This window comes from Citrobacter sp. wls708 (assembly GCF_005281255.1).
GTDB classification, from domain to species: Bacteria; Pseudomonadota; Gammaproteobacteria; order Enterobacterales; family Enterobacteriaceae; genus Citrobacter; species Citrobacter werkmanii.
Genome location: NZ_SZXE01000043.1, coordinates 57,672 through 115,342, shown reverse-complemented (window position 1 = coordinate 115,342; position 57,671 = coordinate 57,672). Strand labels below are relative to the sequence as shown.

The 57,671-nt window shown below is 52.4% G+C and carries 55 protein-coding genes, 1 tRNA gene and 1 other RNA gene (1 of these 57 only partly in view); 15 read left to right on the top strand and 42 right to left on the bottom strand.

Annotation, left to right across the window (positions count from 1 at the left end; translation table 11 throughout):
• On the bottom strand, positions 1–417 hold the 5' portion of the coding sequence (locus tag FDW97_RS21825) for a DUF2877 domain-containing protein (RefSeq protein WP_137351690.1). The gene continues 372 nt to the left of window position 1, outside the view; only the first 417 of its 789 coding nucleotides appear in the window; the start codon lies at positions 415–417; the stop codon falls past the left edge of the window.
• A 126-nt stretch (positions 418–543) separates the two neighbouring features.
• Complete coding sequence (locus FDW97_RS21820; protein ID WP_038633392.1) at positions 544–1,149, bottom strand: ankyrin repeat domain-containing protein; 606 nt, start codon at positions 1,147–1,149, stop codon at positions 544–546.
• A gap of 391 nt (positions 1,150–1,540) precedes the next feature.
• On the opposite strand from FDW97_RS21820, the gene FDW97_RS21815 reads away from it, so the two are divergent.
• Positions 1,541–2,470: a LysR substrate-binding domain-containing protein gene (locus tag FDW97_RS21815; protein WP_038633395.1), complete on the top strand. Its 930-nt coding sequence runs from the start codon at positions 1,541–1,543 to the stop codon at positions 2,468–2,470.
• 35 nt (positions 2,471–2,505) lie between these two features.
• Here FDW97_RS21815 and FDW97_RS21810 read toward each other — a convergent pair whose 3' ends face one another.
• The 6 genes from FDW97_RS21810 to pgaA all read right to left on the bottom strand — a co-directional run bounded on the left by FDW97_RS21810 (position 2,506) and on the right by pgaA (position 9,428).
• A complete protein-coding gene (locus FDW97_RS21810; RefSeq protein ID WP_003033869.1) occupies positions 2,506–2,778 on the bottom strand; it encodes a GNAT family N-acetyltransferase in 273 nt (90 codons plus the stop codon).
• A gap of 11 nt (positions 2,779–2,789) precedes the next feature.
• Positions 2,790–3,035: a 4Fe-4S mono-cluster protein YjdI gene (gene yjdI / locus FDW97_RS21805; protein ID WP_160955400.1), complete on the bottom strand. Its 246-nt coding sequence runs from the start codon at positions 3,033–3,035 to the stop codon at positions 2,790–2,792.
• Positions 3,036–3,100: 65 nt separating this feature from the next.
• Entirely contained in the window at positions 3,101–3,607 is a 507-nt protein-coding gene (pgaD, locus tag FDW97_RS21800) for a poly-beta-1,6-N-acetyl-D-glucosamine biosynthesis protein PgaD (protein WP_034167704.1), read from the bottom strand.
• A complete protein-coding gene (pgaC, locus tag FDW97_RS21795) occupies positions 3,604–4,938 on the bottom strand; it encodes a poly-beta-1,6-N-acetyl-D-glucosamine synthase (protein ID WP_034167705.1) in 1,335 nt (444 codons plus the stop codon). The genes pgaD and pgaC overlap by 4 nt, the downstream gene beginning before the upstream one ends.
• Entirely contained in the window at positions 4,935–6,956 is a 2,022-nt protein-coding gene (pgaB, locus tag FDW97_RS21790) for a poly-beta-1,6-N-acetyl-D-glucosamine N-deacetylase PgaB (protein WP_087856768.1), read from the bottom strand. Before pgaB ends, pgaC begins: the two co-directional genes overlap by 4 nt.
• Before the next feature lie 9 nt (positions 6,957–6,965).
• A complete protein-coding gene (pgaA, locus tag FDW97_RS21785; protein ID WP_137347466.1) occupies positions 6,966–9,428 on the bottom strand; it encodes a poly-beta-1,6 N-acetyl-D-glucosamine export porin PgaA in 2,463 nt (820 codons plus the stop codon).
• A gap of 808 nt (positions 9,429–10,236) precedes the next feature.
• On the opposite strand from pgaA, the gene FDW97_RS21780 reads away from it, so the two are divergent.
• A complete protein-coding gene (locus FDW97_RS21780; protein ID WP_137351613.1) occupies positions 10,237–10,773 on the top strand; it encodes a GNAT family N-acetyltransferase in 537 nt (178 codons plus the stop codon).
• A 183-nt stretch (positions 10,774–10,956) separates the two neighbouring features.
• On the opposite strand, the gene FDW97_RS21775 is transcribed toward FDW97_RS21780, so the two are convergent.
• From FDW97_RS21775 to FDW97_RS21720, 12 genes are all read right to left on the bottom strand, one after another.
• Positions 10,957–12,396: an anion permease gene (locus FDW97_RS21775; protein ID WP_038633412.1), complete on the bottom strand. Its 1,440-nt coding sequence runs from the start codon at positions 12,394–12,396 to the stop codon at positions 10,957–10,959.
• Between the two features lie 95 nt (positions 12,397–12,491).
• Positions 12,492–15,086: a bifunctional aconitate hydratase 2/2-methylisocitrate dehydratase gene (acnB, locus tag FDW97_RS21770; RefSeq protein WP_137351612.1), complete on the bottom strand. Its 2,595-nt coding sequence runs from the start codon at positions 15,084–15,086 to the stop codon at positions 12,492–12,494.
• A 17-nt stretch (positions 15,087–15,103) separates the two neighbouring features.
• A complete protein-coding gene (locus tag FDW97_RS21765; RefSeq protein WP_137351611.1) occupies positions 15,104–15,652 on the bottom strand; it encodes an alpha/beta hydrolase in 549 nt (182 codons plus the stop codon).
• Positions 15,653–15,679: 27 nt separating this feature from the next.
• Positions 15,680–16,555, bottom strand: a complete 876-nt coding sequence (citG, locus tag FDW97_RS21760; RefSeq protein WP_137347463.1) for a triphosphoribosyl-dephospho-CoA synthase CitG — start codon at positions 16,553–16,555, stop codon at positions 15,680–15,682.
• A complete protein-coding gene (gene citX / locus FDW97_RS21755; RefSeq protein WP_038633424.1) occupies positions 16,530–17,069 on the bottom strand; it encodes a citrate lyase holo-[acyl-carrier protein] synthase in 540 nt (179 codons plus the stop codon). The genes citG and citX overlap by 26 nt, the downstream gene beginning before the upstream one ends.
• A 5-nt stretch (positions 17,070–17,074) precedes the next feature.
• Entirely contained in the window at positions 17,075–18,595 is a 1,521-nt protein-coding gene (gene citF / locus FDW97_RS21750; RefSeq protein ID WP_038633427.1) for a citrate lyase subunit alpha, read from the bottom strand.
• Between the two features lie 28 nt (positions 18,596–18,623).
• Complete coding sequence (citE, locus tag FDW97_RS21745; protein ID WP_038633430.1) at positions 18,624–19,499, bottom strand: citrate (pro-3S)-lyase subunit beta; 876 nt, start codon at positions 19,497–19,499, stop codon at positions 18,624–18,626.
• Positions 19,499–19,789 carry a citrate lyase acyl carrier protein gene (gene citD / locus FDW97_RS21740; RefSeq protein ID WP_110496928.1) on the bottom strand — a complete coding sequence of 97 codons (291 nt, stop codon included), beginning with the start codon at positions 19,787–19,789 and terminating at the stop codon, positions 19,499–19,501. Before citD ends, citE begins: the two co-directional genes overlap by 1 nt.
• A gap of 24 nt (positions 19,790–19,813) precedes the next feature.
• Positions 19,814–20,881: a [citrate (pro-3S)-lyase] ligase gene (gene citC / locus FDW97_RS21735; RefSeq protein WP_110496926.1), complete on the bottom strand. Its 1,068-nt coding sequence runs from the start codon at positions 20,879–20,881 to the stop codon at positions 19,814–19,816.
• Positions 20,882–20,899: 18 nt separating this feature from the next.
• Complete coding sequence (locus FDW97_RS21730) at positions 20,900–21,763, bottom strand: fumarylacetoacetate hydrolase family protein (protein WP_137351610.1); 864 nt, start codon at positions 21,761–21,763, stop codon at positions 20,900–20,902.
• A 71-nt stretch (positions 21,764–21,834) separates the two neighbouring features.
• Positions 21,835–23,079, bottom strand: coding sequence for an MFS transporter (locus FDW97_RS21725; protein WP_085048773.1), 1,245 nt, complete (start codon positions 23,077–23,079; stop codon positions 21,835–21,837).
• 72 nt (positions 23,080–23,151) lie between these two features.
• Positions 23,152–24,240: a 4-oxalomesaconate tautomerase gene (locus FDW97_RS21720; RefSeq protein WP_038633446.1), complete on the bottom strand. Its 1,089-nt coding sequence runs from the start codon at positions 24,238–24,240 to the stop codon at positions 23,152–23,154.
• A gap of 154 nt (positions 24,241–24,394) precedes the next feature.
• On the opposite strand from FDW97_RS21720, the gene FDW97_RS21715 reads away from it, so the two are divergent.
• Positions 24,395–25,324: a LysR family transcriptional regulator gene (locus tag FDW97_RS21715; protein ID WP_085048772.1), complete on the top strand. Its 930-nt coding sequence runs from the start codon at positions 24,395–24,397 to the stop codon at positions 25,322–25,324.
• A 146-nt stretch (positions 25,325–25,470) separates the two neighbouring features.
• On the opposite strand, the gene FDW97_RS21710 is transcribed toward FDW97_RS21715, so the two are convergent.
• The 3 genes from FDW97_RS21710 to FDW97_RS21700 form a co-directional block, all read right to left on the bottom strand.
• Positions 25,471–25,544: transfer RNA gene (locus FDW97_RS21710), tRNA-Gly, on the bottom strand.
• A gap of 79 nt (positions 25,545–25,623) precedes the next feature.
• Positions 25,624–26,358 carry an amidase activator ActS gene (gene actS / locus FDW97_RS21705; protein WP_038642856.1) on the bottom strand — a complete coding sequence of 245 codons (735 nt, stop codon included), beginning with the start codon at positions 26,356–26,358 and terminating at the stop codon, positions 25,624–25,626.
• A gap of 88 nt (positions 26,359–26,446) precedes the next feature.
• Positions 26,447–27,307: a LysR family transcriptional regulator gene (locus FDW97_RS21700; RefSeq protein ID WP_239177474.1), complete on the bottom strand. Its 861-nt coding sequence runs from the start codon at positions 27,305–27,307 to the stop codon at positions 26,447–26,449.
• On the opposite strand from FDW97_RS21700, the gene FDW97_RS23715 reads away from it, so the two are divergent.
• The 5 genes from FDW97_RS23715 to idi all read left to right on the top strand — a co-directional run bounded on the left by FDW97_RS23715 (position 27,264) and on the right by idi (position 30,976).
• Positions 27,264–27,398 (top strand): hypothetical protein, encoded by a 135-nt coding sequence (locus tag FDW97_RS23715; protein ID WP_255366011.1) that lies wholly within the window; start codon positions 27,264–27,266, stop codon positions 27,396–27,398. The genes FDW97_RS21700 and FDW97_RS23715 overlap by 44 nt on opposite strands.
• A gap of 161 nt (positions 27,399–27,559) precedes the next feature.
• Positions 27,560–29,053 carry a UbiD family decarboxylase gene (locus tag FDW97_RS21695; RefSeq protein WP_137351609.1) on the top strand — a complete coding sequence of 498 codons (1,494 nt, stop codon included), beginning with the start codon at positions 27,560–27,562 and terminating at the stop codon, positions 29,051–29,053.
• A gap of 11 nt (positions 29,054–29,064) precedes the next feature.
• Positions 29,065–29,643 (top strand): UbiX family flavin prenyltransferase, encoded by a 579-nt coding sequence (locus FDW97_RS21690; RefSeq protein ID WP_137351608.1) that lies wholly within the window; start codon positions 29,065–29,067, stop codon positions 29,641–29,643.
• A 14-nt stretch (positions 29,644–29,657) separates the two neighbouring features.
• Positions 29,658–30,374 (top strand): DUF554 domain-containing protein, encoded by a 717-nt coding sequence (locus FDW97_RS21685; protein ID WP_038633463.1) that lies wholly within the window; start codon positions 29,658–29,660, stop codon positions 30,372–30,374.
• Positions 30,375–30,427: 53 nt separating this feature from the next.
• Positions 30,428–30,976 carry an isopentenyl-diphosphate Delta-isomerase gene (idi, locus tag FDW97_RS21680; protein ID WP_069324823.1) on the top strand — a complete coding sequence of 183 codons (549 nt, stop codon included), beginning with the start codon at positions 30,428–30,430 and terminating at the stop codon, positions 30,974–30,976.
• 82 nt (positions 30,977–31,058) lie between these two features.
• Here the strand turns inward: idi and lysS are convergent, their stop codons facing one another.
• From lysS to xerD, 5 genes are all read right to left on the bottom strand, one after another.
• Entirely contained in the window at positions 31,059–32,576 is a 1,518-nt protein-coding gene (lysS, locus tag FDW97_RS21675; RefSeq protein WP_006686909.1) for a lysine--tRNA ligase, read from the bottom strand.
• Positions 32,577–32,585: 9 nt separating this feature from the next.
• A protein-coding gene (prfB, locus tag FDW97_RS21670; protein WP_100194817.1) for a peptide chain release factor 2 occupies positions 32,586–33,684 on the bottom strand; the annotation gives its coding sequence in 2 pieces (ribosomal slippage) (positions 32,586–33,608 and positions 33,610–33,684; 1,098 coding nt in all).
• A 91-nt stretch (positions 33,685–33,775) separates the two neighbouring features.
• A complete protein-coding gene (gene recJ, locus FDW97_RS21665) occupies positions 33,776–35,509 on the bottom strand; it encodes a single-stranded-DNA-specific exonuclease RecJ (RefSeq protein ID WP_137351607.1) in 1,734 nt (577 codons plus the stop codon).
• Between the two features lie 5 nt (positions 35,510–35,514).
• Positions 35,515–36,228, bottom strand: a complete 714-nt coding sequence (gene dsbC, locus FDW97_RS21660) for a bifunctional protein-disulfide isomerase/oxidoreductase DsbC (protein WP_061382414.1) — start codon at positions 36,226–36,228, stop codon at positions 35,515–35,517.
• Between the two features lie 23 nt (positions 36,229–36,251).
• The gene (xerD, locus tag FDW97_RS21655) at positions 36,252–37,148 is read right to left on the bottom strand and encodes a site-specific tyrosine recombinase XerD (RefSeq protein WP_038633475.1); all 897 of its coding nucleotides are present in this window, start codon (positions 37,146–37,148) and stop codon (positions 36,252–36,254) included.
• A 113-nt stretch (positions 37,149–37,261) separates the two neighbouring features.
• Between xerD and fldB the strand changes: the two genes are divergently transcribed.
• Complete coding sequence (gene fldB, locus FDW97_RS21650) at positions 37,262–37,783, top strand: flavodoxin FldB (protein ID WP_038633478.1); 522 nt, start codon at positions 37,262–37,264, stop codon at positions 37,781–37,783.
• Positions 37,784–37,883: 100 nt separating this feature from the next.
• On the opposite strand, the gene FDW97_RS21645 is transcribed toward fldB, so the two are convergent.
• On the bottom strand, positions 37,884–38,291 hold the full coding sequence (locus tag FDW97_RS21645) for a protein YgfX (protein ID WP_038633481.1): 408 nt from the start codon (positions 38,289–38,291) through the stop codon (positions 37,884–37,886).
• Positions 38,272–38,538 (bottom strand): FAD assembly factor SdhE, encoded by a 267-nt coding sequence (sdhE, locus tag FDW97_RS21640; RefSeq protein ID WP_016154349.1) that lies wholly within the window; start codon positions 38,536–38,538, stop codon positions 38,272–38,274. The genes FDW97_RS21645 and sdhE overlap by 20 nt, the downstream gene beginning before the upstream one ends.
• A 256-nt stretch (positions 38,539–38,794) precedes the next feature.
• Here sdhE and ygfZ point away from each other — a divergent pair, with 256 nt between their 5' ends.
• The gene (gene ygfZ / locus FDW97_RS21635; protein ID WP_137351606.1) at positions 38,795–39,775 is read left to right on the top strand and encodes a tRNA-modifying protein YgfZ; all 981 of its coding nucleotides are present in this window, start codon (positions 38,795–38,797) and stop codon (positions 39,773–39,775) included.
• A gap of 91 nt (positions 39,776–39,866) precedes the next feature.
• On the opposite strand, the gene FDW97_RS21630 is transcribed toward ygfZ, so the two are convergent.
• Positions 39,867–40,526 carry a hemolysin III family protein gene (locus FDW97_RS21630; RefSeq protein ID WP_137351605.1) on the bottom strand — a complete coding sequence of 220 codons (660 nt, stop codon included), beginning with the start codon at positions 40,524–40,526 and terminating at the stop codon, positions 39,867–39,869.
• Positions 40,527–40,689: 163 nt separating this feature from the next.
• The gene (yqfB, locus tag FDW97_RS21625) at positions 40,690–41,001 is read right to left on the bottom strand and encodes a N(4)-acetylcytidine aminohydrolase (RefSeq protein WP_085048763.1); all 312 of its coding nucleotides are present in this window, start codon (positions 40,999–41,001) and stop codon (positions 40,690–40,692) included.
• Between the two features lie 52 nt (positions 41,002–41,053).
• Between yqfB and FDW97_RS21620 the strand changes: the two genes are divergently transcribed.
• Both FDW97_RS21620 and bglA read left to right on the top strand, forming a co-directional pair.
• Positions 41,054–41,782, top strand: coding sequence for a MurR/RpiR family transcriptional regulator (locus FDW97_RS21620; RefSeq protein WP_137351689.1), 729 nt, complete (start codon positions 41,054–41,056; stop codon positions 41,780–41,782).
• Positions 41,783–41,902: 120 nt separating this feature from the next.
• Complete coding sequence (gene bglA / locus FDW97_RS21615) at positions 41,903–43,336, top strand: 6-phospho-beta-glucosidase BglA (RefSeq protein ID WP_137351604.1); 1,434 nt, start codon at positions 41,903–41,905, stop codon at positions 43,334–43,336.
• 93 nt (positions 43,337–43,429) lie between these two features.
• Here bglA and FDW97_RS21610 read toward each other — a convergent pair whose 3' ends face one another.
• The 8 genes from FDW97_RS21610 to FDW97_RS21575 form a co-directional block, all read right to left on the bottom strand.
• Positions 43,430–44,173 carry an SDR family oxidoreductase gene (locus FDW97_RS21610; RefSeq protein ID WP_069324817.1) on the bottom strand — a complete coding sequence of 248 codons (744 nt, stop codon included), beginning with the start codon at positions 44,171–44,173 and terminating at the stop codon, positions 43,430–43,432.
• Between the two features lie 78 nt (positions 44,174–44,251).
• Positions 44,252–47,125, bottom strand: coding sequence for an aminomethyl-transferring glycine dehydrogenase (gene gcvP / locus FDW97_RS21605; RefSeq protein WP_137351603.1), 2,874 nt, complete (start codon positions 47,123–47,125; stop codon positions 44,252–44,254).
• A 162-nt stretch (positions 47,126–47,287) separates the two neighbouring features.
• Positions 47,288–47,677: a glycine cleavage system protein GcvH gene (gene gcvH, locus FDW97_RS21600; RefSeq protein WP_006686886.1), complete on the bottom strand. Its 390-nt coding sequence runs from the start codon at positions 47,675–47,677 to the stop codon at positions 47,288–47,290.
• A 24-nt stretch (positions 47,678–47,701) separates the two neighbouring features.
• Positions 47,702–48,796, bottom strand: coding sequence for a glycine cleavage system aminomethyltransferase GcvT (gene gcvT, locus FDW97_RS21595; RefSeq protein ID WP_110496904.1), 1,095 nt, complete (start codon positions 48,794–48,796; stop codon positions 47,702–47,704).
• Between the two features lie 452 nt (positions 48,797–49,248).
• Positions 49,249–50,451 carry an FAD-dependent 2-octaprenylphenol hydroxylase gene (gene ubiI, locus FDW97_RS21590; protein WP_137351602.1) on the bottom strand — a complete coding sequence of 401 codons (1,203 nt, stop codon included), beginning with the start codon at positions 50,449–50,451 and terminating at the stop codon, positions 49,249–49,251.
• A gap of 81 nt (positions 50,452–50,532) precedes the next feature.
• Positions 50,533–51,711: a 2-octaprenyl-6-methoxyphenyl hydroxylase gene (gene ubiH / locus FDW97_RS21585; RefSeq protein WP_137351601.1), complete on the bottom strand. Its 1,179-nt coding sequence runs from the start codon at positions 51,709–51,711 to the stop codon at positions 50,533–50,535.
• On the bottom strand, positions 51,708–53,033 hold the full coding sequence (gene pepP / locus FDW97_RS21580; RefSeq protein ID WP_137351600.1) for a Xaa-Pro aminopeptidase: 1,326 nt from the start codon (positions 53,031–53,033) through the stop codon (positions 51,708–51,710). The genes ubiH and pepP overlap by 4 nt, the downstream gene beginning before the upstream one ends.
• Before the next feature lie 25 nt (positions 53,034–53,058).
• Complete coding sequence (locus FDW97_RS21575; protein WP_087856780.1) at positions 53,059–53,637, bottom strand: YecA family protein; 579 nt, start codon at positions 53,635–53,637, stop codon at positions 53,059–53,061.
• 167 nt (positions 53,638–53,804) lie between these two features.
• Between FDW97_RS21575 and zapA the strand changes: the two genes are divergently transcribed.
• The 3 genes from zapA to FDW97_RS21560 all read left to right on the top strand — a co-directional run bounded on the left by zapA (position 53,805) and on the right by FDW97_RS21560 (position 54,975).
• Positions 53,805–54,134 (top strand): cell division protein ZapA, encoded by a 330-nt coding sequence (gene zapA / locus FDW97_RS21570; RefSeq protein ID WP_003026980.1) that lies wholly within the window; start codon positions 53,805–53,807, stop codon positions 54,132–54,134.
• 41 nt (positions 54,135–54,175) lie between these two features.
• Positions 54,176–54,359: non-coding RNA, 6S RNA (gene ssrS / locus FDW97_RS21565), on the top strand.
• Positions 54,360–54,378: 19 nt separating this feature from the next.
• On the top strand, positions 54,379–54,975 hold the full coding sequence (locus tag FDW97_RS21560) for a 5-formyltetrahydrofolate cyclo-ligase (protein ID WP_038633522.1): 597 nt from the start codon (positions 54,379–54,381) through the stop codon (positions 54,973–54,975).
• 380 nt (positions 54,976–55,355) lie between these two features.
• On the opposite strand, the gene serA is transcribed toward FDW97_RS21560, so the two are convergent.
• Positions 55,356–56,588 carry a phosphoglycerate dehydrogenase gene (gene serA, locus FDW97_RS21555; RefSeq protein WP_006686878.1) on the bottom strand — a complete coding sequence of 411 codons (1,233 nt, stop codon included), beginning with the start codon at positions 56,586–56,588 and terminating at the stop codon, positions 55,356–55,358.
• A gap of 270 nt (positions 56,589–56,858) precedes the next feature.
• Complete coding sequence (gene rpiA, locus FDW97_RS21550; protein WP_170973713.1) at positions 56,859–57,518, bottom strand: ribose-5-phosphate isomerase RpiA; 660 nt, start codon at positions 57,516–57,518, stop codon at positions 56,859–56,861.
• Positions 57,519–57,671 lie beyond the last annotated feature (153 nt).

Here is a 57,671-nt window from a genome sequence, read left to right as displayed (position 1 = left end):
AATTAAATGGCTGGCCGCTGTTGAAATATTTACTCCCGTATATAGCGCCGCTATTAGTGTCTGTCGGCGGTTGAGTAATTGACGGGTGATTTCCTGATAAAACGGGTTGTCCCCCTGATACAAAAATAATGTGTCGTCGCTGCTTAACTGTTGGCGGATTACCTCTTCCCAGCGCTGCCAGTGGACTGCGGCGAGGGTGACTGCATCTGGTGCCCACTGTGGTATGCGCCACGGCAGGCAACCAGAGGTCTCTATCCATTTATCTTTGCCAACGGCTATCCCCGACTCGGTAAATCTGACCTGCTCACCGGGGAGAAACAGGTTCGCGCAATGCGTCAGCGCCAGTCGACAGCTATTAGGCGCGTTATCACAACCTTCACTCAGCAACGTCAACAGTCGCTGCTGGTCAGGTATCAACAGGTTCACCGCGCGGGAAAAAACCTGTTCAACTTGCCCCGTCCCCCGGAAAGCGAGAAACGCGCTATCTGCGGTTAGCGCCTGTACGCATCGCCGTGATGGCGTAGCGATAGCGGCGCTCCTCTGTCAGGCTCCGGCGGCAATCAGCAGCTCGGCAATTTCGTGATAACCTTTCTCCCGCGCCAGTTCCAGCGGGGTTTTACCGTATTTATCCGTCATATGTGGGTTTGCGCCATGGTCAAGTAGCAGCTTGACGATCTCTTGCTGCTTCGCGCCGCCATCATTAAGCACAATGGCTTCCAGAAGCGGCGTCCAGCCCACGAAGTTGGTATGGTTGACATTGATATCGGTACGCAGCAGCAGCTCGCGCACGATCTCCACATGACCTTTTTCACTGGCTGGCGTAATGCCTACGCCGCCAAAACGACTCAGGCAGTTAAGGTCGGGGTTAGCAGGTAATACGGTACGCAGCAGCGTTAAATCGTTCGTCAGGCAGCTAATCAGGAAAGGATTAAAACAGGTTTGGTCCTGTTTATTAATATCGGCACCGGCGGCAATCAATAAAGAAACACAGTCATAATGCTTATTCAGGCTGGCAATAATAATGGCGGTACGTCCCTGGCGGTTCGTGGCATTAATATCCACATTTTTTGCCAGACAGGATTTTAATCCATCGGCATTACCTTGTTCTGCCGCCAGCAGAAATTCAGTAATGAGTTCTTTCTCTGACATAATTGCTCTCCTGCAGTTTTTTAGACTTTCTAAATATCCGATAAGCTGAGAATAGCAACAGAGTGTAGAGAATAACATCCGCTTAAATTTCATTCATCGTAAGCGCGTCAATTATTGAATAAAATTTAACAATGAGAGCAAAGCGTGCTGTAGTGCAATCTTTCCCTTATGGCTGGGGCGTTTTTTGCCACTCATGAATAGTCGGGTAAATCAAGCGGTATGCTGCGCGGATAGCGGCCTGCAATTAATATGCAGAAGTGTGATTGCCTTCAAATCAAATGTAAAACTAGTGTTAAATTCTGTTCAAAACTGATTGCTCTGTATAAGGATTACAAATACATTCAACAATCATTATGCGGCGGGGCGTGTTGGTAGCCTGAGGGGAGAAAAGATGAATTCCATTTTTACCGAGGAAAATCTGCTGGCATTTACCATGGCTGCCCGCTACAGCAGCTTCAGCAAGGCTGCGGAGGAGCTGGGCTTAACCACATCGGCTATTAGCTACACCATTAAACGCATGGAGATGGGGCTCGATGTGGTGCTGTTTACGCGTAGCACCCGAAGCATTGAGTTGACCGAGTCTGGTCGCTATCTGTTTCGCAAGGCCTCCGACCTGCTCAACGACTTCCACGCGATTAAGCGCAGCATTGATACCATCGCTCAGGGTATTGAAGCCCGGGTGCGCATCTGTATTAACCAGTTGTTGTACACCCCACAGCATACGGCGCGGCTACTGCAGGTACTCAAGAAACAGTTCCCTACCTGCCAGATAACCGTCACCACCGAGGTCTATAACGGCGTCTGGGATTCGATCATCAACAATCTTGCCAATATCGCCATTGGCGCGCCCGATACGTTACTGGACGGCGGCGGGATTGATTATACCGAGATCGGCGCTATTCGCTGGTCGTTTGCCATTGCCCCGGATCATCCGTTGGCTTTTATGCCTGAACCGATTTCTGAGAGCCAGTTGCGTTTGTATCCGAACATTATGGTGGAAGACACCGCCCACACCATTAACAAAAAGGTCGGGTGGTTGTTACACGGCCAGGAGTCGATTCTGGTTCCAGATTTTAATACCAAATGTCAGTGCCAAATTCTGGGCGAAGGCATCGGTTTTTTACCGGATTATATGGTGCGCGAAGCGATGGAAAAGTCGCTGCTGGTCACGCGACAGATCCACAATCCGCGTCAGGATTCACGGATGCTGCTGGCAACCCAGCATTCGGCAACCGGTCGAGTCACTCAGTGGATTAAAAAAGAGTTTGGCCCGCAAGGGGTACTGACGGGCATTTATCAGGATTTGTTGCATCGGGAGTGATATGCCGGATAAGGCTATCCGGCGGAAATCAGACTTCAGGCGCGAATATCGTCGTACTCGCGGGTTTTATCAAATTCATGTTTGGCAAACGGACACAGCGGAATCACTTTGCGATTTTCAGCGCGCATTTTCTCCACCACCTTCGCCACCAGCTGTTTGCCGACGCCCTGACCTTTCAGACTGGGGTCAACATCGGTATGTTCAATGATGCTCAGGTGCTCGCCCGTCGGCACAAAGACAATCTCGGCAACCTGATTGCCTTCAGCATCGTTGACATAAAATTTGTTGTGGCCTGCAAGAATTTCCATGGTTCCCTCACTTATTTCTGGCGATATTTCAGCGCACCGCTTGGACAGGTATCGATGACCTTAATAACCGTCGCGACATCCACTTCATCGGGGATTATCCAGGGTTTGCGTTTCAGATTGAAAAGCTTCGCGCTTCCCCGCACGCAGTTTCCTGAATGCTGACATATCGCCGTGTTGAAGTAGACGTCAATCTTCTCGCCGGTATAGGCCCGGTAACCTGCCTCCAGTAGTTCCTTTTCCACGACATTACCTCGCATTTTTATTGTCTGAGTCTAATCATAGACCGATGCGAGGCTGAAGGAAGTGGCGGGTAGCAGAAATATCACTCGGGCCTTTTCTGTAACAATGGCTCCCGCTCCGGCGGCAAATATTCCAGCATTGCAGGCGTCGGCGGCGGCAGGCGGTTATCGGCGATGTGCTTGTCCACATCGATATGACTGATTTCGCCATTCTCATGGTGATGGACCGTCAGCACCCTCGCTTTGTTCAACTCTGTAACCAGTTCACGGGTAATACGTAAACTTTCCGCCAGCTCATGGTCTTCCAGTCCTGGTCTGCGACTGCGACGCTCCACCCGAAAACGAAACTGGTTGTATTTCGCCCAGCCGATCAGCACCAGTCCGTTGACCAGCGCGACAAGGATGTAAAACGTGACCGTATCCAGTGTGGTGAAAAAGGGACGCACGCCCATATACGGTGAATGCGCCAGGGCCGTAATCAGCCCTTTGTAGATTAAGTATAAAAATCCAACCCAGGCAAAAATCGTTAACAGAACGTCAATGATGCGCGGCAACAGACGCCGCTCCGTAAAGATCAGCGGCTGACTCATGATTCGATCCTCCCTATTCCACGGTCAGGACTCACCCAGCGCGCCCTGCCGCGTTTGCGTTTGAGCATCACTTTCGGGAATGACACCAACGTGGTAAACAGGCTCAACAGCCAGTACACCACCGGGAACCAGATTATCCAGAACAATGAGGCGCCAATGCCTTTTTCATAGCGTCGTTCAATCATCAGGCTTATCGCAAACTGTATTAAGCAGACCACGCCGAGAATAAGTCCGGTAAAGGCTGGCGGGAACAGATGTTGAACATACAGCGAGTCCGGCATCGGGATCATCAGTCCCAGCAGGAACAGCACGATACTGATCGCATAGGCAAATGCCCAAGTGGTAGAAAAGCAGAACTCGAAAAATAGCGGCCACATGCGACGAAACTCCCACGACCACAGACGGCGCATGTTAACAATAAACACCTCCGCCCCGCCTTGCGCCCAGCGCAGGCGCTGCTTCCACAGCCCTCTTAACGTTTCAGGCATCAGGATCCAGCACAGCGCGCGCGGCTCAAAGAATATCGACCAATGGCGCAACTGCAGTTTCCAACTGATATCGATGTCTTCGGTGATCATGTCCGGGCTCCAGTACCCCACCTCGGCCAGCGCGCGACGACGAAACGCCGCAACTACGCCAGAGACGCTAAAGATCTGACCATAGACTCGTTGAGTACGCTTAATTAAGCCGATAATGGAAGAGAACTCACCGACCTGCACACGACCGATTAGCGTGGAACGGGTGCGAATACGCGGGTTGCCGGTTACCGCCCCAACGCGTGGGAACTGGATCAGCGGAGCGACCAGATACGCCACGGCATCGCGATCCAGTAACGCATCGCCATCAATACACACCAGGTAATCGCTGCGCGCAGCGGCCGCGCCCGTTTTGAGCGCCAGCGCTTTGCCCTGGTTTTCAGCCAGATGAATGACGCGCAGGCTGGGGTACTCAATCGCCAACTGTTCCAGAACATCGTGCGTATCGTCCGTTGAACCGTCGTTAATGGCAATCACTTCGATATTCTTGTAGCGCTGTGCCATCGCAGCGCCGATGGTTTCCCGCGCGTTGATCCCTTCGTTAAAGCAGGGGATCAAAATGGAAACCAGCGGATTTCCCTCCAGCGTCGGTGGCGGTGTATCGTCTCCCCATTTCCAGTGACGCTCACGATAAAACCAGAAATAGACCCCGCCGCTTATCCATAATGCAGACATGAATAAAGGCCAGAAGAAGACGAAGTTCAACATGACTTCACCTGTAAAGATGACAGCCACGCCAAACGGCAGGCTGAACATCAGGCAAAGTATCAGGAAAGCAATAATGCGATCGGTCATTTTTGCGGGTACCAGTATGAGGAGAACGTCGAGCGAATCTCTGACATCTCAGGTTTGTCGCTGATGAAATCATCCGGATAATAGCCGTAGTTACCTGCACCACTTAGTTTCAGTTGGCGCATCCATTCGGCTATTTGTTTTCCACTGATTTCTGCCTCGTCCCCGGATTTACGCCAGTCTCGTGCCTGCAGTTCAAACACGGTTTTGTCCAGCGCGCCGGGCGTTTGTGCAACGGCATTGACTAATCTGTCGAGCCAGGCATTGGCATCATTAGCCGGGATCTGCTCCATGAATGGCATCGCCATGGGTGCCGTCCAGTCATAGGTATTGAGGAAATCATTCAGGTTTTGCGCAAACCAGGCTTCGCTTTCAGGCTCCAGTACCGGCATGGCGTATATATTGCGGGCAGTTTGCACCTGCGGACCGCGAATATTGCGCACTGAGCGGGTCAACTGTTTGGTGAAGTCGATCAGCATCTTACTTTTCAGACGCGTCCAGCGTTCGAAGGTTTGAGGGTTGCTACGGATTTGCTCAATACTTCCCGGAAGCCCTGCGGCGCGGTAGGCGGCTAACGCCTCCGGTGACGCATCTTCAAAGTCCGTCAGGAAAGCATCGTCGTGGAACAAAATCCCTTTGAAGCTGGCATGCTTCGCCAGGTCTTCATAGATTTCAGTGATACGTTTACGCGCTTCGCTGTCCCAGGGAGACAGACGCACATAGTTCTCATGATTGATCGCAGTACGTCCTGTTTTCGGATCCCATGCCGTCACGCGTGGAATGGAAGCATCGAGGTCGAAAGCCAGTACCGGCATCCAGGCATATACCGTCACCCCGGCCCGCGTTTGTAACTGCCACGAGATATAGTTAAAGAGATCGGCACGCATCGGCAGCCAGCGGTTAGGGAAATAGAGTTCGCGAATATTCCCGTCGCCTTTAGGATCGGCGTACGCCTGCAGGAAGACATGAGAAATGCGCATGTCATAAACACGCTGGATCAACTTATCGATGTTTCGCTTCTGCTGGGCAGGATCTTTGTCATACACGTAATCCAGATCGACGTGCATCACACGCATCGTTTGTGGTTCACGTACCTGAGCGACCTGACTGGCAAAGCGCTTGAGAGACGGGTTATCAGAGATCAGTACGCGCGGGATATCATCAAGAAACGCAGCGTTCGCCAGCCCTTCATTGAGCGTAAAGGCCATCTTATAGCCATGTTCTTTGGCCAGGTTTAAGGTGGTGCCGTTAGCCGCACCATAAGGCCACACCCACGCGCGCGGCGATTTCCCGGTTACTGATTTAATCTTATTGGTGATCAGCGAGATATCAGTATTAATGCGACGATTGTACTGTTCGTCGGTTTCGTAAGTCCCGGTTTTCTTATCGAAAAGGCGATTCGCCACCGCAGGTTCTTTGCTTCCTTGCGGGTTCGCCTCAGCGCCGAAATGCGAGTTCCAGGTGTGCGCCCCCACTTCCACCAACGGCGATTTGCCCATTTCCTCGACCATCTTCCAGGTGGCAAATTTATCTCGCGCCGTCATTAAGCCGCCAAAATCGACTTTTTTATTGGCTGGAGAATCAACCCAACTGCCCACTGGAGCCCAGAGCGCAGGCCAGTTGTAGGCTTTCAGCAGCGGCCAGACGCGGGTATAAAAACTGCTGTATCCGTCGTCAAAGGTGAGTAAGACCGCTTTTTCCGGCAACACAATTTTACCGTCATGAGCGTCCAGAATTTGCTGCACGCTAATCGGGTTATAGCCATTATCACGCAGCCAGGCCATTTGATCGCTCAACGCGCTGGTGCGCACGGAGAGGTAGCGCTGGTCGGCGGCGCCATCCTCAACATCATGATAGCCGAGCACCAGGAAGCTGTTTTTCGGCCATGGATGATCTGCCGTCAACGGCGTTCTCTCTGCGGGAGGAACATAGCGAGGCGTTGTATTGTGCGCGCTACTGCACGCGGTAATCATCAACCAGCCAGCGATTAATGCGCTAAGCCACAGGCATCTTTTCAGCATGAACAATCCTTAAAACCTGACATTTAAATCGAAAGCGAGGGAGATATTCCGCTCACGTTTACCGTCATAGGGGCGTTTATCCCAAACCAGCATCACCCCGCCATCTACGACGTTGTTCCATTTGAGCCGTTGTCCATATCCCACCTGAACGATAGCGCCAACGTCTTCACCTTGCTGCCAGTAGCCACCCACTCCGGCTATGCCTTGCTGGGTCCACACGGTGTCATAATGGCGGTAAAGAACCTGTTCCGCGCTCAGGCCTGGCACAACGGAAAAATCACTCTTAGGGTTGTAATACGGCACATTCTCTTTAGTGTTGGTGCTCCCACCGATACCCGGAGTAAAGTCCAGCGTAAAGCGCGGCGTGGTCCACATGCGCTCTTTTCCGCTCAGCCCATATTCGATGCGATCGTTACCATCCGAGAAATGTGATGCGGCAAACGACAATTGGTATTCACGTCGTTCGTTTTGATACCAGCGAACAAACAAATCGCCGCTGTTGGCATATACGCCGCTACGCAGCGCGCGCAGTGGCGTGTTGCGCGAAAGACGCTCGGCCGAACCGCCCACGCGCCAGTTATCGTTGAAATCATGCCAGGCGGAAAGACGACCGCCTATTTTCTGCCCATCGCCATAGTTTCGGCCAGACACTTCCATTTCGGCCCAGTAATCACGGGAAGTCCATTCCGCACCTGCCGCCAGATCGCGGCTAATCCCTTTCCCTTCCTCAAACTCGCCGGTCGCGAAGTTGAATCCGGTAAACAGTCGCCAGTTGTCATTAATTGGCGGGCTGTAAATGGCCGTGTTGATGTTGAAATCATTCTTACCGCTGACCGGGCTATCGGACGAGATACCCTGCGTGCCGCTAATACGTACTTCCGACATTTTATGCACATCACGCATGCGTGCGAGGCGCAGCGTCGCTTCATCATCCGGACTGCGAGCAATAACGTCATCCGTCAGTTCATCGGCCTGCTTCCACTCCTGGAGATCCAGCGCCACATAGGCCTGCTGACGCTCCAGTTCCAGGTTACTGGGCTCAATCACTTCCGCCAGTTTAAGCTCTTTCTCCGCCGCATGCGGCAGTCCACGGGCTTCAAGAACAGAAGCATAGGATATGCGCAGCCCTTGGTTACCCGAGCCTGTTCGCGCCAGATGCTCTGCGAGTTTTTCTGCCTCCGGCAGTTCATTGGCAGCGATATGATATTGCGTCAGCAGCGACTGTCCCAGCAGCCAGTTATCGTTTGGCTGCGGCGTTGGCGAACCATAGATGCGTCGCAGATATGGGCTGTCTTTAATTAACGCATCGACCTGTTTTTTAGCTGCATCAAAGTTTTCATTATCGATGTGCGCGTAGAACAGATCCTGTTGATCCTCAGGACCGAGCGGCGTAACCGGAATCGGTCCGTTCGGATAGTAGATGCTCATCAGCATCGCTTCGGTTTTTTCCGGCTGCCGTTCGCTTAACCATGCCGATGCTACCCAGCGTTTTGCGTAGTTTGGCACCTCGCCGCTCGCAGACAGCGATTCGTATTCACTAATCACTTCAGAAGTGCGTTTACGGACCAGCAAGGCGCCCATGCGGTCAATTCTGGCCCGGCGGACATCATTCTGCGCAGAAGGCTCATCTTTCCAGGCAGTCAGCAACTGGTCATAACGGGCCAGCGCTTTATCAGCCACGATAAAACGCTCTTCTTCATTACGCGCAGAGGTATAAGAGGAACGTACCATTTCAGCCGCCGCATCAAGCTCAAGGCGACGTTTCACCGGATCGGCAGTTGGTACCACCTCTGCCATATTTAAGGCGGGCCCGGAAACGCGGTTTGCTGACAGCGCAGACAGTAATGTGGATTTTGCATTTTTGTTGCCTGGATCGACGTCATCCGCCTGGCTGGCAACTAACAATGCATCCCAGTTTTTTCCCTGCGAATGGTAGACATAGGCAAGTAGCGCATCAGAATCAGCCCCGGGATGCGCCTGCGCCCATTTATTCGCTTCAGTAAGGGCTTGCTGATTGTAGCGAGCATCCGCCAACGTCATTATCCAGCCGGTACGTACATCTACGTTATCAGGCTCTTCCTGTAAAACGCTTTCCCAGATGGCTAAAGAATCATTCCAGTTCTTCTGGTTGCGATATGCTCGTGCAGCGGCGACTTTGCCCCGGGCAGGTACATTCATCTGTCCACGATACTGCTGCCAGATTTCAATTGTGGTTTTATCGTTGTTATCGACCCAACTGGAAACTTGCAGCCAGTCGGCAACCTGATTTGGCGTTAGCGCGCTTTTCTTTCCCTGATCCTCAAGGAAACGTAATAGCGGTGCGCTATTACCTCCCCGCGCTTCAATAACCAAAGCGTCATAATCTGATACCGCTGCAAAGATTGGCATCGGGAAAAGAATGCTTGCCGTAAATAAACAGCTTACAGACTTAAAACGTTTAATGAAGTTGGCATGTCGACGCATACTTAACATATCTGCCCTTATATCTTACATCATAGTGAAAATAAGCGTTTTCAATAAGTTACAGTCAATCCCTGACGGTTGCCGACCATGTAAGACGCACTGCCGCTTATTTCGTAATAGGGTTATGAAGCAATTAATTCTTTCGTCTTATTGACTACCTGTGCCTCGTCCTCTAATCATTGGAAAGAAGGCATAAACTCGAGAATTTTATCACTCAGCGTAGTTCGTGGCTATGTAATAAGATAATGCTTAGGCAAAAAAAGGATTTTAGACTAAGTTATTCTAATACTCTTGGGATTGAATTCTGGATTTAGATTAATTTCCCGTGGAGAAGTCATGTGACGATGTTAACTATTGCCGGATGACATAACTACCCTCTGTAACTGTTCGCATGGTAACTATTTGGTATGAATAGAGAAAGTTCTGATAACAAGTGTTCAGATAACAAGATAAGCACTATAACGTATTTTTAGGTTGCAGGCAGTGTTGATGAAATAAAATTAAGGGTACAGCCGCAATAATAATTAGGTACAGTGATAATATCATGATATTAAAGTACTTTATTAATTTATGATTGAACGTTAGTATTTTTCCATCCGCCAATGTCGGTGTGGGAAATTATCAGTTTTCCTATTTAATATTTTTATTTATCACCCTGGCTTGCTATCGTCAGCATCAGCCACAATCAATTCTTTACCCTTACAATTAACAAGCCTAATTTCATTATGAACAGCTGATTGAAGCATAACTTTTTGCGCTTACCTTCCCTTCAGACTTTCAGGTAATCTGAAAAAAGACGCCAATGGGAGCTGGTCTAATGAAAATCGTTAATGCAGAAGAAAAACACATCCCCGCCATACGCGATATCTATGCACACCACGTTATTCACGGTACTGGCAGCTTTGAAACCACCCCACCGAATACCCACGAAATGCTGGCTCGTCTGGAAAAAATTCATAGTCTGGGGCTGCCCTGGGTTGTCGCCCTGCAGGAAGACAAGGTCATCGGATATTGTTATCTCACTCGTTATCGTGAACGCTACGCTTACCGCTATACCCTCGAAGATTCGATTTACATTGACCCGGCGGCACAGCGTCAAGGGGCGGGAAGTGCGTTACTGCGCCATGTTATTGACTGGGCCGAAACGCACGGCTATCGACAATTAATTGCCATGGTCGGCGACAGCAATAATCAGGGATCGTTAAAAGTTCATCAGCAGGTCGGATTTACAGAAATAGGCACGCTGAAAGACGTTGGCTTCAAGCATGGTCGCTGGCTGGATACAGTTTTGCTGCAACGCGCTCTGGGGGAAGGGAACGGTACACTACCAGCGGATGTCGATGCTGCTATTTAACTTTTCTAAGGGATGACTTCAGGAAAAGGAAATCTGGAGCGGGCGAAGGGCTGAGAGCAAGCCACGTAATTTATTGCTTACGAATACGTCACAATAGTGATGTGGTCGGGTGGCGGCTACGCTTGACCCGACCTACAGTTTTAGCCTTTCCAGCCAAGATTAGGCGTAGCCGCCACCGGGCGATTAAGACTGCAGCATACCGTGCTGTATCAGGAACCCCCACCAGGGAATACCGACGAGCATGTGAAGCACAAACGTGCACAATGCCACGATAGTACCGATTGTCCACCACGACTTAATGTCATTATACCCTGCGGCAAAGATAATCGGCCCCGCCGCGCCACCATAGTGAGTGATGCAACCGCCGTAGGAGTTGGAAAATAGGATGGCAAGTGCCAGCAAAACAGGTGCCGTTCCGGTGACCAGGCCTACAGTGGCAAAGACCGGTACCATTGCTGCGACGTATGCCCCGCCGGAAGCAAAGAAATAGCGCACCAGCACGCTGAGAAACACAATAATCACAATAGTCATATTCCCGGCACTGAGAAAATCCAGATGTGCTGACATGAAATCGGCCAGCCAGCGGAAAAATCCCTCCTTGCTCAGGGTTGCGCTCAGACCAATGATGCCCCCGTACCACATCAGGGTATTCCAGCCACCTTTATTTTTCTGGACATCACTCCAGCCAATAATATTAAACAGCAGTGCCGCTCCCATTGCGATAATGGCGACCGCAGATTCATTGAGTCCAAGTTTACGTGAGAAGATCCAGCCCAATAATGCAGCGACAAAAATGACCACCAGCCCTTTCTCTTTGAGGCTCATTGCCCCAAGACTTTGAAGTCCGTTGGTCGCAATAGCGACATTATCAATTTTTTTAATTTCCGGGGAAGCAACCCGGTAGCAGATATAGGGAATGATACACAGCATCAATAACCCCAACGGTGCTGCCGCCAGCATCCAGCCGATCCAGCTAATATGAATATGGAAGATATCTGAAATGAGCTGTAGCGCTAACGCGTTACCGGCAAAGCCCGTTAAAAACATATAGCTGGTCGTTTTCGTGACCATATAGACGTTGACCATTAAATAACGGCCAGCTTTGCTGGGTGACTCTTTTGGCGTTGAGCCCAATACTGTCGCGATGCTGTTAATAATAGGGAAAACCACCCCACCTGCCCGCGCGGTATTTGAGGGCGTCGCAGGCGCCAACACCAAATCCAGCAAGGCGGTAACATACCCCAGTCTCAGCGTCGTACTGCCAAATTTAAGGATAAACCAGTATGCAAGCCGTTTCCCGAGGCCGGTAGTGACAAATGCCGCACTCAGCGTAAAGGCGCTAAACACCAGCCAGGTGGTGCCTGACGCGTACCCGCTCAGCACATCCAGTGATTTGACGGGTGAATCCGGAAATTTTGTCACGGTAAAACAGGTTAACGCAACCGCAACCAGCATAATAACGGGTTCAGGATAGGGTTTAATAACCAGCCCAACGATAGCGGATAAATATATTCCTGCCAGTATCCACGCCTCTTTGGTTAATCCATCAGGCGGAGGAATAAATATTGATAATAATATTATCACGGCAAGCAAGATTGTTTTTAAAATATTCGATTTAAGCATATCTCACCCATGAGAAAAGGGTCCCTGAATAGCAGAGGCCGCTCCGCAGAGGAGCCTCCACACACTAAATACATTTATTAAACAAATGATAAATATTACAGATTCACAACCTTGATATTATCGCCTTCCGTGATTTGATATTCACTTAAGGTATCAAAACTGAGATAGCGATAGATATCCTCATGTGCGTCATAAAGCTTATCGGTATAGCTAAAATATTCTTCAACGGTGGGCATTTTACCCAACATGGCCGCGACAGTGCTTAATTCTGCGGAGGCAAGAAATACTTTAGCATTCGTTCCCAGACGATTCGGGAAATTTCGCGTCGAGGTCGATACCACGTTACTGCCTTCGCGAACCCTCGCCTGGTTTCCCATGCACAGGGAACAGCCCGCAGGCTCGATTCTCGCCCCTGATTTAATAAACTGACTAAAATAGCCTTCACGGGAGAGTTGTTGGGCATCCATTTTAGTCGGCGGCGCCAGCCACAAGCGCGCCTGGTTTTCGCTGCCATCGGCCATGATTTTACCCGCAGCGCGGAAATGACCAATGTTTGTCATGCAGGAACCAATGAAGACCTCTTCAATGGGCGTGCTGGCAACCTCAGTAAGTAACCGGGCATCGTCCGGATCGTTCGGGGCACAGACTACCGGTTCGGTGATTTCATTAAGATCAATATCAATGACAGCAGCATATTCCGCGTCAGGATCGGCAGACAGCAGCGACGGGCTAGCCAGCCATGCCTCCATCTCAGCAATACGGCGTTCAAGCGTGGCGGCGTTCTCATAACCCTGCTTAACCATCCAGCGCAGCAGGGCCGCATTGGAGCGCAAATATTGCGCGACATTGTCTTCCGCCAGACGCATAACGCAGGCCGCAGCGGAGCGCTCGGCAGAGGCATCAGCCAGTTCAAACGCCTGCTCTGCACTCAACATTTCCAACCCTTCAATTTCGAGGATCCGGCCCGAGAAAATATTGCGCTTATTCTTTTTCTCGACCGTTAACAGCCCCTGCTTTTTGGCATACAGCGGAATGGCATGCACCAGATCGCGCAGGGTGATCCCTTTCTGCATCTCGCCCTTAAAACGCACCAGTACTGATTCAGGCATATCCAGCGGCATAATACCCGTCGCGGCAGCGAACGCCACCAGCCCGGAACCACCAGGGAAGGAGATCCCCAGCGGGAAGCGAGTATGGGAGTCAGCGCCTGTACCAACCGTGTCCGGCAGCAGCATGCGGTTAAGCCATGAGTGGATAATGCCGTCGCCAGGTTTCAGCGCAACTCCGTTACGGCTGGTGATAAACTGCGGCAGGGTTTCATGGAGTTGAACATCTACTGGCTTAGGATATGCAGAGGTGTGGCAGAACGACTGCATCACCAGATCAGCTGAAAACGTAAGACATGCGAGGTCGGTTAGCTCGTCACGCGTCATCCCGCCGGTGGTGTCCTGAGAACCCACGGTCGCTATCTTCGGCTCGCAATACTGTCCAGGTCGGATCCCCGCGACGCCGCAGGCTTTACCCACCATTTTTTGTGCAAGCGTAAAACCTTTTGCGGAAGGCGCAACTAACGCGGGCTTGCGGAATACCTCGGAAGGCGCCAGCTTCAGGGATTCACGCGCTTTCGCCGTCAGGCTGCGTCCGATAATCAGCGGGATACGCCCGCCGGCGCGCACTTCGTCCAGCAGCACCTCGGTTTTCAGGGTAAAGGTTGTCACCAGCCGCTGGCTTTCTGTTTCACGAATTTCGCCCTTGTAGGGGTAAAGATCGATCAGCATCCCGGTCGTCAGCGCAGAGACATCCATCTCTACCGGCAAGGCACCGGAATCTTCCAGGGTGTTGAAGAAAATAGGGGCAATCTTGCCGCCAAATACAAACCCGCCGTTACGTTTATTCGGCACGTACGGAATATCGTTCCCGATGTGCCACAGGATGGAGTTGGTAGCGGATTTACGTGATGATCCGGTCCCCACGACGTCCCCCACGTACACCAGCGGCCAGCCGCCCTCTTTTAGCGCTGCCAACTGACGGACAGGACCACGCACGCCGGGTTCATCAGGCACAACCCCTTCCCTGACGTTACTGAGCATGGAGAGCGCGTGCAGCGGAATATCCGGGCGTGACCACGCCTCCGGCGCAGGAGACAAATCGTCGGTATTGGTCTCACCGGGAACCTTAAACACCTTCAGGGTGATTTTTTCAGCCATGGCCGGACGGCGGGTAAACCATTCGGCATTTGCCCAGGACTGCAGCACCTCTTGTGCCTGGACGTTACCGCTCAGTGCTTTGGCCTCAACCAGGCTGAATTTTTCGAAGATCAGGATCGTAGAAGAAAGCTGCTGCGCGGCCAGCGGTGCCAGATCGGGATGCTCAAGAAGATCGATCAGTGGCTGGACGTTATAGCCGCCCTGCATGGAGCCCAGCAGCGCCGTTGCTGCTTCGGGAGTAAGCCCGTCAACACGGTATTCCTGCAACGCCACCTTAAATAAAAACTCGGCTTTTAACTTTGCCGCAGGATCGACACCCGGTGGTACGCTATGGGTCAATAAATGAATTAATTCCGGATGATGTACGGGTGCATCATTGATTAAACGTTGAATCAGTGCATCAGTTTGTTGCGCTGTTAAGGGTTTCGCCGGAATACCCGATTCAGCACGCGCATGCTGGTGCTGATTATAATCATCTAACATAGGTTCTCCTGTTAAAGCTAAAGTTGTTCACAAAATTCTGTTAAGCGTTCGAGTCCGTACGGCCATTCGCCAAAGCCAGACTCGGCATTAATATGTCCCGCCTCCCCGATATCGATTAAATGCCCCTCCCAGCAAGCCGCCCAGAATTGCGCGCGCGAAAAAGGCATCAGGGGATCATTTCTGCTGGCAAACATCAGGCAGGGAACGGGTAAAGACGCGGGTTGAATGGCCTCTTCAAGGCCGAAAAACGCGGGTTCTGCCGGTGCGACCATAAGGACCCCGGCGACGTTTACCCGGCGCGTTTGCAGTAACCTGCACGACGCCAGCGCGCCAAAACTATGGCCGACGAGAATGGCGGGCAGCGGAGAAAGCGCCAGCTCGCGGGTAATGGCGGAAACCCAGTTTTCAATATCAGGTTCTAGCCAGTTTTTTTGCTGAATCCGCCTCCAGAAAGGAAAACGTCGCCCCCAGCAGCTTTGCCAGTGATATTCATCGCTGTCTCTCAGACCCGGCACCAGAATAAGGGTATAAACGTTTCTGAGCTGCTGCAGGCGTTGTTCAATCATGACGTTTTCCTGTTACGCTATTCGCGATTATTCGGCTGGAAATTGCGACAATAACCATCCAACGGCGATAAGATCTGCGCTACCGCCAGGGCTTAAATTCCGTTTGATAAATTCCGCGTCCATTCTGAATAACGCCTTGACTAATTTATCCGCCGTGAGACGCTGTATTTTTAATAATCGTCTGGCGTAACGTCTGGCGTAATTCAGCCCTGCGGTTCCTCCCCGAGAAACCAGATTGGTATCCGGATTTGCCGCCATCAGGCCCAGCAACATCCTCAGTAACGCCACCTCTTCGGATTCTCCCTGACGTAACGCGGTCTGCAGATGCGGAAGACCTGACTGGCGTACAGTGATGAAACCACTGGCGGCTTCCCCTCTTGCCCCGGTTAACCCGTATGCCTGAAACTGCTGCTCTCCCTTCGTTTTTGCGATACCGCTATTTTTCAATTCCTGCTCGACAATGCCGGTACAGATAAGGCTGGTCTCATGGCACAGGCTGCGTTGCGTGAGCGCGTCATGCCTTTGGGTAAGACGCCCCGCCGCAGCACACAGCAGCCCCAGCGAGAAGATCCCCCCTTTATGAGTGTTCACCCCGCCGGTGGCGGTAAACATCGCCTGCTCACAGGCCAGGCCAGTCGGCCTTAGCGCCCGCAGCGTTTGTGGGCCAGCAAGATAAGCAGTCTCTCTGCCTGTGTTGAAAAAGAGTGACAGCCAGGGGGCAATCGCCGCGATACTGGTTATGAACAGTGCGAAATTCATATCGCTATGCGCCCCGCTGTTTACGCGATCCACCAGACCCGGTTTCGGGGTTAAATTAATTTCCCGGTACAGGGCCTCGACAGCCAGCTCAGCAAAGGAGCGCTGAACGTCTGGTTCGTTAAATCTGGCAAGCGAAGTAGTCATCGGTTAACTCCTCGATCACGCGCGTTAGCTCGGCCTGCGAATGACGTCGCGAACGGGAACAAACATGAGCAGGTTCATGACAGATAAAGCATCTACGCATCGGCTGCTGGATGGCATTTCTTTTCAGCAGCCCCTTTTTCGGACAAAACACGTCGATATCCCACAGACGTCCCAAAGGATGGTTATCTTCCAGATGCGCCGTGACGTGTTTAATCATCCACGCGGGAGCCGCGACCGACCAGAGCGCTTCCGGCCCGGTGACCGGGTGCAACGCCTGATGCCGACAGACCTTCCACTGATGCGTGTGGAACAGCTCTCCGAGAGCCTGATTCGCAACGGCCATCACGCGTCTGGCCAGCGCGGTGTCCTTCACCTCGCCCGGCCAGACCAGCGTGACGGAAACCACGGTATGATCCGACTGAAACAGCCACGCCTGCTGCCGACGGGCTCGTTGCTCCCGGGAAGCCAGAACCTGTTCCAGAGAGACATTTGCATTCGAGGCTTTATCCGTCATGGGACTTACTCCTTCACCTGGCGAACCACATCAATCACACTGCCGTCGCGGTAGCGCACCACACCGACAATGCGGTCAGTAAATTCAACCGCCTTAGGTTTGCCCGAGATCAGCAGTGCCTGTTGATACAAGGCTTCGATGTCGACGACGGGCAGTCCGGCGTTGATCAGACGTTCGCGGATTTCGGGGCGCGCCGGATTAACGGCAATACCGTGGTCGGTAACCAGAACGTCAATACTTTCACCCGGCGTTACCAGCGTAGTGACCTGCCTGACGACGGTAGGAATGCGGCTGCGGATCAGCGGGGCAACGACAATAGTGAGATTTGCCGCAGCCGCGACGTCGCAGTGTCCACCCGACGCGCCGCGCATTACGCCGTCGGAGCCGGTCAGGACATTGACGTTAAACTGGGTGTCTACTTCCAGTGCGCTGAGGATGACCACATCCACCCTGTCGCAGCAGGCGGCTTTTGCGGCCGGGTTCGCATAGACGTTAGTGGAGATTTCCACATGGTCTGGATTGACCGCCATGGAGGCTGCCGCCGCACCGTCAAAGCTTTGCGTATCGAGGATCTTTTCAATTAACCCTTTCTGATGCAGATCGACAATGCTGCCAGTGATTCCGCCCAGTGCGAACCGGGCCACAATATTGTGCTTGCGCATCCGGGTTTCCATAAAACGCGTACACGCCGTTGACGCCGCACCTGAGCCGGTCTGAATGGAAAATCCGTTGCGGAAATAACCTGAGTGTTCGATCACGTCGGCGGCAGAACGGGCGATCATCAGCTCACGTGGATTACTGGTGACCCTGGCGGCGCCTACGCTGATTTTTGCCGGGTCGCCGACGCTCTCAATCTGCACAATATAGTCAACCTGATCCTGAACGATACTGGCTGGCAAGTTGGGGAAAGGCTTCAGGGTTTCGGTGAGCAACACCACTTTTTTGGCATATTTTGCATCGACCATGGCGTAACCGAGGGAGCCGCACTGCGATTTGCCGCCGTTGCCGCTGGCATTGCCATATTCATCGCAGCAGGAAACCGCCAGAAACGCAACGTCAATGGCAATTTCGCCCTTCTGAATCAAATTCACCCGCCCACCGTGGGAATGGATTTGTACCGGCTCGTCCATCAGACCGTGCGAAATTGCATCCGCCAGATCACCACGCATCCCGGAGGTATAGATTTTGCCGATCACGCCATTACGAATGTGTTCAATAAGCGGGGTATTGCATGACATTAACGAGCTGGACGCGAGCGTGATCCCTTTCAGGCCGCGCTGAGCCAGCTTATCCATCACGTAATTGATGACCTTATCCCCTTCGCGGAAGGCGTGATGAAAGGAGACGGTCATACCGTCATGCAGATCGCAGCGGGCCAGAACATCGTCCACACTGGCAAAAAGTTTGCGCTGGTACTTTTGCTGATGATCAGCAAGATAAGGCGTCGTCGCGTTCGCGCCGCTGAATGCGACGTACTCACGACGGGAGTCTGGAATGTGGTGCAGAGTTTCAGTTAGGTTTTTCATTATTCATCCTGTCGCTTGTAATGGGGGATTACTGACGAATGCCGGAAGCATTTTTGCGTTCGATAACCACGCGGGCATGGTTGATAATCGGCGCATCAATCATTTTGCCGTTCAGCGAAATCACCCCGAGTCCGTTGCGCTCCCCTTCCTCTGCAGCTGCAATCACGCGCTGCGCGTAATCCACCTCTTCCTGGGTTGGCGCGTAGGCGTTATGCAGAATTTCAATTTGTCGCGGATTAATCAGCGATTTTCCGTTGAAGCCCATCCGTCGAATCAGATCCACTTCCTTCAGGAAACCGGCTTCATCATTCACATCGGCGTACACCACATCGAAAGCGTCAATACCCGCCCCGCGCGCGGCATGTAATACGGCACAGCGGGCGTAAAACAGCTCTGTCCCGTCGCCTCGCTCAGTTTGCATATCCATCACATAGTCAAAGGCGGCCAGCGCAATCCCCATTAAACGGTCAGACGATTTCGCAATGGCGACTGCATTAATAACGCCAACGGCAGATTCGATCGCTGCCATTAATTTCGTTGAGCCGACAGGGCGCCCGCAATTTTCTTCAATGCGAACAATTTCGCGTTCAAGCTGGTGGATATCTTCCGGAGAGTCGGTTTTCGGTAAACGAATAACATCAACGCCCGCCCTGACGGCGGCTTCCAGATCTTTTAATCCAAAAGGTGTATTCAGCGGATTAATTCTGACAACGGTTTCAATATCTTTGTACATCGGGTTTTGCAGGGCATGAAATACCAGAAGGCGGGCGCTGTCTTTTTCTTTTAGCGCTACGGCATCTTCCAGATCAAACATAATGGAGTCCGGTTTATAAATATATGCCGTAGAAAGCATGGCGGCACTTGAACCCGGAATAAATAACATACTGCGACGTAACTTTTTCATTATAACTTTTCCCATGCAATATCTTCCCGAGCCGAACCTCTGAGCAGAGCAGCCTGTATACGGGCACGGATCACGCAATCCAGCGCGCCTTTATCATCAATAATGATCTGCCCTTGCTCGATGTTGAACGCAGCCAGGGTTTCATACACAACTTCGGTAATTCGGTCGCCGAACTGCTTATACACTTCGCTGTGAATGACCACATCCAGCCCGCTCTCGACGGGACTGACCTTCACCATAAGGTCACTGGACTCCAGCGTTCCCGCCATCGCGGCTTGTACAATTTTCATATCAGTTTTCCTGTGATAATGCGGTTAAACCGCTGCCGACAACGATTCGGATAAACGAGGCTGATGCTGTCCCCCGTTATTCAGAAACGCGCGCGTGGTGGCAGGCACCATACGACTGGCGGCAGCAATTTGGTTTTCTTTTAATAAACGACGAACGGCTGAAGCAGAGACCGGCACATCATTACCATCCGTTCTTCGTTCTATTTCGTGTACGTGAATACAGGCCGCTGTGCTCGTTGCATTTTCCAGCCAGTGATGCATCGCCCGGTTATATTCTGCGGTTAACTGACAGAATGGCTCCGTCCCCACAAAACGATGAGTGATATTCAGCGCAGGTGCGATGTAATTTCTGAACAGCATAAGATCAATTGCCGCGTAGACTTTATCTATCACCTGCTTATCTTTCAGGAAATAGCCTGGGAAGGTCCCGCGCGAAATAATATAGGCAGACCCCGGATGAACAGTGACATTTTTCAGATGCCGCGATCCGTCCCTGACCATCGCAAACCGTTCTTTAAACGAAAAAGCGGAGACATCTTCCTGAACCACGAAAACATGGAGCCAGTCGCACTGGCTTGCCGCATGCTCAATAAGATATTGATGGCCCAGCGTGAATGGATTCGCGTTCATCACGATCGCGCCAATATTTTTCCCCGGCACGAAATGGTGGCTACGCAACTGGCTGCAGTAACGATGAATACCAACCGGCGTATTCTCCATTAATGCCGCACAGTTATTGACGGTGACAAGCGGATAGAATCCGCATCCGCGAAACGACTTCACATTATCCGGACAGGTAAAAAGAAAGAGCTGATGTTCGCCGTTTTGTGCCGCCAGAAGTTCGGCCTCATGAATTAACGTCAGGATTAACGACGAGCCACGCCACCCGGAATCCACTGCGATGCATTTTAAGGTGTTACCCGCAATACCGGTGCAGGCAATAATCTGACGCTGGTAGAGTGCAACAATAAATTGCGAGATATCGTCATCAATGCCTAAACCGTTGCGTGCCAGGAAGCGGGCAACCTCCTCTCTGGCCTGAGCATTACCGGCTTTTATAACCTCAAATTCTGGCGTTCTGGCGGTGTACATCGTCTCTCTCCTGACCGTCTAAACAAGCAACGCTTCTTGCTGCGGTTGGGCTTCCACAATGGTATTAATCAGACGACCAATATTTTCGATTTCAACTTCAACCCGATCGCCATCGTGCATAAATAACGGAGGATTGCGTTTTTTACCGACGCCGCCAGGCGAACCCGTAATAATGACGTCACCGGCGCTGAGGGAGGTGAATGTGCTGATATAGGCGATAAGATCTGCCACTTTGTGGATCATGCTACCAGTGGAGTCGTTCTGAACCAGCATGCCATTCAGCCAAGTATGGATGGTCAACGCATGAGGATCGGGTATCTCATCCGCTGTAGTCATATAGGGGCCAAAAGCGCCGGTTTGCTTCCAGTTTTTACCGGCGGTAAACCACGCGTGCTGCCAGTCACGAACGGAGCCATCCATATAGCAGCTGTATCCCGCGACATGATCGAGCGCGTTATTTACATCAATTCGGGTGCCCGGTTTACCAATGATGACAGCCAGCTCGCCCTCATAATCGAATTCTCTCGACAACTCAGGTTTAAGCACAGGTTGGGCATGACCAGTTTGTGAATCAGGAAAACGGATAAACAGCGTCGGGGCATTATTCGTCTCGGCAAACTCTTTTCTTTTTTCAGCGTAATTCATCCCAACGCAGAAAATCTTTCCTGGCTCTTCGATAACGGGCAAAAAGGTAATATCTTCAAGCGTAATATCCACAGGGCAATCGTTGTATTGCCTTGCGACGTCAACAGCATCCCATTGAAGAAGGTCTTTCAACGTCGCATATTGATGGCCGATTTTATTACCCAAATCGATAACGCCGAATTCTGTATAAATCCCGTAGCTTTTACGGCCCTGATGAATATAACTTGCTAATTTCATGATGACACCCGATTGATATACATACCTGTTTTTTGTTTACGCCCTGAGGCGTGAACAAATTGCCAAACTTTTTATTCTGCGGACTGGGCGGGCACCAGTACCGGTTTTGGACCGGATGCCAGATACGTTGCCACGACAACGCCAATGGCAAGCAATACCAGAATCAACCCGGTCATCCCCATCCAGCCCAGTGAATGGAAAACAAAACCGTTGATAAAACCAATCACCGAACCGCCCATGTAGTAAAAGAATAAATAGAGTGCAACGGCCTGGCCTCTTGCATGCGTTGCATTTTTACTTACCCAGCTCAAACCAATAGAGTGACAGCCGAAGAAACAGCCGGTAAAAATCACCGCGCCAACAATAAAGGTGATGACATTCGACGTCAGCGTCAGCAGCATGCCTAAGGCCATGATCAGAAAAAGCACACGCAATACTTTCATCGCGCCATATTTCGCACTTAAACGACCAGCCTGCGGAGCCGTAAAGAAACTCAGGGCGAAGCTAAAGGAGAGCAGACCTGCGTTTGCCGGTGAAATATGGAACGGCTCGCCTTTCAGGAAGAAGGCCAGATAGTTATAAAGCGAGGTAAATGCGCCGAAAATAATGAAGCTGATAACAAAAGCCAGCGCCAGATTTTTGTTTTTGAAATGCGATGCAGCCCCTTTCACCATACGCGTAATGTTAAGGTTTTGCGTTGGGGTGAAGTTTTTAGATTCAGGCAGTAAAAACTTAACCAGAATGGCAACCACAATCAAGCTGGCCGCAAAACCGTAAAAGATGGCATTTATTGAAACGTGATCAATAAGTTGGCTGGCAACAATACGACCGGACATGCCGCCCATGGAGTTACCGAAGACAAAATATCCCGTTACGATACCTGCCGCCACCGGGGCGACTTCTTCACTGATGTAGGCAGTGGCCGCCGCAGCGATACCACTCAGCGCCAGACCAATTACCGCACGTAGCGCCACCAGCATCGCCCAGGATTCCATCAGCGGACAGAGCAGCGTAAGAATACCGCCTAACAGGAGGGAGACAACAATTAACCGTTTTCTGCCATAATGATCGGATAATGTCCCGGTAAACAGCAATCCAATAGCCAGCAACGCCGTTTCTGCTGATAAGATAATACTCACCTGGCTGACAGGAACATTATATTCCACAGCAAGCGTCGGAAGCAGTGGCTGAATAAAAAACAGAGAAGCAAGCTCTGCAAGCCCGGATAATGCCAGGGCCAGAATCACGCGAATATGCGCTCCGGCTTTTACAGAATCTGAAGCTTTCAGGGTATTGTTAGCATGAGTTAACGCCATAATAACCTCGGTATTATTGTTAAGGTACAGAGTGTAATTTTTTAAGGCAGATGTTTTTTATTTAAATTTTATTTACGCAACTTCAGTGAGCATTTTTTCCGGTACACATACGGCACCCTCAAACAACTTGCGTGAAGTACGTATCACTGCGGCACGGGTTTTTTCGATATTGTTACCTTCCTTCAATAAGGACACGGATATTTTTCCACTTGGGTGTTCAATATCGATGATATTAGTGAAGAGCCCCTTTGGACGATCGGCGACAATTTTTGCCGCGACGGAGCCTTCAATCAGCGTTGCGGTCGAAATACCAATCGAGCCGGTAATCGCCAGTGATTTATGGCATGTGTGCGGCATGAAATACCGTACCTGAATCGTTCCGCCGTTACGCGCCGGGCTGAGAAGAACCGGTTTAGGGATCACCTTGTTTGTCACATCCCCTAAGCCCATAGCTGCGCCAGCCTGACGACGCAGACTTTCCAGCTTTTCTTTAAATGCCTTATCGCCATCTAATTCTGCAGGAGATTCCCCTCCTGTTTTTCCCAAAGCTGAAGCGTCAATCAATACCATCGGCATCGCCATATCTATACAGGTGACTTCAATACCGTCGAAGACGTTTGTCGCACTGTCCGTCGGCAACAATTTCCCCGTTTTAGAACCCGCAGAGTTCAGGAAAGTTAAGCCTATGGGCGCGGCGGTCCCCGGGACTCCATCAATCTGGGTATCGCCTTCGTACACCACCCGATAATCAGGCGTTTGCACTTCTGCATCGACCAGCGTTCCGGTATTGAGATTGCGGATCCGCACCGTCGTTACCGGGCTTTGCGCCTTCACCAGCCCCTTTTCAATAGCAAAGGGACCGACCGCACAGAGCATATTGCCGCAGTTAGGCGTGGTATCGACACGACGTTCATTCACCATCACCTGTGCAAACAGGTAATCCACATCCGCGTCAGGACTTTCTGAAGTGCTAACTATCGCTACCTTACTGGTTTGCGGACTTCCACCGCCAATACCGTCAATTTCGAGTTCATGGCCTGCCCCCATCAAACTGAGTAAAACTGCGTCACGCGCTTCTGTTTCCGCAGGCAGGTCGCTGGCCAGAATCACCGGCCCTTTTGACGTACCGCCACGCATTAATACGCAAGGGATCTTTAACATATGTTTATCTCACTTCGCTTTTGTCAGGAACGCTATAAGGTTTTCACACTCCGGTTGATAACTCTAATGCCAAAAAAAGCAGGATTAATACGTTTTGCACATTAATAGCCCGTGCGTTATGGTGGTTATATAAAAGCGAGAATGGGATACAGCTATGCCGCATGAACTACAGGGGATACAAGCGTTTGTAAAAATTGCAGAAATCGGATGCTTTACAAAAGCATCCCAATTTTTTCACATTTCACAACCTGCTTTAACACGCAGAATTCAGAAACTGGAAGATAGCCTGGGAACCACGCTGTTTGAACGCTCTACGCGCAGCGTTAAGCTCACGACAGTAGGAAGAGAATTTTTACCTAAGGCTAAGAATTTAATAGATTTTTATGAAAGTTCCATCCTCAGTATTAAAGAGATGGCGACACATCAGGCAGGTGTTATTACGGTTTCCTGTATCCCTACTGCCGCGTTCTATTTTCTGCCTTCAGTGATACGAGATTACAACAATGACTACCCAAACATCCGAATCCGCATACTGGAGCACAGCGCCAGCGATTGCCTGGAAGCAGTATTAAATGGCGACGCAGATTTCGGCATAAATATGATAAACGTCACACATCCAAATATCGATTTTGCGCCGCTGGTGAACGAACCCTTCGTTCTGGCATGCCGACGCGACAATGAGCTGGCAAATAAATCGCTGGTAACCTGGGACGATCTGGCCGGTATGAAGCTGATTGGGGTAAGACGCTCCAGCGGAAACCGATCGCTGATCGATCAGGCTTTCGAGAAAATGGCCTGGAAACCTAACTGGTTTTATGAAGTGCGTCATCTTTCGACGTCACTAGGGATGGTGGAAGCGGGTCTCGGTGTGTCTGTCGTTCCCAGTCTGGCGATGCCGGCCGATGAACATCACATCCTTGTTAGTCGTCCACTGATAGAACCCGTCATACGCCGTACGCTTGGCCTGGTAAAACGCAGTGAAACAACCCTTAGTCCTGCGGCGGAAAAATTCCGCCAGCTGATATTACATCTGTGGTCAGGCGAAAATAGCAGCCCCTGGATCAACAAGTTTACTCAGCTGTAACCCACCGTTGGGCAACGAGTGTATGACCGATGAGAACTCTCCCACGGCATCAGCAGAGGAAGTCAACGCATTGATTTTCGGTAAAAAAAGAATTGTCGCAGGTGGAAATCAGGCAGAGCAGAGGGAAACATCAAGGGAAGTGACTTTGGAGCGGGCGAAGGGAATCGAACCCTCGTATAGAGCTTGGGAAGCTCTCGTTCTACCATTGAACTACGCCCGCATTGAAGTGCGTAAGGGATTATAAACCTTACGCTCTTCTTGGCAAGGGACGAACCGACTGACTGGCGATTAATTCACCGTCAGCATTTTGGCTTACTGCCCTGCGGCGGTAAATAACGCAGCGGATCGATAGCCGTTGCGCGATAACGGATCTGGAAATGCAGACGCACCGTCGTCGCATCCGTGCTGCCCATCGTGGCGATCTTCTGCCCGGCTTTCACGTTTTGACCGTTGTTCACCAGCATGGTGTCATTATGCGCATAGGCAGTGATGTAATCCTCACTGTGCTTAATCATGATGAGGTTGCCATAGCCCCGCAGTTGATTGCCGACATAGACCACTTTCCCGGCTCCGGCCGCATAAATCGGCGTACCGCGTGCAGCAGAAATATCAATGCCCTTATTACCGCCGTCCGCCGTGGAATAAGGCAGGATCACCTTACCGCTGGCGGGCCACTGCCAGCAGCGTTGTCCTACCGGCGGCCAGGACGACTGAGGTACAGAAGAAGACGGTCTGACGGCAGCCGTTTTGGTAGAAGATTTGCTCGAGGATTTCGCGGTTGCTTTACGCGCTGTTGTACTGGTTTTCGCATCACCGTTAAGCTTCAGCTTTTGCCCCACCTCAATGGTATAAGGGGGGGAAATGTTGTTCAGACGGGCGAGATCCCGAACGCTGGTGCCAGTAGAGCGTGAAATGGCGTACAGCGTATCACCGCGCTTCACAGTATACGTGGAACCGGAATCAGATGAACTGGAACACCCTGCCAGGATCAGGCTGCTCACCAACATTATCGTGATATAAAAACGTTTATTCATCAGCCATTCTGCACTCAACACAACGTTTACCTCGAAATCAGAGGTCATTATCATACCAGCCAGCCGGACGATCCCCAATCGCTACGCTTCAATCGGTAGGGTTAAACGGATATCCCTGTGCGATAATATCCATTAACGCGGGTAGATAAGGCATAGAGGGTAATTTCACCAGCGCAGGATAAAATATTTGTGGCGAAGGAAAAACGTCTACCACGTAACATTGGCTAAGTTTATCAGCATCGACTTCCGAAGACGGTAATAACGTCGCAGCCTCAAGGCCGGACTCCAGCCAGTCGAGAATGACCCCCGGTTGCGTAATATGCATGATCACTTTTGCGCTTACTCCGGATTTACGAAACAGATCCATCAGCATCTCGTAAGTCCCTGAATCCTTTGCCCGATGCAGCAGCACCAACGGCATCTCCGCCAGCGCAGTGTAGTTATAGGGATTTGCAGGAGGGCCCGGCAGGCATTTTTTATTAATTACCGCCACCAGCTTAATCGGATCAAACGACACATAATCAAAGCCTTCACTGCGATAGGGACGCTGTATTAAAGCAATATCGATTCCCCCTTCCGTTAATAATGTCTCAAGATGGCTGGAGTCGGTAACAGAAATATTGATCGCCGTATCCGGATTACGTCGGTAAACTTCCATCAACAGTGCTTTAAAATAGTTCTGGTAGAGATGAGTTAAACCTATTCTTAATTCGGCTCTGTTTTTTTGTGCAATATCTGTCGTTTCCCTGGCGGTATCCTCCACCTGACGTAATATTTCACATCCTTTGCGATAGAGAAAAAAACCGGCCTCCGTGGGTTCAATACGATTTCCACGGCGAACAAAGAGCGAGACCTGAAGTTCTTCTTCCAGCTCCTGAATCCGCTTGCTGAGGGGGGGTTGCGCCATGTTCAACGATTTCGCCGCCTGGCTGACCGACCCTTGTTCCACCACCCGACAAAAATACCGTAAGCGCTTTAAATCCATCATCATCACCCGTGGTTTAACGTATCGCCAGTATCACACTTACCCAAAAAAATAAAAAGCCAGCCCGCTACATCTCATGTTAATTAATCATTATTTAACAGGTCATTAAAATAAACTTTTTTGATCTACTAACTATCCGGTAAACGGTATTTGTGTAAAAGCGCCACGGAAAATATTGTGCAGACAACGAAACATCTTTTCCGAAGGAACCATCCCATGGCAAATACTGATAACAAATCTCCCTCAACGGTGCATGATTTACGCTCTGCGCTCCAACTACTGAAAACACTTCCCGGTGAATACGTTGAAACCGATACCGAAGTCGACCCGCACGCGGAACTCTCTGGGGTGTATCGTTATGTGGGCGCGGGCGGAACCTGCCAGCGCCCGACCCGCAAGAACGGGCCGGTGATGGTATTTAATAAAATCAAAGGATTTCACGATATCAGCGTGGCAATTGGCCTCAACGGTTCGCGCCAGCGCGTCAGCCATTTTCTGCAGTGCGAACCAGCAAAACTAGGGCATCTGCTGAAAGATTCTGTGGAAAACGCCATAGCGCCAGTCATGACTCAGGGCGCGGCGGAATGTCAGGAAGTGGTGCATCTGGCGAGCGATGCCGATTTCGATCTGCGTAAACTATTACCCGCTCCGACCAATACAGAAGAAGACGCTGGTCCCTATATTACCATGGGCCTGTGCTACGCCTCAGACCCGGAAACTCACGAATCCGATATCACCATTCACCGCTTGTGTGTACAGAGCCGCGACGAACTGTCCATGTGGCTGACCCCTGGTCGCCATATTGATGCTTTCCGCATGAAAGCAGAAGCCGCAGGTCAGCCGCTACCGATTTCAATCAGCATCGGCGTGGATCCGGCGATTGAAATTGCCGCCTGTTTTGAGCCGCCAACCACCCCACTGGGCTTCAACGAATTGAGCATTGCGGGCGCGCTGCGCGGCAAAGCCGTTGAGATGGTGCAGTGTAAAACCATCAACGAAAAAGCTATCGCTCATGCGGAGATCGTCATTGAAGGCGAACTGCTGCCAAACGCACGCGTACGCGAAGATCAGAACACCCATACCGGGCGCGCAATGCCTGAGTTTCCGGGTTATACCGGCGAAGCGAAAGAGGCTATTCCGGTGATCAAAGTGAAAGCCGTTACTCACCGCATTAACCCCATCTGGCGCACCACCGTCGGACCTGGCGAAGAACATGTCAATATGGCCGGTATTCCGACTGAAGCCAGCATTCTGGATATGGTAGAACGCGCCATGCCGGGCAAACTACTCAATGTTTTCGCCCACTCGGCGGGCGGTGGCAAACTTCTGGCGATTCTGCAGTTTAAAAAATCTTCTCCGACAGATGAAGGCCGGCAGCGCCAGGCTGCTCTACTGGCTTTCTCTGCATTCCCAGAACTCAAGCACGTCATCCTGGTGGATGAGGATGTAGATATTTTCGATAGCGACGACGTTCTCTGGGCCATGCAAACCCGCTACCAAGGGGATGTTGACACCATTACGATCCCTGGCGTTCGTTGCCACCCGCTCGATCCGTCACAGGTGCCGGAATACAGCCCGAGCATCCTGCAACAGGGAATGTCCTGCAAAACCATTTTCGACTGTACGGTGCCATTCCACCTGAAGCACAACTTCCAGCGTTCCAAATTTAAAGATGTGGACGTGAAGCGCTTCCTGCCGGATTTCGAGTAAAGGAGACCACCATGACAGCACGCATCATCATTGGGATCAGTGGGGCCTCCGGGTTTCAGTACGGCGTTAAGGCGCTGGAGTTGCTTCGCCAACACCCCGTTGAAGTCCATCTGGTGGTCTCAAAAGGAGCAGAAAAAACCTGCGAACTGGAGACAGATTACCGCCTGGACGATGTGACAGCGATGGCTGACGTGGTACATCCCATCGCGGATCTGGGGGCGGCTATCTCCAGCGGTTCATTTAAAACACTGGGGATGCTGATCGCACCATGTTCCATGCGCTCTTTGGGCGCAATCGCCCACTGCCTGACGGACAACCTGCTGACCCGGGCGGCGGACGTGGTGCTGAAAGAGCGTCGTCGTCTGGTGCTGCTGGCCAGAGAAACGCCGCTGAACCTCGGCCATATTCGCAATATGGCCTCAGTAACTGAAATGGGCGGGATCATCTTTCCGCCGGTTCCGGCGCTGTATCAGCGTCCGCAAACGGCGGACGACATCATCACCCATAGCGTTAATCGTGCGCTCGATCTGTTCGACCTTGAAGTCAACAATATCCCCCGCTGGGGTGAAGGCGAGCTAAATTTTACTTAACAGGACATTTCTCAATGTTAATCGGCCCATATGTAAATGGTTCCGCCGTCATTCTTGGCGGGCTAGTTGGCGCAATGGCGGGCGGCAAGCTCCCTGAACGTGTGAAAACGGCGCTGCCGATGACTTTCGGGCTTTGCTCCGTTGGTCTGGGTATCACGCTGGTACTGAAAGTGAAATATATGCCAGCAGTGGTGCTGGCAATGGTGATCGGCGCCATTCTCGGTGAATTGCTGCATCTGGAAAAAGGAATTGGTAAAGCCGCTGGCTCCACGCGCGGTTTAATCAACAAAGTTCTGCCGCCAGTTAATGGCCTGGGTCACGAAGAGTTCACAGAGAAATTTGTCGCCATCCTGGTACTGTTTTGCGCCAGTGGCACCGGGATTTTCGGGGCGATGACCGAAGGGATGAGCGGCGACCCATCAATTCTGTACATCAAAACGATCCTCGATCTGTTTACCGCAGGGATTTTTGCCACACTTCTCGGCTACGCGGTTATGACCATCGCCATCCCACAAATCATTATTCAGGTAGCGCTGGCGATGCTGGCAGTGATTATCCTGCCGATGATCACTCCTGACATGATGGCGGATTTCTCTTGTGCTGGCGGACTGCTGATGGTGGCCACCGGTTTGCGTATCTGTAACATTAAACTTTTCCCGGTCGCCAACATGTTGCCAGGGCTTGTTTTGGTAATGCCTTTGTCCCATTTATGGGCTACCCTAGTGGCCTGAGTGCATGACCCGGCGGGTTTGTGTCGGGTCATTTTTTATTTTCAGGAGTTGTCATGGCCGGGGAACATGTCATTTTGCTGGACGAGCAAAATAAACCGTCAGGCATGCTGGAAAAGTATGCCGCCCATACCTTCAACACCCCTTTGCATCTCGCGTTTTCCTGCTGGATATTTAACGACCAGGGACAACTGCTGGTGACGCGCCGTTCACTGCACAAAAAAGCCTGGCCTGGCGTCTGGACAAACTCTGTCTGTGGCCATCCGCAGTCGGGGGAGACAACCGAAGATGCCGTTATCCGCCGCGCCCGTTTTGAACTGAGCGCAGACATTACCGCGCTCGCCTCTGTATATGCGGATTTCCGTTATTGCGCTACGGATCCCAATGGAATTATGGAGAACGAAGTTTGTCCGGTCTATGCCGCGCAGCTTATCAGCCAACTACAGCCAAATGCGGATGAAGTGATGGATTACCAGTGGAGCAATCTTGAGGATGTGTTAAGCGGGATTGATGCAACGCCGTGGGCGTTTAGCCCGTGGATGGTGATGCAGGCTTCAAACGATAAGGCGCGAGAATTACTGCGCAAGTTTGCCAACGGGAATTAATTGCCTGATGGCGCTATGCTTACCTGGCCTACATAGCGAATTGTAGGCCAGGTAAGCATAGCGCCATCGGGCATGTCACATCTTACTTAACCGGGCGCATCGCCGGGAACAGGATCACGTCGCGGATGGTGTGGCTGTTGGTGAACAGCATAACCATACGGTCGATACCAATACCCAGACCCGCAGTCGGCGGCAGACCGTGTTCCAGAGCGGTAACGTAGTCTTCGTCGTAGAACATCGCCTCGTCATCACCCGCATCTTTGGCGTTAACCTGATCCTGGAAACGCTGCGCCTGATCTTCTGCATCGTTCAGCTCGCTGAAACCGTTACCGATCTCACGTCCGCCGATGAAGAATTCAAAGCGATCGGTGATTTCCGGGTTTACGTCATTACGACGCGCCAGCGGAGAAACTTCGGCCGGGTACTCGGTAATGAAGGTCGGTTGAATCAGGTGCGCTTCCGCGACTTCTTCGAAGATCTCAGTCACGATACGGCCCAGACCCCAGCTCTTCTCAACTTTGATGCCGATAGATTCAGCGATCGCTTTAGCAGAGTCGAAGTTATCCAGATCGGCCATGTTGGTTTCCGGGCGGTATTTCTGAATCGCTTCGCGCATGGTCAGTTTTTCGAACGGCTTACCGAAGTCGAAGACTTCTTCGCCGTAAGGCACTTCGGTGGTTCCCAGTACGTTCTGCGCCAGCGTGCGGAACAGTGATTCGGTCAGTTCGATCAGATCTTTGTAGTCCGCATACGCCATGTAGAGTTCCATCATGGTGAACTCTGGGTTATGACGAACAGAGATGCCTTCGTTACGGAAGTTACGGTTAATTTCGAATACGCGTTCGAAGCCGCCAACCACCAGACGCTTGAGGTACAGTTCCGGCGCGATACGCAGGTACATATCCAGATCCAGCGCGTTATGATGGGTGATGAACGGACGCGCCGCCGCGCCGCCAGGGATCACCTGCATCATCGGGGTTTCTACTTCCATAAAGCCGCGACCCACCATGAACTGGCGGATGCCAGCCATAATCTGTGAACGCACTTTAAAGGTATTGCGGGATTCATCGTTAGAGATGAGATCCAGATAGCGCTGACGATAACGCGCTTCCTGGTCCTGCAGCCCGTGGAATTTATCCGGCAGCGGGCGCAGCGCTTTCGTCAGCAGACGCAGCTCGGTGCAATGAATGGACAGCTCACCGGTCTTGGTCTTGAACAACTTACCTTTCGCGCCGAGGATATCGCCCAGATCCCATTTTTTGAACTGCTCGTTGTAAACGCCTTCCGGCAGATCGTCACGAGCAACGTACAGCTGAATACGGCCGCCAACATCTTGCAGCGTAACGAATGAGGCTTTACCCATAATACGGCGGGTCATCATACGACCAGCAACGGATACCTCAATGTTCAGCGCTTCCAGCTCTTCGTTTTCTTTCGCGTCGAAGTCAGCATGCAGTTGGTCTGAGGTGTGATCGCGACGGAAATCGTTCGGGAACGGGATCCCCTGCTCACGCAGGCTCGCCAGCTTCTCACGGCGCGTTTTCAGTTCATTGTTAAGGTCGGCTACCGCGTCAGCGCCCTGTACGTGTTGTTCAGACATGTTGGTTCCTCATAACCCTGCTTTCAAACTTGCTTCGATAAATTGATCCAGGCTGCCATCCAGCACCGCCTGCGTGTTACGGGTTTCAACCCCGGTACGCAGATCTTTAATGCGGGAGTCATCAAGGACATAAGAACGAATCTGGCTACCCCAGCCGATATCTGACTTATTGTCTTCCATCGCCTGTTTCTCGGCATTCTTCTTCTGCATTTCCAGTTCATAAAGCTTCGCTTTCATCTGCTTCATGGCCTGGTCTTTGTTCTTGTGCTGGGAACGGTCGTTCTGACACTGCGTCACAATCCCGGTCGGAATGTGGGTGATACGCACCGCCGATTCTGTACGGTTAACGTGCTGACCGCCCGCGCCAGAGGCGCGATAAACGTCAATGCGCAGATCCGCCGGGTTGATGTCGATATCGATATCATCGTCAACTTCCGGATAGACAAACGCCGAGCTGAACGACGTATGGCGGCGACCGCCGGAGTCGAACGGGCTCTTACGTACCAGACGGTGTACGCCGGTTTCAGTCCGCAGCCAACCGTACGCATATTCGCCAGCAATTCTGATGGTCACGGATTTAATACCCGCCACTTCGCCTTCAGATTCTTCAATAATTTCAGTCTTAAAGCCGCGAGCTTCGGCCCAACGCAGATACATACGCATCAGCATGCTCGCCCAGTCCTGCGCTTCCGTACCGCCGGAGCCAGCCTGAATATCGAGATAGCAATCTGCGCTGTCATATTCGCCGGAGAACATACGACGGAATTCCAGCTGCGCCAGCTTATCTTCCAGGGTATCGAGTTCTGCTACGGCTTCGTTAAAGGTTTCTTCGTCGTCGGCTTCTACAGCCAACTCCAACAGGCCGGAGACATCTTCCAGGCCCTGGCTCATTTGGTCGAGTGTATCTACGATGGCCTCAAGGGAGGAACGCTCTTTACCCAGCGCCTGCGCGCGTTCGGGTTCGTTCCATACGTCCGGCTGTTCCAGCTCGGCGTTTACTTCTTCCAGACGCTCTTTCTTGGCATCATAGTCAAAGATACCCCCTAAGAACGTCAGAGCGCTCCGTGAGGTCCTGAATGCGGTTATTTACCGGATTAATTTCAAACATTGTCTGATTTCTTTTATTGGACTAGTCAAAATGCGGTTATAAGAGCGGGATTGTAACTAATCCACGCCCTTTTTTATAGCGATTAGTGACGCTAAAGTGGCCAGATATTATCGATTATTAGCTGCAAACTACGGTTGCCGCGAAACTCATTAATATCCAGTTTGTAGGCCAACTGAACATCGCGCACGCCGTTGTCCGGCCAGCAACTGGTATCAACGTTGAACGCAATTCCGTCCAGCAGAGGTCCGCCGCCAACCGGCTCCACCATCACCTTCAGATGACGCTCACCCACCAAACGCTGCTGAAGCAGACGGAAATGTCCATCAAACAGCGGTTCCGGGAACATTTGCCCCCACGGCCCAGCATCACGCAGCATTTGCGCGACCTCCATGGTCATCTCCGCGGCGCTTAGCGGGCCATCTGACACCACTTCGCCCTGCAGCAAGGCGGGATCCAGCCACTCGGTTACCAGTTCGCCGAAACGCTGCTGGAAACGCTCAAACTGCGCCTCTTCCAGCGACAAGCCCGCCGCCATGGCGTGACCGCCAAACTTGAGGATCATGCCAGGATGAAGGGTGTCCAGGCGCTCCAGCGCATCACGCATGTGCAGCCCCTGAATCGAACGCCCGGAGCCTTTGAGCGTACCGTCGCCGGCAGGAGCAAACGCAATCACCGGACGATGAAAACGCTCTTTAATGCGCGATGCCAGAATGCCGACTACTCCCTGATGCCACTCAGGATGGTACATCGCAAGGCCGCCCGGTAGCGTCTCGCTACTGCGCTCCAGTTTTTCACACAGGGTCAGCGCTTCCGCCTGCATGCCCTGCTCAATTTCTTTGCGTGTCTGATTGAGCGCGTCCAGTTCATTGGCCAGCATGCGTGCTTCGCCAATGTTGTCGCACAGCAACAGCGCCACGCCGACGGACATATCATCCAGACGGCCAGCGGCATTCAGCCGTGGCCCCAGCGCAAAACCTAAATCGCTGGCAGCCAGCTTAAGTGGGTCGCGGTTGGAAATCTCCAGCAGCGCCTTAATGCCGGGACGGCACTTTCCGGCACGAATACGGCTTAATCCTTGCCACGTCAGAATGCGGTTATTAGCATCCAGCGGGACCACGTCGGCCACCGTGCCGAGCGCGACCAGATCGAGCAAGTCCGCCAGGTTCGGCGGCGCAATGCCTCGTTCATCAAACCAGCCTTTGTCACGCAGGAAGGTGCGCAGCGCCAGCATCAGATAGAAGGCCACGCCAACCCCTGCCAATGATTTAGACGGGAATTCACAGTCGTGCAGATTGGGGTTGATGATTGCCTCTGCATTAGGCAGCGTATCCCCTGGCAGGTGGTGATCGGTCACCACCACCGGGATTCCCAGCGCTCTGGCATGTTCCACACCGGCGTGAGACGAGATGCCATTGTCTACGGTGACAATCAGCTGAGCGCCACGCGCATGCGCCTGCTCCACCACTTCCGGGCTTAAGCCATAGCCGTCTTCAAAACGATTAGGCACCAGGTAGTCAACGTTACCGCAACCCAACGCACGCATCGCCAGAATGCTGAGCGCCGTACTGGTCGCGCCATCGGCGTCAAAATCGCCGACCACAATAATGCGGGTTCCCGCGCGAAAGGCGTTATAGAGGATCTCAACGGCTTTTTCGACGCCGTTCAAATGCTGCCACGGCAGCATTCCTTTTACGCTACGTTCAAGTTCCTGGGCGCTGCGCACGCCGCGGCTGGCGTATAAACGACGCAGCAATGGCGGCAGGTCATCAGGTAGCTCGGTTTTCTCGTCGGCTTCACGCCGACGAAGTTGTATCTTTTGTTTCACGCGAATTATTTACCGCTGGTTTGTTTTGCATGTGCGTCGAGGAATTCTTTCATCTCTTTCGGGCCCTGATAGCCAGGCACGACATAGCCGTTGCTCAGCACAATCGCCGGCGTGCCGCTAACGCCAAACTGCACGCCCAGCGCGTAGTGGTTCGCGATATCCACATCACAGGTTGCTGGTTTCACGTCCTTGCCTGCCATCGCGTCATCAAAGGCTTTGTTTTTATCCTTCGCGCACCAGATCGACTTCATGTCCTGCTCGGCCTGGCTTTCCAGACCCTGACGCGGGAAGGCCAGATAACGAACGGTGATCCCCAACGCATTATAGTCTTTCATCTCTTCATGCAGCTTGTGGCAGTAACCACAGGTGATGTCGGTGAAAACGGTAATGACGTGTTTTTCCTGCGGCGCTTTGTAGACGATCATCTCTTTTTCCAGCGCGTTCAAATGCTTCATCAGCAACTGGTTAGTAACATTCACCGGGCTTGCGCCGCTCACGTCATACATCGGTCCCTGAATAATATGTTTACCGTCTTCAGTCACGTACAGCACGCCGCTATTGGTCAGTACGGTTTTCATGCCCGCCACCGGAGCAGACTGAATCTCGGTGCTCTGTACCCCCAGCTTTGCCAATGACTGGCGAATCGCCGCATCGTCTGCATGTACCATGCCGGAAAACGCCGTTGCCAGCAGGGTGAACATCATAAAACGTTTTTTCATAACCTATCCTTTCCTGTCAGCACTCACGCTCGCGGGTGATGCTGTTGATGTAATTGACGCAAGCGCTCCGTTGCGACATGAGTATAAATTTGTGTTGTCGAGAGGTCGCTATGCCCCAGTAGCATCTGCACCACGCGCAGGTCAGCGCCATGATTGAGCAAATGCGTGGCAAAAGCATGCCGCAGGACGTGCGGTGACAGCTTCTCGCTGTCGATTCCCGCCAACACAGCATAGTGTTTAATACGATGCCAGAAGGTCTGACGGGTCATCTGTTGCGCCCGCTGGCTGGGAAACAGCACATCAATCGATACGCCATTGAGCAACCATGGACGCCCATGTTCCAGATACGTTTCCAGCCAGTAAACCGCCTCTTCACCCAACGGCACCAGGCGTTCTTTGTTGCCTTTACCGATCACCCGAACCACACCCTGACGCAGGCTGACGTCACTCATCGTCAATCCCACCAGCTCAGATACGCGCAGGCCCGTTGCATACAATACTTCCAGCATGGCTTTGTCGCGTAGCTCCAGCGGTTGCTCAATCAGCGGCGCCTGCAACAGTCGCTCCACCTGTGCCTCACTGAGATCTTTGGGCAGGCGCTGCGGAAGCTTCGGTGATGCAAGCGAGGCGCTGGGATCGTCTTCGCGAAATTTTTCGCGGTACAGATGCTGAAAAAAGCGCCGCGTAGCACTGAGCAAGCGAGCGGAACTGGTGGCTTTATATCCCCCATCCATCCGCTCGGCCAGTAATGCCTGCAGATCATCGCTCTGCGCCGTCGCCAGCGAGACGCCACGGTGATGTAACCATTCGACAAGCATGGTCAGATCGCGACGATACGCACTTAACGTGTTTTCCGCCAGATTTCGTTCCAGCCAGAGGGCATCAAGAAACTGCTCGATGCGCGCCAGATCCTGTTCCACTCGCGCCCCTTATTCCACTCTCATTTTTGATGCATTATGCCTCATTGTGCCGGGATTGCGGCGATTCTGTTACACTACCCGCAACGCTACAGCAGAATTGAGATGTTTACGTCATGAACATGGGTCTTTTTTACGGTTCCAGTACCTGCTACACCGAAATGGCAGCAGAAAAAATCCGCGATATCCTGGGTCCCGAACTGGTGACACTGCACAACCTCAAAGATGATTCCCCGACCTTAATGGAGCAGTATGATGTGCTCATTTTGGGCATCCCGACCTGGGATTTTGGTGAAATTCAGGAGGATTGGGAAGCGGTCTGGGAGCAACTGGACGACCTCAACCTGGAAGGCAAAATTGTCGCGCTTTACGGGATGGGCGATCAGCTAGGATATGGCGAATGGTTCCTGGATGCGCTGGGGATGCTGCACGATAAACTGGTCACCAAAGGCGTCAAGTTTGTCGGTTACTGGCCAACCGAAGGCTATGAATTTACCAGCGATAAACCCGTCATTGCTGATGGACAGCTGTTTGTTGGTTTGGCACTGGATGAAACGAACCAGTACGATCTCAGCGATGAACGCATCCAGAACTGGTGCGAGCAAATTCTTGGGGAAATGGCCGAACACTGGTCCTGATAAGCGTGTTGCCGGATGACGCCGTGAACGCCTTATCCGGTTTACCTCACGCATCAAACCTAAGGCCCTAAAGCGGCACGCCATCAGATATTTGTTGGCATTACCCCTGCTTGGCCTGTTGCAGCATTAACCGCCGTAAATCTCGCCACTCAGCCTCATCCATACTGTCTGCCGCCAGCCACAAATGCTGACGTTTCCCGGTATCTGAACGCAAACGCAGCATCATGCCTGTTTTGACCATCCAGGGCGCGCTAACGATAGTCCACTCCTGCCCTTGCCAGCGCAGACGGCCGTCCATCAACAGCCTAATCTCGCCCTGACAGGCATTAATTCTACGTTGGCTGCGTACGCTATCGAACACCACCAGAGAGAGCAGAACCATCCATAATGGGGTGTAGCTCAAAGGCCAGGGCATCAATAAAATAAATACCGCGACCAGCCCATGAACGAGCAACGAAAGCCACTGCGCGCGCCACGAAACGCGTAAATCAGATTGCCACTGGACCACGTTCCCGATTCCGTGTCTGGATAAGTCGCACCATCTGCTCCAACTGAGCATCAGCTGGTTTCCCATGATTCATCAACCAGTTAAATAAATCTGGATCGTCACATTCTAGCAGACGGATAAAGATACGTTTTTCTTCGTCACTTAAGCTGTCATATTCATGTTCGAAAAACGGCATGATAGAGATGTCCAGCTCGCGCATACCGCGGCGGCATGCCCAATGAATACGTGCTTTATTGTTAATATCCATGTTCTTCTTCCTGTCTCGCGAAAACGAAGTATCCGGCTATTGTAACGTGTTTTTCACGCGCTTTTGCGGGATTATCAGCTAATGGAAGCACATTCGCTAAATAAAACCGCATTAAGTCAAAGGATTCATCATTTTTGGATGTCTCCTCGCAAAGCTAACTATATGGCACAAATAGCCTGTTTAAACCGCTTGCAATGGGCCATAGCTCTTTTACCATTAGTCATTATCACTGCGTTAAGCAAATCAGGACATTATTATGGCTTTTACATCTTTTCCTCCTCGCCAGCCTTTTGCGTCAACGCGTTTACCTCTGACGCTAATGACGCTCGATGACTGGGCGCTCGCCACCATTACCGGTGTCGACAGTGAGAAGTATATTCAGGGTCAGGTCACGGCTGATGTCAGCCAGATGACCGAGCATCAGCACGTGCTGGCAGCCCATTGTGATGCCAAAGGTAAAATGTGGAGCAATCTGCGCCTGTTCCGTAACAGTGACGGTTTTGCATGGCTTGAACGCCGCAGCTTGCGCGATGCACAGCTTACAGAACTGAAAAAATATGCGGTCTTCTCAAAGGTAGTGATTGCGCCGGACGACGAGCGTGTTCTGTTGGGCGTAGCGGGATTCCAGGCACGAGCGGCGCTGGCCAATCTCTTTAGCGAATTACCGAACAGCGAAAAACAGGTTATTACCGAAGATACTTCCACAATACTGTGGTTCGAACACCCTGCCGAGCGTTTCCTGCTGATTGTTGATGTTGCAACGGCGGAAAGCCTGGTTGAGAAACTGCGCGGCGAAGCGGAGTTAAATAACAGTCAACAGTGGCTGGCGCTGGATATCGAAGCGGGTGTTCCGGTCATTGATACTGCCAACAGCGGACAGTTTATTCCCCAGGCGACCAATATGCAGGCTCTGGGCGGGATCAGCTTCAAAAAAGGCTGCTATACCGGCCAGGAAATGGTGGCGCGCGCCAAATTCCGCGGCGCCAACAAACGCGCCATGTGGACTCTGGCAGGTACGGCCAGCCGGGTGCCGGAAGCAGGCGAAGATCTGGAACTGAAAATGGGTGAGAACTGGCGTCGTACTGGTATCGTACTCGCCGCAGTACAGCTCGCTGATGGCCAGATACTGGTGCAGGTCGTGATGAATAACGACATGGAAGCCGACAGCGTGTTCCGCGTTCGCGATGACGCAAAAACGCTGCATATTGTGCCGCTGCCGTACTCGCTGGAAGAGTAAAATCTTAACGCCGGATGGCGCTACGCTTATCCGGCCTACAGGCACATTTTGTAGGCCGGATAAGGCGTTAGCCGCCATCCGAAATCAAGGGTTACGCCTGTCCAACATACAAATAAATCGCCAGGAAGTGGCAAACGCTGCCGCCCAGTACAAAGCCGTGCCAGATCGCGTGGTTATATGGAATGCGCTTACAGACATAGAAAATAACGCCCAGCGAATACACCACACCACCAACGGCCAGCAACGTCACGCCTCCCGCCGCCAGTTTAACCGCCAATTGATACACCACAATCAGCGATAGCCAGCCCATTGTCAGGTAAGTCACCAGCGACAGAACCTTAAAGCGGTGCGCAATGGTCAGTTTGAATAAAATACCGAGCAGCGCCAGGCTCCAGATAACAATCATCAGTCCACGTGCCAGCGGCGAATCAAGCCCCACCAGCAGAAATGGCGTATAGGTCCCGGCAATCAGCAGATAAATCGCGCAGTGGTCGAATTTTTTCAGCCAGACTTTCGCTCGCTGATGGGGGATCGCGTGATACAAAGTTGAGGCGAGAAACAGCAGGATCATGCTGCCGCCGTACAGGCTATAACTGGTAATCGCCATAGCGCTGGCGTTGGTATCCACTGCCTGAACCAGTAACAACACCAGCCCGACAATCCCAAACACCAGCCCGATACCGTGACTGATGCTGTTGGCTATTTCCTCTGCCAGCGAATATCCCTGCACGATTAATGGTTTCTGAACCATAGCTTACTCCCGAGAAACGAACACTTTCGTTATTGCCCCTCTAGCGTAACTGAGAATGGTTCCAGTGAACACCTGTTAGCTGTAATATTTATCTTAAAATAAATAGTTCATAAAAATCATATAATTAATTTTAATCTTTCAGCTAACAAGCGTACACATTAAATCAAACACATTTAAAATCAATCACATAAAATTGCGTTTGATCCGGGTAAATTTCGGCAATCACACGTTTCAGTTCTTCAAGCGACATGTTTTCCTGCTGAGCATGTTTTTCAGTCAGCGTATCCAGCGTGACGGTTGAGGTGCCAACAACTTCAATCGTGCAGAAGTATCCCTCATCTTCAAAGCGCCCAACCCGTAGAATGTCACCGGTTTTGAAGTGTGATTCGGACTCGTCACGAATGGTGATGGTTTTGCGTCCGGCCAGTATGTCATCCTGGAAACGCTGAAAAAAAGTGATGTCATTTGGCTGCATGTTATTATTCCCTGTAGATGAAGTCTGATGAGTGAGTTTTGCTATTGTGAGTATGTTCTCCCACGCTGCCATCGCCAGTCTCAACAATCTTGAGATGCTGGTCTACAACTATGTCATCAAAAATCGTGACAAAGTCATGTACATGACCATTCGCGAACTGGCCGATGCCGTGGGCGTTTCCACTACCACCGTACTGCGCTTTTGCCGCAAGCTTAAGTGTGAAGGTTACTCAGAATTTCGCGTACGCTTCAAATTATATTTAGAGCAGAATGAACCGCAACAGGCTAATTTCGGCGCCAGCGAAATTATCAGCTTTTTTAAAAGCGTCAATAACGACGAATTCGATAAACTGCTCGATCAGGCTGTTGATATTATATTATCTTCCGAACGTATTATATTTGTTGGCGCAGGAACGTCAGGAGCGCTTGCGAAATACGGCGCGCGTTTTTTCTCCAACGTCGGAAAATTCAGTAATCATATTGACGACCCTTATTTTCCGGTAACCAATGATATGGCCAGAAACGCGCTGGCAATCGTGCTTTCCGTCTCCGGCGAAACAGAGGAGATCCTGCGTTTTGCCAGCCAGTTCAGCCTGCACAACTGTAAAGTGCTGTCTGTAACCAGCCATGAACAGTCACGTCTGGCGAAACTCGCCGACTTTAATCTCTCCTGGCACGTTCCACAAACACGCATTGCCGGGGTATACGATATAACCACGCAAATCCCCGTTATTTATATTCTGGAATCGCTTGGCCGCAAACTGGCGAAAAGAATAGCGTAAAAAAACAATCTGTTTTTTTGATGTAACAAATCACATTAATGCTATTTTGTTATATCGTGACATTTAGGTTTCCTTTGTTAGACTCAAAATCAGATTGTATTAATTTGAGACTGAGCGCAGATGAAAAAACTTACCTTAGCAAAAGATTTTTTATGGGGCGGCGCGGTTGCGGCGCACCAGGTCGAAGGTGGCTGGAACAAAGGTGGCAAAGGCCCCAGCATTTGCGACGTACTGACCGGTGGGGCACACGGCGTTCCACGAGAAATCACTCAGGAAGTCGTGCCCGGTAAATACTACCCCAACCACGAAGCCGTCGATTTTTACGGTCATTACAAAGAAGACATTAAGCTGTTTGCCGAAATGGGCTTCAAATGTTTCCGTACCTCCATCGCATGGACCCGTATCTTCCCCAATGGGGACGAAACCCAGCCGAACGAAGAAGGTCTGAAGTTCTATGACGACATGTTCGATGAATTACTGAAATACAACATCGAACCGGTCATCACCCTTTCCCACTTCGAAATGCCGCTACATTTGGTTCAACAGTATGGGAGTTGGACCAATCGCAAAGTTGTTGATTTCTTTGTTCGATTTGCTGAAGTCGTCTTTGAGCGTTACAAACACAAAGTCAAATACTGGATGACCTTCAACGAGATCAATAACCAACGTAACTGGCGCGCACCGTTGTTTGGCTATTGCTGCTCCGGTGTGGTGTATACCGAGCATGAAAACCCGGAAGAGACCATGTACCAGGTGCTGCATCACCAGTTCGTGGCCAGCGCGCTCGCAGTGAAAGCCGCACGCCGCATCAACCCGGAAATGAAAGTGGGCTGCATGCTGGCTATGGTGCCGCTCTATCCATTCTCCTGTAAGCCCGAAGATGTCATGTTCGCCCAGGAGTCAATGCGTGAACGCTACGTCTTTACCGACGTCCAGCTGCGCGGCTACTACCCAAGCTATGTGTTGAACGAGTGGGAACGTCGCGAATTTAACATCAGGATGGAAGACGGCGACGAGCAAATCCTGCGTGAAGGCACCTGCGACTATCTCGGATTTAGCTACTACATGACCAACGCGGTGAAAGCGGAAGGCGGTAGCGGTGATGCCATTTCCGGTTTTGAGGGTAGCGTGCCGAACCCGCACGTCAAAGCCTCCGACTGGGGCTGGCAGATTGACCCGATTGGCCTTCGCTATGCTTTATGTGAGCTGTACGAGCGCTATCAGAAGCCGCTGTTTATCGTTGAAAACGGGTTTGGCGCCTACGATAAAGTGGAAACAGATGGCAGCATCAATGATGACTACCGCATCGATTATCTACGCGCCCACATCGAAGAGATGATGAAGGCGGTCACCTATGATGGCGTAGATCTGATGGGCTACACGCCGTGGGGCTGCATTGACTGCGTTTCGTTCACCACCGGTCAGTACAGCAAGCGCTACGGCTTCATCTACGTGAATAAGCACGATGACGGCACTGGTGATATGTCGCGTTCACGCAAGAAGAGTTTTGAGTGGTATAAAGCGGTGATCGCCAGCAACGGCGAGAATCTGTGATTTTTCGCCGGATGGCGGCGTAAACGCCTTATCCAGCCTACAGGTATGATCCCGTAGGCTGGATAAGCGCAGCGCTATCCGGCCATTAAATCCCTACTTCCCGCCGGCCAGCTCCAGAAAACTGCCCGTGACGTAAGATGCCTTCTCGCTCAGTAGCCAGCAAATCGCCTGCGCGACTTCTTCCGGCTGCCCACCACGCTGCATAGGCAACATGGATTTCACGCGATCAACCCTTCCCGGCTCTCCACCCGACGCATGCATTTCAGTGTAGATCAGGCCTGGACGTACGCAGTTTACGCGGATCCCCTGCGCCGCCACCTCCAGTGCCAGGCCGGTGGTGAGCGTGTCCACCGCACCTTTTGAAGCGGCATAATCAACATATTCGAATGGCGCGCCGAGCCGTGATGCCGCCGAAGAGACATTCACAATCGCCCCACCCTGACCGCCGCGCTTAAACGACATGCGCTTTACCGCTTCCCGACAGCACAGAAAATAGCCGGTAACATTGGTCGCCAGTACGCGGTTAATTCGCTCTGCAGTTAAGTTTTCCACCGTGGTCTGTTCAAATAAAATCCCGGCATTATTCACCAGCGCAGTCAGCGGTTCCCCTTCACGGTCGATCGATTCAAACATCGCCAGCACCTGACTTTCATCACTGATATCCGCACGCAGCGCAAATGCCTTACCACCTGCCGCGACGATGTGGTTCACCACCTCGGTTGCCGCACGAATATTGTGATGAAAATTAACGGCGACCGTGTAACCCTCCAGTGCCAGTTGCAGCGCGGTTGCTCGCCCAATACCGCGACTGCCGCCAGTAACAAGTGCGATTCCCATAGAGACCTCCAGATATGAAAAAGCCGGGAGGCGGCTTCGCCTTACCCGGCCTGGAAATTATTCAACTACGCGGAAAAGTTACTGATATTCGCTCATCGGCACGCAGGAGCAGAACAGGTTACGGTCGCCGTAAACGTCATCAAGACGCTTCACGGTAGGCCAGTATTTGTTCGCCACGCCTGCCGGGAAGACTGCGATTTCGCGGCTATAACCGTGGTTCCACTCGCTCACCAGCTCATTCTGGGTGTGCGGCGAGTTTACCAACGGGTTATCTTCCAGCGACCACTCACCGGCTTTCACGCGCTCGATCTCAGCGCGGATTGCCAGCATCGCGTTAATAAAGCGATCCAGTTCCACTTTGCTTTCAGATTCGGTCGGTTCCACCATCAGCGTACCCGCTACCGGGAACGACATGGTTGGCGCATGGAAACCATAGTCGATCAGACGTTTGGCAATATCCAGTTCGCTGATGCCGGTCTCTTCTTTCAGTGGGCGAATGTCGAGAATACATTCATGCGCTACACGGCCATCGCGACCGGTATACAGCACCGGATAGGCATCTTTCAGACGGCTGGCAATGTAGTTAGCGTTAAGAATAGCGACCTGGCTTGCCTGCTTCAGACCTTCTGCGCCCATCATACGGATGTACATCCAGCTGATTGGCAGAATGGATGCGCTACCGAACGGTGCGGCAGACACCGCGCCCTGACGGGTAAGCATCCCTTCAATCTGTACCACGCTGTGGCCCGGCACAAACGGTGCCAGATGCGATTTAACGCCGATCGGTCCCATGCCCGGGCCGCCGCCGCCGTGCGGAATGCAGAAGGTTTTATGCAGGTTGAGGTGCGAAACGTCCGCGCCGATAAAGCCCGGCGTGGTGATTCCAACCTGGGCGTTCATGTTCGCGCCGTCGAGGTACACCTGGCCGCCGAACTGGTGCACAACTTCACACACTTCGCGGATCGTTTCTTCATATACGCCGTGGGTGGACGGATAGGTCACCATGATGCAAGAAAGGTTCGCAGCATGTTGTTCTGCTTTTGCCCGCAGATCGTCGAGGTCGATGTTGCCGTTCTTATCACAGGCGACTACCACCACCTGCATCCCCGCCATTTGTGCGGAAGCCGGGTTAGTACCGTGGGCGGACGCCGGGATCAGGCAGATATCGCGATGGCCTTCGTTACGGCTTTCGTGATAATGACGAATCGCCAGCAGGCCAGCGTATTCGCCTTGTGCGCCGGAGTTCGGCTGCATGCAGACTGCGTCATAGCCGGTCAGTTTTACCAGCCACTCGGAAAGCTGACCGATCATCTGGTGATACCCTTCCGCCTGCTCAGGCGGGCAGAACGGATGCAGTTCAGCGAATTCCGGCCAGGTGATAGGAATCATCTCGGCGGCGGCGTTCAGCTTCATGGTGCAGGAACCCAGCGGGATCATCGCCTGATTCAGCGCCAGATCTTTACGCTCCAGCGAGTGCATGTAGCGCATCATCTCGGTTTCGCTGTGGTAGCGGTTAAACACCGGATGGCTGAGGATCGCGTCGTCACGCAGCATGCTGCTCTGAATGGAACGACTGTCGAGCGCCACGTCTTTATCCAGCGTGTCGATGCTCAGGCCGTGGCTGTCGCCCAGCAGAACATTGAACAACTGCACCACGTTTTCACGGGTGGTGGTTTCGTCGAGCGTAATACCTACCGCGTTATGAATATCGCTGCGCAGGTTGATCTCTGCCGCTTCCGCACGCGCCAGTACCGTAGCTTTATCGGCCACTTCAACACACAGCGTGTCGAAGTAGTGCGCATGACGCAGCTTTAAGCCTTTCTGTTGCAGACCAGCCGCCAGAATATCGGTCAGGCGGTGGATACGATTAGCGATGCGCTTCAGACCGACCGGACCATGATAAACGGCATACAGGCTGGCGATGTTAGCCAGCAGTACCTGTGAGGTACAAATGTTGGAGTTCGCTTTCTCACGACGGATATGCTGCTCGCGAGTCTGCATCGCCATGCGCAGTGCGGTATTGCCCGCCGCATCTTTTGATACGCCGATAATACGGCCTGGCATGGAGCGTTTGAATTCGTCTTTGGCGGCAAAGAATGCCGCGTGCGGACCACCGTAACCCATCGGTACGCCGAAGCGTTGCGCAGAGCCGAAAACGATATCCGCGCCCTGTTTGCCCGGTGCGGTCAGCAGAACCAGCGCCATAAAATCGGCAGCGACGCTGACCACAACTTTACGGGATTTCAGCTCAGCAATCAGTTTGCTGTAGTCGTGCACTTCACCAGTGGTACCAACCTGCTGCAACAGCACGCCGAACACATCCTGGTGATCCAGTGCTTTCTCAGCGTCATCCACAATGACGTCAAAACCAAAGGTTTCTGCACGAGTGCGAACCACATCCAGCGTTTGTGGATGAACATCAGCCGCCACAAAGAAACGGTTGGCGTTTTTCAGTTTGCTGACGCGTTGGGCCATCGCCATGGCTTCGGCCGCCGCGGTGGCTTCATCCAGCAGAGAGGCGGAGGCCATGTCCAGCCCGGTCAGGTCCAGCGTGACCTGCTGGAAGTTCAGCAGCGCTTCCAGACGGCCCTGAGAGACTTCCGGCTGATACGGCGTATACGCGGTGTACCAACCCGGATTTTCCAGCATGTTACGCAGGATAACCGGCGGCAACTGCACGGCGGTGTAGCCCATGCCGATGTAGGACGTGAAGCGCTTGTTACGCCCGGCGATGGCTTTTAATTCGGCCAGCGCAGCGTATTCTGTCGCCGCCTCGCCTACCTGCGGCGGGGTTGCGAGCTGAATGTCTTTCGGCACAATCTGGCCGATCAGCGCGTTTAACGACTCGGCGCCAACCGCATTCAGCATCTCTTGCTGCTGCGCGGCGTCCGGTCCGATGTGGCGTTCAATGAAAGCGCCGCTGTTTTCAAGCTGGCTTAACGTCTGTGTCATGGGCGATGGTTCCTGAAACGTGCAGTGAATCGTGATTGTCTCTAACTCAATTGCCCGGTGGCGCTGACGCTTACCGGGCCTACGCGTGCGAAAACGAATACGCAAAATAATTCGCGTTGCAGTGAGTAGGCCGGATAAGCATTAGCGCCATCCGGCACAACATTATTCGTCTTCTAACAATGCTTCGTACGCAGTGGCATCCAGCAGCGATTCGATTTCGCTTTCATCGCTGGCTTTGATTTTGAAGATCCAGCCGCCGGCATATGGTTCGCTGTTAACCAGTTCCGGGGAGTCGCTGAGCGCGTCGTTAACCGCGACAATCTCACCGCTTACCGGCGCATAAATATCAGAAGCCGCTTTTACGGATTCCGCAACGGCGCAGTCATCGCCCGCGCTGACGGTGGCACCAACTTCTGGCAGGTCTACGAAAACCATGTCACCCAACAGCTCCTGAGCATGTTCGGTGATACCAACGGTGTAAGAGCCGTCAGCTTCTTTGCGCAGCCATTCGTGTTCTTTGCTGTATTTCAGTTCTGCAGGTACGTTGCTCATCAATCAATCTCCAAAAAGGATGAATCACGCGACGGCTTTGCCGTTACGCACAAAAACAGGTTTAGTGACTTTTACAGGCATTTCGCGGTTACGGATCTGCACGATCGCTGTCTCACCGATACCCGCAGGGACACGCGCCAGCGCGATGCTGTAGCCCAGGGTTGGGGAGAATGTTCCGCTGGTGATAATGCCTTCATGTTGGTTACCGGAAGTGTCAGTGAAACGGACTGGCAGTTCATTACGCAGCACGCCCTTCTCGGTCATCACCAGTCCGACTAGCTGTTCATGGCCTTTGTCGCGCTGCATTTCCAGTGCTTCACGACCAATAAAGTCGCGGTCGGCAGGTTCCCACGCAATGGTCCAACCCATGTTGGCTTCCAGCGGAGAAATCCCTTCGTCCATCTCCTGACCATACAGGTTCATACCCGCTTCCAGACGCAGCGTGTCACGCGCGCCCAGACCGCAAGGTTTGACGCCTGCTTGTACCAGCGCACGCCAGAAATCAGCCGCTTTTTCATTCGGCATGGCGATTTCATAGCCTGCTTCGCCGGTATAACCGGTGGTTGCGATAAACAAATCACCCGCCTGAACGCCGAAGAACGGCTTCATACCTTCTACCGCATGGCGCTGTTCGTCAGTAAACAACGTGGCTGCTTTTTCCTGCGCGTTTGGCCCCTGCACCGCAATCAGAGACAGGTCGTCACGAACGGTGATGTCGATGGCGTAGGGTTCAGCGTGTTGGGTAATCCAGGAGAGGTCTTTTTCGCGGGTGGCGGAGTTTACAACGAGGCGGAAGAAATCTTCAGTGAAGTAATAGACAATCAGGTCATCTATCACACCGCCCGATGCGTTAAGCATACCGGAGTAGAGGGCTTTACCCGTCTTCGTTAGCTTCGCAACGTCGTTTGCCAGCAGATAACGCAAGAACTCCCGGGTGCGGCTGCCGCGCAGGTCGACGATGGTCATATGCGACACATCAAACATACCGGCATCGGTGCGAACAGCATGGTGTTCATCGAGCTGAGAACCGTAATGCAGTGGCATCATCCAGCCATGGAAATCTACCATGCGCGCGCCACATAGCGTGTGTTGTTCGTACAAAGGAGTCTGTTGAGCCATCTTTTCCTCGTTGAATAAGCGGGGCTACCAACTCTTTCGCGGTGAAATTTTCGCCACGAAACCCAGCACCGCAGCCGCTCCAGGGGCTACGACGCAAACGTTCTCTTTGTCCTGAACTTACCACCGAAACAGACGCTAAACCATAAGGCAAAATTAGCCATCACATTAGCTTATGGCAAAAAATGGCCAGATCGACGACAGAATATAAACCCACAAGTACGCCAAAAAATCAGAACAACAAACAGGAAAGAGAAGAAAAAATCAGCATCAAGCCACATTAAATATGGAAAAAATGTCAAAAATGGCGTTATGAAAAAAACGTGATATTAAAAAAACTAATGCGAAAAAAGGTGTGGAATTAGATTATTTCAAATGAGAGAAGCATCCCGGCGCGAGGGCCGGGAGAGGAAAATGTGACGGGTCTCAAACTCTTAAGATTGTCCTTACGGACGCTAGCGTAGCCACTCGGGAAGATCGTTCAGCCCCATCGCCTGACGGATGAGCTGCGGTTTTACACCCGGAAGGGTATCGGCCAGTTTCAGACCAATATCACGCAGCAGTTTTTTCGCCGGATTCTCGCCGGCAAACAGTTCACGGAAGCCCTGCATACCGGCCAGCATCATTGCTGCGCTGTGCTTACGGCTGCGCTCATAACGACGCAAATAGAGATACTGGCCAATATCTTTGCCCTGACGTTGTAGCCGCTTAAGCTCATCGATAAGCTCTGCCGCATCCATAAAGCCGAGGTTAACCCCCTGGCCCGCCAACGGATGGATGGTATGCGCCGCATCCCCCACCAGCGCCAGACGATGGGCGGCGAACTGACGAGCATAGCGTCCCGTTAGCGGAAACGTCTTCCGTTCGCTTTCAACGTTGCACAGGCCCAGACGGTTATCAAAAGCGATATTCAGCGCCTGATTAAACTCATCAACGCTTGCCTGCTGCATGCGTTCGGCTTCCTGCGGAGAAAGTGACCAGACGATAGAGCACAGATGCGGGTCACTGAGCGGCAGGAATGCCAGGATACCCTCGCCGTGAAACGCCTGGCGCGCAACCGCGCCGTGAGCTTCCTGCGTACGGATCGTCGCCACCAGCGCATGATGACGGTAATCCCAGAAGGTGAGCGGAATGTCTGCTTTATTACGCAGCCAGGAGTTAGCGCCATCCGCGCCGATCACCAGGCGAGCCGTCAGCATTGTGCCCTCTTTCAGAGTCAGAAATGCCTCGTTCTCCCCCCTGGCTACCTGCTGTATTTCAGCGGGCGCCAGCAGCGTAATATCCGGCGAACGCTGCGCCTTTTGCCATAGCGCGTAATGGATCTCTGCGTTTTCGACGATGTGGCCCAAATGGCTGTAGCCCATGCTCTGGTCGTCAAATTCAATACGCCCGAAGCTGTCTTTGTCCCAGACTTCCATACCGTGATAGCAGCACGCGCGACGGGCAGCGATATCTGACCAGACGCCCAAACGAGTAAGCAGTTTTTCACTGGCGGCATTGATTGCCGACACGCGAAGCTGAGGAGGTGCATCCACCGCCAACGACTGCGGAACATGTTGTTCTAACACCGCAACGCGTAACCCGCTGCCCTGCAAGCCGCAGGCAACCGCCAGTCCCACCATGCCGCCACCGACAATTGCTACATCAACACTTTGCACTGTTTACTCCTGGAAACCGGAACAATCAAAACCGTAGGCCGGATAAGGCATTTACGCCGCCATCCGGCTTACAGGCCATATTTATCGCGCAACCCAACCCAGGGTCCGCTCCGCCAGCGCATCGCGCGCGGGTGTGAATAACTCCATCGCCATCAGCCCGGCATTTCGCCCAACAACCAGCGGGGCCCAGCGGTTGGCAAACAGATACACCAGATTGTTGGTTACGCCAATTGTCGTTTCGCGATCGCGCTCACGACGTTGCTGATAGCGTGCCAGCACTGCGTAATCACCAATATCTTCCGCGCAGTTTTGCGCCTGAGTTAACGTCTCAGCAAGGCTCATTACGTCGCGCAGACCAAGGTTGAAACCTTGTCCGGCAATGGGATGTAGCGTCTGAGCGGCGTTCCCCACCAGCACGGTACGATGGGTAATCGCCTTCAGCGCAGTGGTTAATGACAGCGGATAAGCGCTGCGTTTACCGGTCTGGGTAATACGTCCCAGCCGCCAGCCAAACGCGGTTTGCAATTCACGGCAAAACCGTTCGTCGGACCAGGCCATGATCTCATCGCGCTGATCCAGCGGATGGCACCACACCAGCGAGCAGCGACCATCAGACATCGGGAGCATTGCCAGCGGGCCATGCTGCGTAAAACGTTCAAACGCGCGCCCATCGTGGGGAACGGAGGTCGAAACATTGGCGATTACCGCCAGTTGTTCATAAGGCTGCTGCAGCCAGTCCACACCGCAGGCGGTAGCCAGCGCGGAACGTGTACCGTCAGCGGCGACCACCACGCGACCGGTAATGGACTCGCCATTTTCCAGTGTGACCTCAACATGACCCTGCGTACGCGACACGCTGGCTACGCGATCGGGACAATGCAGCGTGACGCCCGGCGCTTTACGCAGTAGCGCAAACAGACGCAGCCCAACATCGTGGAGTTCCACCACCTGACCCAGCGCCGGGAGACGATATTCCTGCGCATCCAGCGTAACAAATCCGGCATGGCCGCGATCGCTGACGTGGACCGTTTTAATTGCCGTTGCGCAATCGGCAATCGCCTGCCACACGCCAATTCGCGCCAGCTGCTGACAGGTTCCTGCCGCCAGCGCAATCGCCCGGGCGTCAAACCCAGGATGACGGTCAGTTTCAGGTTCGCTCGCTTCTATCAGATGAACTGGCAGCGTCCCATGACTGAGCTGGGAAATGGCCAGCGCCAGCGTCGCGCCGACCATGCCACCACCAACGATAATTACGCTCATTGCAGTCGCGCCGCAGCCATTAAGGCTTCAATATCATCCGCTTTCTTCACCACGCTGGCGGTCAGATTTTCATTACCGTCTTCGGTGATAAGGATGTCATCTTCTATACGAATGCCAATGCCCCGATAAGCAGCCGGTACATCGGCATCCGGCGCGATATATAACCCTGGCTCGACGGTCAGCACCATTCCTGGCTCAAGGATACGCGAACGATCCTGACCATAAACGCCAACATCGTGCACATCCAGCCCCAGCCAGTGGCTAAGGCCATGCATAAAGTATGGCCGGTGCGCATTCTCGGTAATTAACTGGTCGACGTCGCCGTGCAATATGCCAAGCTTCACCAGACCGGTAATCATGATGCGCACAACTTCACCGGTGACGTCCTGAATGGAAGTTCCGGGGCGATACAGACATAGGCTGGTCTCTAAGGATTCCAGCACGATATCGTAGATTTCGCGCTGCGCGGGGGTAAATTTGCCATTAACCGGAAAAGTACGCGTAATGTCGCCCGCATAGCCTTTGTATTCACAGCCAGCGTCAATCAGCACCAGGTCGCCATCGCGCATTTCACTTTCATTTTCGGTGTAATGCAGGATACAGCCGTTTTCACCGCTTCCGACAATGGTGTTATAGGACGGATAACGCGCGCCGTGGCGGGTAAATTCGTGGTGAATCTCCCCTTCCAGTTGGTATTCAAACATCCCCGGACGGCATTTTTCCATCGCGCGGGTATGCGCCAGGGCGGTGATCTCTCCAGCACGGCGCATGATCGCAATCTCTTCTGGTGATTTGAACAGGCGCATTTCATGCACCATCGGACGCCAGTCGATGATCGCGCCAGGCGCGTGCAGATTTTGTCTGGAACCTTTGCGTAGTTTATCCAGCGCCGTGCAGACAATTTCGTCAGCCCAAGCGTACTCGCCCTGTGCGTGATACACCGCGTCCAGGCCATTGAGCAGCAAGTGCAGTTGTTGGTTGATTTCACTGAAGGCCAGCGCCCGGTCAACGCCGAGTTTTGCCGGCGCGGCATCCTGGCCCAGACGGCGGCCAAACCAGATCTCCGCCGTCAGATCGCGAACCCGGTTGAACAAAACGCTGTGGTTATGAGTATCATCACTTTTAATCAGCACCAGCACGGCTTCAGGCTCGTTAAAGCCGGTGAAATACCAGAAATCACTGTTCTGGCGGTACGGGTATTCACTGTCCGCGCTGCGCGTCGCTTCCGGCGCGGCAAAAATCAGCGCGGCGCTGCCGGGCTGCATTTGTGCCAGCAAAGCCTGACGACGACGCTGGAATTCTTGCTGAGATATCTCACTCATAACACTCTCCTTGGCGTTGTTGTATTTAGTGCAGAGTCGGTTTACGGACTTCCGGCGCTGTCGGCTGCTGACGCGTAAACGTGTCATGGCACAGCAAGGCGGCTACACGCACGTATTCGATGATCTCTTCGAGCGACATTTCCAGCTCTTCCTGATCTTCGTCTTCGTCATAGCCCAACTGGGCGATATTGCGCAGGTCGTCAATCGCTTCACCGGTTTCGCCGGTCACTTTGTCGAGCTTAGGCTGCGTGACGCCGAGGCCCAGCAGGAAGTGGTTTACCCAGCCAGCCAGCGCATCGGCGCGATCGAATACGCTGACGTCATCACCTTCAGGCAGAAAAAGCTGAAAAAGGAAGCCGTCGTCCTCAAGGGCATCGCTGGTAGCAGAGTGCATTTTCAGCAGCGCCTGAGCCAGCTCGTGACCAAAGGCCAGACCTTCGTTCGTCAGGTCGTGCAACAGCGGCTGCCATGAGCTGTCGTTGTTACCGCCACAAATTATCCCGCTGATTAAGCCGTGCATTTCGGCCGGGGTTAATCCAGCCCCTTGTTGGTTCAAAAACTGGCTAACTTCGCTGTAGCCAGGCATTTCGTTCTGTATAGACATAAGCATTCGTCATCAAAGGGAGGAATATTCATGATATGCTACCACTTTGGACCCTGGTGGACCAGAAAAGGGCTTGTATCTTGATACCAGGGTAGCTATAGTGTCGCCCCTTCGCGGACCCAAGGTCTGGAGACGAAGGCAGCGCAGTCAATCAGCAGGAAGGTGGCATGTCTGCACAACCCGTCGATATCCAAATATTTGGCCGTTCACTGCGAGTGAATTGCCCGCCTGAACAAAGGGATGCGTTGAATCAGGCTGCGGACGATCTCAATCAGCGATTGCAAGATCTGAAAGTTCGCACTAGAGTCACAAATACTGAGCAGTTGGTTTTCATCGCCGCGTTGAACATCAGCTATGAATTAACTCAGGAAAAAGCGAAGACGCGTGAGTACGCGGCGAGCATGGAACAACGTATTCGGATGCTGCAACAGACCATCGAACAAGCGTTGCTTGATCAGGGTCGCATAACCGAAAAAACGGGCCAAAACTTTGAATAACACTTTTCGGTTTACTGTGGTAGAGTGACCGTGAAGACAAAATTTCTCTGAGATGTTTGCAAGCGGGCCAGTCCCCTGAGCCGATATTTCATACCACAAGAATGTGGCGCTCCACGGTTGGTGAGCATGCTCGGCCCGTCCGAGAAGCCTTAAAACTGTGACGACACATTCACCTTGAACCAAGGGTTCAAGGGTTACAGCCTGCGGCGGCATCTCGGAGATTCCCTTCTACCTGGCAACAGCCATGACACTACTTTCTGAACTCCCTTTATCCCGACAAGAAATACGCACACTGATTCGTCAGCGTCGCCGTGCGCTTACCAGCGATCAGCAACAACAATTTGGTCAGCAAGCCGCGACCAGAATGCTCAGTTTTCCCCCTGTTGTTCTTGCCCATACCGTAGCGGTGTTTCTCTCTTTCGATGGCGAACTCGACACCCAACCGCTGATCGAACAGCTGTGGCGAGCGGGTAAGCGCGTCTACCTTCCGGTTCTTCATCCCTTCAGCCCTGGCAACCTGCTGTTCCTGCACTATCATCCGCAGAGTGCGCTGGTGACCAACCGCTTAAAGATCCAGGAGCCGCGACTTGATGTCCGCGACGTATTACCACTGGCAAAGCTGGATGTACTGGTTACGCCGTTAGTCGCGTTTGATGAAGACGGGCAGCGCCTGGGCATGGGCGGCGGATTTTATGACCGTACGTTGCAAAACTGGCAGCAGCATAAGATCCAGCCCGTGGGCTACGCGCATGATTGCCAGTTAGTGGAAAAGCTGCCTGTCGAAGAGTGGGATATCCCACTGCCTGCGGTGGTGACACCATCCAAAATTTGGCAGTGGTAGCCGTTTTTTGCCGATTGACAGCGCCGTTTTTTTGACCTAAATTCCTCGGTGAAGGGTGAGGGAGGCGAACCTCCCTCCTGCGTACTCTCTGTTAATATGCTGGGCAAGCGATGATTAACAGGATCAGCAGCATGATGACGTATCTCATCATCGTCCCTTTCCTTTTTAGAGCCCCTGCTTCGGTAGGGGCTTTCCCGTTTCAGCGCGATGCTGAGCCCCTATCGTAAATTTCTTTTAGTGCTGTACAACACGCAGCACTGCCTTTAGTTGCCAATTGCGGCAAGGCTCGAAAACAGAATGTATGCGTTACAGAAAGAAATTTTGAGGCAGGGAAATCAGAGGAAAGATGGGCAGGTCATCGCCTGCCCATTTAGAGGAAATTAGTACAGCAGACGGGCGCGAATGGTTCCCGGAAGGGCTTTCATCGCCAGCAGCGCTTTTTCCGCCACATCTTCATCCGCTTCAATATCGATGACCACATAACCTACCTGCGCGGAAGTCTGCAGATACTGCGCGGCAATGTTGACGCCCTGCTCGGCAAAAATCTGGTTCAGCGCGGTCAGAACGCCAGGACGGTTTTCGTGAATGTGCATCAGACGACGACCACCGTGCAGCGGCAGCGAAACTTCCGGGAAGTTAACCGCAGACAGCGTGGAGCCGTTGTCGGAATACTTGATCAGTTTCCCCGCCACTTCCAGACCGATATTTTCCTGTGCTTCCAGCGTGGAACCACCAATATGCGGCGTCAGGATCACGTTGTCGAAATCACACAGCGGCGAAGTGAACGGATCGCTGTTCGTTGCCGGTTCGGTTGGGAACACGTCAATTGCCGCCCCTGCAAGATGTTTGGTCGCTAACGCGTCGCACAACGCAGGAATATCAACCACCGTACCGCGTGCGGCGTTAATCAGCAGTGCGCCCGGTTTCATCAGCGAAATCTCACGCGCGCCCATCAGGTTTTTGGTAGAGGCATTTTCCGGCACGTGCAGGCTCACCACGTCGCTCATATTGAGCAGATCGGAAAGATGCTGAACCTGCGTGGCGTTACCCAGCGGAAGTTTATTTTCAATATCATAGAAATAGACATGCATCCCCAGCGATTCCGCCAGAATGCCTAACTGAGTACCAATGTGCCCGTAGCCGATGATCCCCAGTTTTTTGCCGCGCGCTTCAAAAGAGCCAGTAGCCAGTTTATTCCACACGCCGCGGTGCGCTTTGGCGTTCGCTTCTGGTACACCGCGTAGCAGTAGCAGCAGTTCGCCAATCACCAGTTCAGCAACGGAACGTGTGTTAGAGAATGGCGCGTTAAACACCGGGATCCCGCGCTTTGCCGCAGCGCTAAGATCAACCTGGTTGGTGCCGATGCAGAAGCAACCAATCGCGACCAGTTTTTCTGCGGCGGCAATTACATCTTCAGTCAGATGGGTACGGGATCGCAGGCCAATGAAGTGAGCATCACGGATGGACTCTTTCAGTTGTTCGGTGTCCAGAGCGCCTTTGTGAAACTCGATGTTGGTATAACCTGCTGCACGAAGGCTCTCGAGTGCTTTTTGGTGCACGCCTTCTACCAGCAGAAATTTAATCTTATCTTTCTCCAGTGATACCTTTGCCATTTCCCCGACCCTGTCTTTTTTGTCCAATCTGATGTGTTGTGTGTGGGATTTTCATCCGCCTCTTCAACATATCAAAAAATAATATTGCAGCAATATGAACGTTTGCGTCGTCATGCTGAGGAAATGTCATTCAGCGGGAAATGTCAGAGGAAAATACTGGCGATAACTTTTTCTTTGGAGAGATCGGCAGGGCAATATTGTAAACGTGACACAAGTCACCAAATTTGCCCTGCCAAAATTTTTTTAACGGGAGAAGACGCTCCCATCAGATCATTTTACGATAGTTTTCACGCCGTCTGTGGTACCGATCAGCGCGACATCCGCACCACGGTTAGCGAACAAACCTACGGTTACCACGCCCGGAATCGCATTAATGGCGTTTTCCAGTGCGATAGCGTCGAGGATTTCCAGACCATGCACGTCAAGGATCACGTTACCATTGTCAGTTACCACGCCCTGACGGTATTCAGGACGACCGCCCAGCTTCACCAACTGGCGAGCCACTGCGCTACGCGCCATTGGGATAACTTCTACCGGCAACGGGAAGTTACCGAGAATATCGACTTCTTTGGACGCGTCAGCGATGCAGATAAATTTCTTCGCCACGGAAGCAATGATTTTTTCACGGGTCAACGCTGCGCCACCGCCTTTAATCATCTGCATATGGCCGTTGATTTCATCTGCACCGTCAACGTAGACGCCGAGGCTGTCCACTTCGTTAAGATCGAACACGTGGATGCCAAGGCTTTTGAGTTTTTCGGTCGAGGCGTCAGAACTGGACACCGCGCCTTCAATCTGACCTTTCATTGTGCCCAGCGCATCAATAAAGTGTGCGGCTGTTGAACCTGTACCTACGCCCACAATGGTACCGGGCTGTACATACTGAAGTGCCGCCCATCCTACTGCTTTTTTCAGTTCATCCTGCGTCATGATCGTTTCGCCTGTGGTGTGAATATGGTGGGAAAATTCACGCGCATTATAGAACATTGTGCAGAAAAATGTCCCCACACCCGCTCCCGGGTGGCTGATTTCGTCTTTACCCAACCCAAATTTGTGTCATAGTGCAGAACAAGCAAAAATTTC

Coding starts and splice junctions, on each gene's coding strand:
- FDW97_RS21820 (WP_038633392.1), bottom strand. CDS start 1,149: ATGTCAGAGAAAGAACTCATTACTGAATTTCTGCTGGCGGCAGAACAA.
- FDW97_RS21815 (WP_038633395.1), top strand. CDS start 1,541: ATGAATTCCATTTTTACCGAGGAAAATCTGCTGGCATTTACCATGGCT.
- FDW97_RS21810 (WP_003033869.1), bottom strand. CDS start 2,778: ATGGAAATTCTTGCAGGCCACAACAAATTTTATGTCAACGATGCTGAA.
- yjdI (WP_160955400.1), bottom strand. CDS start 3,035: ATGCGAGGTAATGTCGTGGAAAAGGAACTACTGGAGGCAGGTTACCGG.
- pgaD (WP_034167704.1), bottom strand. CDS start 3,607: ATGAGTCAGCCGCTGATCTTTACGGAGCGGCGTCTGTTGCCGCGCATC.
- pgaC (WP_034167705.1), bottom strand. CDS start 4,938: ATGACCGATCGCATTATTGCTTTCCTGATACTTTGCCTGATGTTCAGC.
- pgaB (WP_087856768.1), bottom strand. CDS start 6,956: ATGCTGAAAAGATGCCTGTGGCTTAGCGCATTAATCGCTGGCTGGTTG.
- pgaA (WP_137347466.1), bottom strand. CDS start 9,428: ATGTTAAGTATGCGTCGACATGCCAACTTCATTAAACGTTTTAAGTCT.
- FDW97_RS21780 (WP_137351613.1), top strand. CDS start 10,237: ATGAAAATCGTTAATGCAGAAGAAAAACACATCCCCGCCATACGCGAT.
- FDW97_RS21775 (WP_038633412.1), bottom strand. CDS start 12,396: ATGCTTAAATCGAATATTTTAAAAACAATCTTGCTTGCCGTGATAATA.
- acnB (WP_137351612.1), bottom strand. CDS start 15,086: ATGTTAGATGATTATAATCAGCACCAGCATGCGCGTGCTGAATCGGGT.
- FDW97_RS21765 (WP_137351611.1), bottom strand. CDS start 15,652: ATGATTGAACAACGCCTGCAGCAGCTCAGAAACGTTTATACCCTTATT.
- citG (WP_137347463.1), bottom strand. CDS start 16,555: ATGACTACTTCGCTTGCCAGATTTAACGAACCAGACGTTCAGCGCTCC.
- citX (WP_038633424.1), bottom strand. CDS start 17,069: ATGACGGATAAAGCCTCGAATGCAAATGTCTCTCTGGAACAGGTTCTG.
- citF (WP_038633427.1), bottom strand. CDS start 18,595: ATGAAAAACCTAACTGAAACTCTGCACCACATTCCAGACTCCCGTCGT.
- citE (WP_038633430.1), bottom strand. CDS start 19,499: ATGAAAAAGTTACGTCGCAGTATGTTATTTATTCCGGGTTCAAGTGCC.
- citD (WP_110496928.1), bottom strand. CDS start 19,789: ATGAAAATTGTACAAGCCGCGATGGCGGGAACGCTGGAGTCCAGTGAC.
- citC (WP_110496926.1), bottom strand. CDS start 20,881: ATGTACACCGCCAGAACGCCAGAATTTGAGGTTATAAAAGCCGGTAAT.
- FDW97_RS21730 (WP_137351610.1), bottom strand. CDS start 21,763: ATGAAATTAGCAAGTTATATTCATCAGGGCCGTAAAAGCTACGGGATT.
- FDW97_RS21725 (WP_085048773.1), bottom strand. CDS start 23,079: ATGGCGTTAACTCATGCTAACAATACCCTGAAAGCTTCAGATTCTGTA.
- FDW97_RS21720 (WP_038633446.1), bottom strand. CDS start 24,240: ATGTTAAAGATCCCTTGCGTATTAATGCGTGGCGGTACGTCAAAAGGG.
- FDW97_RS21715 (WP_085048772.1), top strand. CDS start 24,395: ATGCCGCATGAACTACAGGGGATACAAGCGTTTGTAAAAATTGCAGAA.
- actS (WP_038642856.1), bottom strand. CDS start 26,358: ATGAATAAACGTTTTTATATCACGATAATGTTGGTGAGCAGCCTGATC.
- FDW97_RS23715 (WP_255366011.1), top strand. CDS start 27,264: ATGTTCAACGATTTCGCCGCCTGGCTGACCGACCCTTGTTCCACCACC.
- FDW97_RS21695 (WP_137351609.1), top strand. CDS start 27,560: ATGGCAAATACTGATAACAAATCTCCCTCAACGGTGCATGATTTACGC.
- FDW97_RS21690 (WP_137351608.1), top strand. CDS start 29,065: ATGACAGCACGCATCATCATTGGGATCAGTGGGGCCTCCGGGTTTCAG.
- FDW97_RS21685 (WP_038633463.1), top strand. CDS start 29,658: ATGTTAATCGGCCCATATGTAAATGGTTCCGCCGTCATTCTTGGCGGG.
- idi (WP_069324823.1), top strand. CDS start 30,428: ATGGCCGGGGAACATGTCATTTTGCTGGACGAGCAAAATAAACCGTCA.
- lysS (WP_006686909.1), bottom strand. CDS start 32,576: ATGTCTGAACAACACGTACAGGGCGCTGACGCGGTAGCCGACCTTAAC.
- dsbC (WP_061382414.1), bottom strand. CDS start 36,228: ATGAAAAAACGTTTTATGATGTTCACCCTGCTGGCAACGGCGTTTTCC.
- fldB (WP_038633478.1), top strand. CDS start 37,262: ATGAACATGGGTCTTTTTTACGGTTCCAGTACCTGCTACACCGAAATG.
- sdhE (WP_016154349.1), bottom strand. CDS start 38,538: ATGGATATTAACAATAAAGCACGTATTCATTGGGCATGCCGCCGCGGT.
- ygfZ (WP_137351606.1), top strand. CDS start 38,795: ATGGCTTTTACATCTTTTCCTCCTCGCCAGCCTTTTGCGTCAACGCGT.
- FDW97_RS21630 (WP_137351605.1), bottom strand. CDS start 40,526: ATGGTTCAGAAACCATTAATCGTGCAGGGATATTCGCTGGCAGAGGAA.
- yqfB (WP_085048763.1), bottom strand. CDS start 41,001: ATGCAGCCAAATGACATCACTTTTTTTCAGCGTTTCCAGGATGACATA.
- FDW97_RS21620 (WP_137351689.1), top strand. CDS start 41,054: ATGTTCTCCCACGCTGCCATCGCCAGTCTCAACAATCTTGAGATGCTG.
- bglA (WP_137351604.1), top strand. CDS start 41,903: ATGAAAAAACTTACCTTAGCAAAAGATTTTTTATGGGGCGGCGCGGTT.
- FDW97_RS21610 (WP_069324817.1), bottom strand. CDS start 44,173: ATGGGAATCGCACTTGTTACTGGCGGCAGTCGCGGTATTGGGCGAGCA.
- gcvP (WP_137351603.1), bottom strand. CDS start 47,125: ATGACACAGACGTTAAGCCAGCTTGAAAACAGCGGCGCTTTCATTGAA.
- gcvH (WP_006686886.1), bottom strand. CDS start 47,677: ATGAGCAACGTACCTGCAGAACTGAAATACAGCAAAGAACACGAATGG.
- gcvT (WP_110496904.1), bottom strand. CDS start 48,796: ATGGCTCAACAGACTCCTTTGTACGAACAACACACGCTATGTGGCGCG.
- ubiH (WP_137351601.1), bottom strand. CDS start 51,711: ATGAGCGTAATTATCGTTGGTGGTGGCATGGTCGGCGCGACGCTGGCG.
- pepP (WP_137351600.1), bottom strand. CDS start 53,033: ATGAGTGAGATATCTCAGCAAGAATTCCAGCGTCGTCGTCAGGCTTTG.
- FDW97_RS21575 (WP_087856780.1), bottom strand. CDS start 53,637: ATGTCTATACAGAACGAAATGCCTGGCTACAGCGAAGTTAGCCAGTTT.
- zapA (WP_003026980.1), top strand. CDS start 53,805: ATGTCTGCACAACCCGTCGATATCCAAATATTTGGCCGTTCACTGCGA.
- FDW97_RS21560 (WP_038633522.1), top strand. CDS start 54,379: ATGACACTACTTTCTGAACTCCCTTTATCCCGACAAGAAATACGCACA.
- serA (WP_006686878.1), bottom strand. CDS start 56,588: ATGGCAAAGGTATCACTGGAGAAAGATAAGATTAAATTTCTGCTGGTA.
- rpiA (WP_170973713.1), bottom strand. CDS start 57,518: ATGACGCAGGATGAACTGAAAAAAGCAGTAGGATGGGCGGCACTTCAG.